The 57,671-nt window shown below is 42.8% G+C and carries 44 protein-coding genes, 1 tRNA gene and 6 pseudogenes (1 of these 51 running past the window's edge); 28 read left to right on the top strand and 23 right to left on the bottom strand.

The annotated features are described in order from the left end of the window. Nucleotides 1-345: 345 nt before the first annotated feature. Complete coding sequence (locus V7K45_RS19605; RefSeq protein WP_335006301.1) at nucleotides 346-612, top strand: hypothetical protein; 267 nt, start codon at nucleotides 346-348, stop codon at nucleotides 610-612. A gap of 271 nt (nucleotides 613-883) precedes the next feature. Here the strand turns inward: V7K45_RS19605 and V7K45_RS19610 are convergent, their stop codons facing one another. Together V7K45_RS19610 and V7K45_RS19615 are read right to left on the bottom strand one after the other, a co-directional pair. Then, on the bottom strand, nucleotides 884-2,137 hold the full coding sequence (locus tag V7K45_RS19610) for an ABC transporter substrate-binding protein (RefSeq protein ID WP_335006303.1): 1,254 nt from the start codon (nucleotides 2,135-2,137) through the stop codon (nucleotides 884-886). A gap of 136 nt (nucleotides 2,138-2,273) precedes the next feature. After that, a complete protein-coding gene (locus V7K45_RS19615) occupies nucleotides 2,274-2,813 on the bottom strand; it encodes an ISAs1 family transposase (RefSeq protein WP_335006305.1) in 540 nt (179 codons plus the stop codon). 109 nt (nucleotides 2,814-2,922) lie between these two features. Here V7K45_RS19615 and V7K45_RS19620 point away from each other — a divergent pair. Beyond that, a pseudogene (locus tag V7K45_RS19620) lies at nucleotides 2,923-4,054 on the top strand (IS4 family transposase). A 246-nt stretch (nucleotides 4,055-4,300) separates the two neighbouring features. Here V7K45_RS19620 and V7K45_RS19625 read toward each other — a convergent pair. The 11 genes and pseudogenes from V7K45_RS19625 to V7K45_RS19675 all read right to left on the bottom strand — a co-directional run. After that, nucleotides 4,301-4,450 (bottom strand): annotated as a pseudogene (locus V7K45_RS19625) (transposase family protein); the annotation flags it as partial. A 179-nt stretch (nucleotides 4,451-4,629) separates the two neighbouring features. Then, entirely contained in the window at nucleotides 4,630-4,866 is a 237-nt protein-coding gene (locus V7K45_RS19630; RefSeq protein WP_335006308.1) for a hypothetical protein, read from the bottom strand. Between the two features lie 61 nt (nucleotides 4,867-4,927). After that, complete coding sequence (locus V7K45_RS19635) at nucleotides 4,928-5,203, bottom strand: hypothetical protein (protein WP_335006310.1); 276 nt, start codon at nucleotides 5,201-5,203, stop codon at nucleotides 4,928-4,930. 87 nt (nucleotides 5,204-5,290) lie between these two features. Further along, complete coding sequence (locus V7K45_RS19640; RefSeq protein WP_335006312.1) at nucleotides 5,291-5,740, bottom strand: ABC transporter substrate-binding protein; 450 nt, start codon at nucleotides 5,738-5,740, stop codon at nucleotides 5,291-5,293. A 118-nt stretch (nucleotides 5,741-5,858) separates the two neighbouring features. Continuing rightward, nucleotides 5,859-6,167 (bottom strand): annotated as a pseudogene (locus tag V7K45_RS19645) (class II aldolase/adducin family protein); the annotation flags it as partial. 151 nt (nucleotides 6,168-6,318) lie between these two features. Beyond that, complete coding sequence (locus V7K45_RS19650) at nucleotides 6,319-7,392, bottom strand: aliphatic sulfonate ABC transporter substrate-binding protein (protein ID WP_335006314.1); 1,074 nt, start codon at nucleotides 7,390-7,392, stop codon at nucleotides 6,319-6,321. Between the two features lie 239 nt (nucleotides 7,393-7,631). Beyond that, nucleotides 7,632-8,870 carry an acyl-CoA dehydrogenase family protein gene (locus V7K45_RS19655; RefSeq protein ID WP_335006316.1) on the bottom strand — a complete coding sequence of 413 codons (1,239 nt, stop codon included), beginning with the start codon at nucleotides 8,868-8,870 and terminating at the stop codon, nucleotides 7,632-7,634. Between the two features lie 6 nt (nucleotides 8,871-8,876). Beyond that, a complete protein-coding gene (locus tag V7K45_RS19660; RefSeq protein WP_335006318.1) occupies nucleotides 8,877-9,035 on the bottom strand; it encodes a hypothetical protein in 159 nt (52 codons plus the stop codon). A gap of 472 nt (nucleotides 9,036-9,507) precedes the next feature. After that, entirely contained in the window at nucleotides 9,508-10,305 is a 798-nt protein-coding gene (locus V7K45_RS19665) for a class I SAM-dependent methyltransferase (protein WP_335006320.1), read from the bottom strand. A 252-nt stretch (nucleotides 10,306-10,557) separates the two neighbouring features. Beyond that, nucleotides 10,558-11,592 carry an aliphatic sulfonate ABC transporter substrate-binding protein gene (locus V7K45_RS19670; RefSeq protein WP_335006323.1) on the bottom strand — a complete coding sequence of 345 codons (1,035 nt, stop codon included), beginning with the start codon at nucleotides 11,590-11,592 and terminating at the stop codon, nucleotides 10,558-10,560. 609 nt (nucleotides 11,593-12,201) lie between these two features. Then, nucleotides 12,202-13,194 carry a cyclase family protein gene (locus V7K45_RS19675; protein ID WP_335006325.1) on the bottom strand — a complete coding sequence of 331 codons (993 nt, stop codon included), beginning with the start codon at nucleotides 13,192-13,194 and terminating at the stop codon, nucleotides 12,202-12,204. A 566-nt stretch (nucleotides 13,195-13,760) separates the two neighbouring features. Here V7K45_RS19675 and V7K45_RS19680 point away from each other — a divergent pair. From V7K45_RS19680 to V7K45_RS19750, 15 genes and pseudogenes are all read left to right on the top strand, one after another. Next, nucleotides 13,761-17,954 (top strand): non-ribosomal peptide synthetase, encoded by a 4,194-nt coding sequence (locus V7K45_RS19680; protein WP_335006327.1) that lies wholly within the window; start codon nucleotides 13,761-13,763, stop codon nucleotides 17,952-17,954. Between the two features lie 8 nt (nucleotides 17,955-17,962). Continuing rightward, nucleotides 17,963-21,235: pseudogene (locus V7K45_RS19685) on the top strand (non-ribosomal peptide synthetase); the annotation flags it as partial. A 323-nt stretch (nucleotides 21,236-21,558) separates the two neighbouring features. Further along, nucleotides 21,559-26,289 carry an amino acid adenylation domain-containing protein gene (locus tag V7K45_RS19690; protein WP_335006331.1) on the top strand — a complete coding sequence of 1,577 codons (4,731 nt, stop codon included), beginning with the start codon at nucleotides 21,559-21,561 and terminating at the stop codon, nucleotides 26,287-26,289. A 613-nt stretch (nucleotides 26,290-26,902) separates the two neighbouring features. Beyond that, entirely contained in the window at nucleotides 26,903-27,505 is a 603-nt protein-coding gene (locus V7K45_RS19695) for a glutathione S-transferase N-terminal domain-containing protein (protein ID WP_335006334.1), read from the top strand. 671 nt (nucleotides 27,506-28,176) lie between these two features. After that, on the top strand, nucleotides 28,177-28,467 hold the full coding sequence (locus tag V7K45_RS19700; RefSeq protein WP_335006336.1) for a hypothetical protein: 291 nt from the start codon (nucleotides 28,177-28,179) through the stop codon (nucleotides 28,465-28,467). A 61-nt stretch (nucleotides 28,468-28,528) separates the two neighbouring features. Beyond that, nucleotides 28,529-29,725 carry a family 10 glycosylhydrolase gene (locus V7K45_RS19705; RefSeq protein ID WP_335006338.1) on the top strand — a complete coding sequence of 399 codons (1,197 nt, stop codon included), beginning with the start codon at nucleotides 28,529-28,531 and terminating at the stop codon, nucleotides 29,723-29,725. A gap of 257 nt (nucleotides 29,726-29,982) precedes the next feature. Further along, on the top strand, nucleotides 29,983-31,644 hold the full coding sequence (locus V7K45_RS19710) for a CheR family methyltransferase (protein ID WP_335006340.1): 1,662 nt from the start codon (nucleotides 29,983-29,985) through the stop codon (nucleotides 31,642-31,644). A gap of 10 nt (nucleotides 31,645-31,654) precedes the next feature. After that, a complete protein-coding gene (locus V7K45_RS19715) occupies nucleotides 31,655-32,698 on the top strand; it encodes a chemotaxis protein CheW (protein ID WP_335006342.1) in 1,044 nt (347 codons plus the stop codon). A 473-nt stretch (nucleotides 32,699-33,171) separates the two neighbouring features. After that, complete coding sequence (locus V7K45_RS19720) at nucleotides 33,172-34,629, top strand: methyl-accepting chemotaxis protein (protein WP_335006344.1); 1,458 nt, start codon at nucleotides 33,172-33,174, stop codon at nucleotides 34,627-34,629. A gap of 310 nt (nucleotides 34,630-34,939) precedes the next feature. Beyond that, nucleotides 34,940-36,346, top strand: coding sequence for a HAMP domain-containing methyl-accepting chemotaxis protein (locus V7K45_RS19725; protein WP_335006346.1), 1,407 nt, complete (start codon nucleotides 34,940-34,942; stop codon nucleotides 36,344-36,346). 21 nt (nucleotides 36,347-36,367) lie between these two features. Continuing rightward, nucleotides 36,368-37,948: a methyl-accepting chemotaxis protein gene (locus V7K45_RS19730; protein WP_335006348.1), complete on the top strand. Its 1,581-nt coding sequence runs from the start codon at nucleotides 36,368-36,370 to the stop codon at nucleotides 37,946-37,948. Nucleotides 37,949-38,113: 165 nt separating this feature from the next. Next, complete coding sequence (locus V7K45_RS19735) at nucleotides 38,114-40,483, top strand: hybrid sensor histidine kinase/response regulator (protein WP_335006350.1); 2,370 nt, start codon at nucleotides 38,114-38,116, stop codon at nucleotides 40,481-40,483. 28 nt (nucleotides 40,484-40,511) lie between these two features. Next, nucleotides 40,512-41,636 carry a chemotaxis-specific protein-glutamate methyltransferase CheB gene (gene cheB, locus V7K45_RS19740; RefSeq protein ID WP_335006352.1) on the top strand — a complete coding sequence of 375 codons (1,125 nt, stop codon included), beginning with the start codon at nucleotides 40,512-40,514 and terminating at the stop codon, nucleotides 41,634-41,636. A gap of 114 nt (nucleotides 41,637-41,750) precedes the next feature. Next, nucleotides 41,751-42,077 (top strand): annotated as a pseudogene (locus tag V7K45_RS19745) (ISLre2 family transposase); the annotation flags it as partial. A gap of 22 nt (nucleotides 42,078-42,099) precedes the next feature. Further along, on the top strand, nucleotides 42,100-42,936 hold the full coding sequence (locus tag V7K45_RS19750) for a pentapeptide repeat-containing protein (RefSeq protein WP_335006354.1): 837 nt from the start codon (nucleotides 42,100-42,102) through the stop codon (nucleotides 42,934-42,936). A 92-nt stretch (nucleotides 42,937-43,028) separates the two neighbouring features. On the opposite strand, the gene V7K45_RS19755 is transcribed toward V7K45_RS19750, so the two are convergent. The 4 genes from V7K45_RS19755 to V7K45_RS19770 all read right to left on the bottom strand — a co-directional run bounded on the left by V7K45_RS19755 (nucleotide 43,029) and on the right by V7K45_RS19770 (nucleotide 46,480). Beyond that, nucleotides 43,029-43,622 carry a Uma2 family endonuclease gene (locus V7K45_RS19755; protein WP_335006356.1) on the bottom strand — a complete coding sequence of 198 codons (594 nt, stop codon included), beginning with the start codon at nucleotides 43,620-43,622 and terminating at the stop codon, nucleotides 43,029-43,031. After that, a complete protein-coding gene (locus V7K45_RS19760) occupies nucleotides 43,561-43,722 on the bottom strand; it encodes a hypothetical protein (RefSeq protein WP_335006358.1) in 162 nt (53 codons plus the stop codon). Before V7K45_RS19760 ends, V7K45_RS19755 begins: the two co-directional genes overlap by 62 nt. Before the next feature lie 234 nt (nucleotides 43,723-43,956). Then, complete coding sequence (locus V7K45_RS19765; protein ID WP_322712241.1) at nucleotides 43,957-44,340, bottom strand: response regulator; 384 nt, start codon at nucleotides 44,338-44,340, stop codon at nucleotides 43,957-43,959. Between the two features lie 97 nt (nucleotides 44,341-44,437). Continuing rightward, nucleotides 44,438-46,480 carry a GAF domain-containing sensor histidine kinase gene (locus V7K45_RS19770; RefSeq protein WP_335006362.1) on the bottom strand — a complete coding sequence of 681 codons (2,043 nt, stop codon included), beginning with the start codon at nucleotides 46,478-46,480 and terminating at the stop codon, nucleotides 44,438-44,440. A 507-nt stretch (nucleotides 46,481-46,987) separates the two neighbouring features. Between V7K45_RS19770 and V7K45_RS19775 the strand changes: the two are divergent. Next, nucleotides 46,988-47,180 (top strand): annotated as a pseudogene (locus tag V7K45_RS19775) (IS1/IS1595 family N-terminal zinc-binding domain-containing protein); the annotation flags it as partial. A 205-nt stretch (nucleotides 47,181-47,385) separates the two neighbouring features. Here V7K45_RS19775 and V7K45_RS19780 read toward each other — a convergent pair. After that, the gene (locus V7K45_RS19780; RefSeq protein ID WP_335006365.1) at nucleotides 47,386-48,318 is read right to left on the bottom strand and encodes a serine hydrolase; all 933 of its coding nucleotides are present in this window, start codon (nucleotides 48,316-48,318) and stop codon (nucleotides 47,386-47,388) included. Between the two features lie 9 nt (nucleotides 48,319-48,327). Here V7K45_RS19780 and V7K45_RS19785 point away from each other — a divergent pair, with 9 nt between their 5' ends. The 3 genes from V7K45_RS19785 to V7K45_RS19795 all read left to right on the top strand — a co-directional run bounded on the left by V7K45_RS19785 (nucleotide 48,328) and on the right by V7K45_RS19795 (nucleotide 51,501). Continuing rightward, nucleotides 48,328-49,056 (top strand): C40 family peptidase, encoded by a 729-nt coding sequence (locus V7K45_RS19785; protein ID WP_335006367.1) that lies wholly within the window; start codon nucleotides 48,328-48,330, stop codon nucleotides 49,054-49,056. A 14-nt stretch (nucleotides 49,057-49,070) separates the two neighbouring features. Beyond that, nucleotides 49,071-50,084, top strand: a complete 1,014-nt coding sequence (locus V7K45_RS19790; protein WP_335006369.1) for a glycosyltransferase family 2 protein — start codon at nucleotides 49,071-49,073, stop codon at nucleotides 50,082-50,084. 163 nt (nucleotides 50,085-50,247) lie between these two features. Continuing rightward, nucleotides 50,248-51,501, top strand: a complete 1,254-nt coding sequence (locus tag V7K45_RS19795; RefSeq protein ID WP_335006371.1) for an MFS transporter — start codon at nucleotides 50,248-50,250, stop codon at nucleotides 51,499-51,501. A 34-nt stretch (nucleotides 51,502-51,535) separates the two neighbouring features. Here V7K45_RS19795 and V7K45_RS19800 read toward each other — a convergent pair. Then, a tRNA-Arg gene (locus V7K45_RS19800) sits at nucleotides 51,536-51,609 on the bottom strand. 34 nt (nucleotides 51,610-51,643) lie between these two features. Between V7K45_RS19800 and moaC the strand changes: the two genes are divergently transcribed. Further along, the gene (moaC, locus tag V7K45_RS19805) at nucleotides 51,644-52,150 is read left to right on the top strand and encodes a cyclic pyranopterin monophosphate synthase MoaC (protein ID WP_335006372.1); all 507 of its coding nucleotides are present in this window, start codon (nucleotides 51,644-51,646) and stop codon (nucleotides 52,148-52,150) included. Between the two features lie 158 nt (nucleotides 52,151-52,308). On the opposite strand, the gene V7K45_RS19810 is transcribed toward moaC, so the two are convergent. Next, nucleotides 52,309-53,001 carry a Uma2 family endonuclease gene (locus V7K45_RS19810; RefSeq protein WP_335006521.1) on the bottom strand — a complete coding sequence of 231 codons (693 nt, stop codon included), beginning with the start codon at nucleotides 52,999-53,001 and terminating at the stop codon, nucleotides 52,309-52,311. A 124-nt stretch (nucleotides 53,002-53,125) separates the two neighbouring features. On the opposite strand from V7K45_RS19810, the gene V7K45_RS19815 reads away from it, so the two are divergent. From V7K45_RS19815 to V7K45_RS19825, 3 genes are all read left to right on the top strand, one after another. After that, nucleotides 53,126-53,383: a hypothetical protein gene (locus V7K45_RS19815; protein WP_335006374.1), complete on the top strand. Its 258-nt coding sequence runs from the start codon at nucleotides 53,126-53,128 to the stop codon at nucleotides 53,381-53,383. A 119-nt stretch (nucleotides 53,384-53,502) separates the two neighbouring features. After that, complete coding sequence (locus V7K45_RS19820; protein WP_335006376.1) at nucleotides 53,503-53,811, top strand: DUF3181 family protein; 309 nt, start codon at nucleotides 53,503-53,505, stop codon at nucleotides 53,809-53,811. Nucleotides 53,812-54,091: 280 nt separating this feature from the next. After that, nucleotides 54,092-54,307, top strand: coding sequence for an acetyltransferase (locus tag V7K45_RS19825; protein WP_335006378.1), 216 nt, complete (start codon nucleotides 54,092-54,094; stop codon nucleotides 54,305-54,307). A 68-nt stretch (nucleotides 54,308-54,375) separates the two neighbouring features. Here V7K45_RS19825 and V7K45_RS19830 read toward each other — a convergent pair whose 3' ends face one another. Both V7K45_RS19830 and cobW read right to left on the bottom strand, forming a co-directional pair. Next, nucleotides 54,376-54,846 carry an ABA4-like family protein gene (locus tag V7K45_RS19830; protein ID WP_335006380.1) on the bottom strand — a complete coding sequence of 157 codons (471 nt, stop codon included), beginning with the start codon at nucleotides 54,844-54,846 and terminating at the stop codon, nucleotides 54,376-54,378. Between the two features lie 110 nt (nucleotides 54,847-54,956). Continuing rightward, complete coding sequence (cobW, locus tag V7K45_RS19835) at nucleotides 54,957-55,997, bottom strand: cobalamin biosynthesis protein CobW (protein ID WP_322671684.1); 1,041 nt, start codon at nucleotides 55,995-55,997, stop codon at nucleotides 54,957-54,959. A gap of 107 nt (nucleotides 55,998-56,104) precedes the next feature. Between cobW and V7K45_RS19840 the strand changes: the two genes are divergently transcribed. The 3 genes from V7K45_RS19840 (at nucleotide 56,105) to V7K45_RS19850 (ending at nucleotide 57,238) form a co-directional block, all read left to right on the top strand. Then, nucleotides 56,105-56,368 carry a hypothetical protein gene (locus V7K45_RS19840; RefSeq protein WP_335006383.1) on the top strand — a complete coding sequence of 88 codons (264 nt, stop codon included), beginning with the start codon at nucleotides 56,105-56,107 and terminating at the stop codon, nucleotides 56,366-56,368. Between the two features lie 28 nt (nucleotides 56,369-56,396). Continuing rightward, nucleotides 56,397-56,993, top strand: coding sequence for a hypothetical protein (locus V7K45_RS19845; RefSeq protein WP_335006385.1), 597 nt, complete (start codon nucleotides 56,397-56,399; stop codon nucleotides 56,991-56,993). A gap of 83 nt (nucleotides 56,994-57,076) precedes the next feature. Continuing rightward, the gene (locus V7K45_RS19850; RefSeq protein WP_335006387.1) at nucleotides 57,077-57,238 is read left to right on the top strand and encodes a hypothetical protein; all 162 of its coding nucleotides are present in this window, start codon (nucleotides 57,077-57,079) and stop codon (nucleotides 57,236-57,238) included. On the opposite strand, the gene V7K45_RS19855 is transcribed toward V7K45_RS19850, so the two are convergent. After that, nucleotides 57,229-57,671, bottom strand: the end of a protein-coding gene (locus tag V7K45_RS19855) for an acyl-CoA dehydrogenase family protein (protein ID WP_335006389.1). 742 nt of this gene lie beyond the right edge of the window; 443 of the gene's 1,185 nt are visible here — the last part of the coding sequence; its start codon lies off the right edge, out of view — the gene reads right to left on this strand; it ends in the stop codon at nucleotides 57,229-57,231. The two genes, V7K45_RS19850 and V7K45_RS19855, sit on opposite strands and share 10 nt — an antisense overlap.

Below are 57,671 nucleotides of genomic sequence, written 5' to 3' on the forward strand. Positions count from 1 at the left end.
TTAGGACTCTCGCCAACTTTAATTAAATCCCATCCTAACTATCAAAACCTACGTTCTTACGGGGTTATTGCTGCCTAATTTTGTCCGGAGCATTGGTAGATGGGCTTTAGGTTTTCTTCGAGCCAGAGTATGTAAACGATTGCGCTCCTGAAAGCATCTTCTAAACCTAAGCTTGCTGTTTCTAGAGTGTCTTGGAGTGTTGCTCGTCACTGAAATTTACACCGAGCGATTGCAGGGCTGGAGCGTACAAATCAAATAATTCTTGTTCTACTGAATCGGCAGGCCAGAACCACATAAGAAAAAGAAAACTCCTGCTGGGTGGCTAAATAAAATTTAGCATTTAGCGTGAGAAGTGTTGATGTAGGGACTTTTGCGATCGCTAATCAAACACAAAGGCAAGTAGAACAGGATCACTCTGCTATGTTGTTGGTTGAAAATTCAGTTTTGGGTGTAGAAATCAAAACAGTTCATGAGGGTCAAAGTTCCGCCGCACCTGTCACCAGCACTGAAAAGTTGTCGTATGAGGCGATTGTTGCGAGGTCAAATGTACGACCAGAGCGTATGCAGAAACTCATGCGTTGCGGCGAATTCGGAGCAGAATCTAAGGTTTGACTTTTTGCATGAGTGCTGGAATGACGATCCGGCACTTGTGATCGCGTAAAGTTTGCTCCAGCCAAGTCTTGACCTTTGAAAGAACGACCTCTGAGATTCTGGTGAGAGAAGTCTTGCGGCATTGCAGGGTTAGCGAAAGCAAGGGTTGAAGCTAGATACAGCTTGAGTGTGCGCTTTTATGGATTTTTGCACAAGATTTTGTCATAAATGGTAAACAATCAGGAGCGATTACGGCTGTAGTGAATTTCTGCGCTTGAGCAATCACAGTCAATTACTTTATATTTAAAAAAGCAAATTTACCATTAATACCGTTTGCTTCCATCTTTAATTGGGCGACATAAAACTGTTTTTGAACTACATCACCTTCTGGTGTAAAAGCAATTTCACCTAAAGGAGTTTGATAAGTTAATCTCAGTAATTCCTTGTTCAACTCTTGACGCAAATTAGGTAGAGTTAAATCCTTAATTTTACTTTTTTTATCTAAAGATTGCAATGCTTCTACATATACTTGTAAAGCAGCAAAAGCTTGTGCGCTAACTTGGGGCGGCTCTCGATGATATTGCTCAATATAAGCTTTACGAAAAGCAGTGTTAATTTCATTTTTGTATTCAGGACTATAAGCTTGAGAAATAATTACACCATCACAAAGCATCCTGCAAACTGAAAATATATGAGAAGTATTAAATCCATTTCCGCCAATAATTAAACCTCGATAACCAAGTTCCCGTACTTGTTTGACTAAATTGCCTCCATCCACAGCTAATCCAGATATAATTATTAAATCTGGTTTTAAATTAATAGCACTACTGGCTTGCGCTTGAAAGTCGGTATCTGTAGTTTGAAACTTTTGAACTGTGACTAAATTTAATCCTAAATCTTTCACTGTTTTTTGAAAAATTTCGGTTTCCGATTTATTAAAGGCATCATTTTGTGCGTAGAACACAGCCACTTTTTTGATTTGAGGATTTTGTTTAAGCGCTGCTTTGACTGCGTAAGGAGCGACGACTGCAACAGATGAAGAAACACGAGCGATATAATCACCAATCTCAGGAATGCCTTTAGCAGTATTTGATGCACCAATCACTGGAACGTGATTGCGTTCTGCTATCGGGTCAGCACTAAATGCCTGTTGTGACAGAGTAGGACCAATAATACCAACAACCTTATTTTGATTAATTAAACTGCCAAAGGCATTAATTGCTCCAACCTCATCGCCACCAGTATCTTGAAATATTAATTCGATTGGTTTACCATTAATCCCATCTTTGTTATTAAAATACTTCTGGGCAATTTTAACTCCATCAGTTCCCTCTTGACCTAGTAGTGCTACATTACTGGTTTGAGCAAAAGCGATTCCAATAGGAACAGTATTAGCTGCACTTGTTACTACTGCGGAATTATTTGCTGGAGTTAATCTAACGTTATTACTTTTACTACAAGCTGCGATCAGCATCCAGCAAATAAATAATAATGCTGTATTACGTGAGATCCCAAACCAGAGCTTAACAGTGAGCGTGCTTTTCATAGATGCTCGATTATAATCTTTGAAGAATATCAGGGATTTTGAGATATTGTTCTTATATAGTACTTGTAAGCTGTTCAGCATACAAACTTCTTTTGTTAACAGGGTTAGCGCGTCTCAAACCCTATTGACAGGGGAATTATGGCAGAGGTACTGAGTTTGAGAGAGCCGCAGCCAATACAGAAAGCATATAGCGATCGTTCATAGCTGCTCGTCGTGATTTTTGGCGAATACTGCGACGAAAAGACGATTCTCGCTCTAATGCATTAAGAGCAATGCGACGTAGTAAAGCAAAGTTTTGTGGACTGTGTAAAGAACGAATTCGGCATTTATCCTCGTGAAAAGTAACATCCAATGTCCAATGAACAGAATTTTCTATTCCCCAATGCTGTCGAATTGCACTAGAAATCTTGTTTGCATCATTAATAAGGCTAGTAATGTAAAATTGCACTTCGTGTGTTGTTTTATTCCAATGCTGAATCGAACGTACTACCATGACTATTGTTTTTAGTCCTCCCCATAGTTCTAGTTGATAAAGTCCAGGAATCTGTGACACAGGTACGGTGTAAACTGTACGTTTTTCGATGCGGTAATGTCCTTTTTCAATACGTTGACTAATACTGATATCAATGTGTAAATTAAGGATTGTAATTAACGCTGAAAGTAGACTGTTGTGCATCTCAAAGATTTCTCTTTGTTGTCTCCAATGATACAAAGTCAGGATTTGCTGAAAGCAATAGAGACAGCTATACCTACAACTGCCATTGAGCAAGCGATAAGCCTACGGCATGGCTTCGCTTACCGCAAAAAGCAAAGCTAACGAAGAAAGAAATCGTTCTTTACCAGCACATTTAGTAATTTGTTTGGTAGTAGCAATGAGTCTGTGGTCGAGAGATTCGATACGAGATGTACTTAAAAATTTAGTTGATGGTCTTTCTGTGGCATGGGTAAAAGTTGGGAAATATTGGCGAGTACCCTGTAAATCAGCAATCACGCAAGCTCGGCAAAGATTAGGATCTAGGGTGATGAGCCAATTGTTTCATCAGCTGGTAAAACCGATGGCAACTAGCGAAACATTGGGCGCATTTTTAAATGGATTACGAATAGTGGTAATCGATGGTAGCTGTTTTGATGTTCCAGACAGTGAAGAAAATGCTAGAGTTTTTGGTCGTCCAAGTAGTCGTCCTGGAACAATTGCAGCATTTCCTAAAGTCAGATTAGTAATCTTAGTAGAAGCAGGAACACACATTATATTTGATGCCTTAATGTGTCCTTATCGTATGGGAGAACGAGTTCGAGCATTGAAATTATTACGCTCTGTACAATCAGGAATGTTATTGATGTGGGATAGAGGTTTACATTCCTACGAAAGTATCCAACGGCTGTGATTATTTAGGCAGAATCCCCGCCAATGTGAAATTCCTAGCAGAACAACCTTTAGAAGACGGCTCCTATTTATCCTGGATAAATCCTTCAGGTAAATTGCGGAAAAAGGGGTGTCAGCCAATAATGGTGAGAGTTATTGAATACACAATTGAGCATCCGCAAAACCCGACTGAACAACTTACTTATCGCTTAATTACTAGCTTATTAGACATTGAAAAATTTCCCGCAGAACTGTTAGCCAAAGAATATCATCAACGATGGGAAGTCGAAAATACCCTTGATGAGTTCAAAATTCACCTATTAGGGTGTAAAACTCACGTTCGTTCTCAAAAACCACGAGAAGTAGTACAAGAAGTTTATGGTTGGTTGTTAGGTCATTGGTCAGTACGAATATTAATGTTTCAAGCCGCAACTACTGCTGGGATTCCACCATTACGCTTAAGTTTTACAGGTACATTACGAGTTATTCGTCGAGCTATTCCTAAGTTTCAAGACTTACAGCCAGAAGATTTTCCCTTTTTTTCGATTGGTTAATTGTAGAAATTATAGATACATTGTTACCTGAACGGGTTCACCGTATTAATCCCAGAGTTGTGAAAAAACCTGTATCAAAGTTTCGTTCTAAAAAGCCGCAACACAGAGGCACTGGACAACGAGTAGAAGTTCCGAAATTTCACATCACTCCTCAGCTTGTTAGCCTTAACTGAACCGTATTGTGGTATAACCTACTGATCTGGAAGTGGGTCATGAGCTTTCAGTTCATGACCCACTAAACTCCAGTTCCCAACCTTGCGCTCCACCTATGACTGCCAGAATTGCAATCACCAAGATATGTGTGAGTTGATGTTTCTTTGTTCACTCTACTCTGGGGTCTTTGATGTCTCCAACATTTTCTACCAAACTCTTTAGAGTCGTGGGAGCAATTACCAGAGTGTGATTGGATTTGTACCAATCCTCCGTATGCTGACCTTGCCGTACCAATTATCAAGATGACCTGAGTGCTGCGATCGCAGTGGCAGAAGCTATCCGACAGTTGCAGCCACGGGTGTTTACGCTGGAGAATGTGCCGCGTTATCAGAACAGTCAGAGTTTCAGTATTAAGCTAATCGTCATTTAAATTGCATCATTAAAGAAAAACTTTTTAGTTTGCTGAAAATCCCAAACCGTTTTATCTCCTGCTTAATCACACGCTCGCGAGCAGCAGATTCTTGTGGTGGGAATTCCCAAATATCACGGATCTCATGTTCTTGCCGATCTGTTAATTGGAGATGATGTGGTAATTGAGACTGTTGTCCAAATAACCAAGGTACTCCATTTAATAATTCTCTTTCTATTCCATGAAACATATTTTTACCCTTATTAAAAATAAGGTGATTTTGACATTTAGCTTTTTACTTCTTGCTGCAATTATTGGCATTTGGCGATATCTTCGTTAAAACTGCTGTCCCAAAGTTGTTTTACATCAACTTTTGTGGAAATTACACCCGCTTGAAAAAAGGTATCAGCAACCTGTTGCTGAGAAGCAATAGCATCGTCAGAAACAGGAAGTAATTCTTGGCGACGCTGTTGTAGTCCTTGCTGGGCATCCTGATAAACGATGCCTTCATCTACATCAATGGTATTTGCATAATTCTTCGACCATTGCTTGAGATTAGATTCCCGCCAAGTTTGGGATTTCTGCAAACGACAGAGAAAATCAGCGATGTCTACGACGGGCTGCGCCTACGCAACTTTCTTTTGGGGATCGGCGATGTCTACGACGGGCTACGCCTACGCATTGGGTGAAGCAATAATCACAAAGTTACCGCTCAAAATATCTTTTGCAGATTCCAGCACCCGCGCCCCTTCTTTTTTGGCTTGGGGGATGGAATAACCGTAGGTAGCCCAAGCATCAAGCTGTCCTTTACGAAAAGCAGCTAGTCCATCGGGTATCGATAAAGGAATTGCATTGATATCCTTCATCGTCAGCGCGACTTTTTCCAACATTTTAATCAGGAAGTAGTGGGCAGTTGTAGCTTTCACGTAACCCACTCTCTTACCTTTGAGGTCAGCGATCGTTTTAGCAGTCGAGTCCTTGGGTACGAGTACAACTTGACCAATCGTCGGCCCTTTGAGAGTGGCAATAATTTTTACGGATGCTTTCGATTCAAGCGCAAAAATCGGCGGTATTTCACTAGCTGAGGCTAAGTCAATCGCACCTGCATTGATTGACTGTACCATCAAATTACCCCCAGTAAACTCAGTAAATTGAGTTGTGTAAGGGAAATTATCTAGTTTAGCTAACTTTAAATTTAAGTCCCATCCACCTTTAAATTTAGCAACATGCAGTTGAGTTGTATTCGATAGTGCGACTTGGGATCGCAAAAGCGGCGCGATTCACGAGAGCATTACCTTTGACAACTTCCCCTTCTCTATCGACCAAAATCAAGTCAGAAACCCGGATGTGGCCAAAGTACTTGCCAAGAGGATTTACCCAAAAATGGTCGGTAAACTCTGGATCTCTGGCGGTGATGTGGCCTGCTATTCCCTCACTAAAGCCAAAATGAGCAAACAGTCGAAATGCCGCAGCAAGGCGTTGTTTGCGATAGAATCGTTCTTCTTCAACTCGTTCAAAGACTGGCGGTTGTGGTCTAGTGAAATTTGCCATGATTTTCTCTTTCTTTTTTCATAAGTACATTGGAATATCCACGTGAAGACCGCAGACTTTTTTGTTCGGGATGATAATGATGTCGCAAATAGTAGCGGTATCATTACTCACGACATGGATTAAAATAGATGGATTGAATACTGTATCTTTCCTACCTAGCGGCGGCAGTTTCTAACGGACACACTGCGGTTTTAATATCTACTCGTTGCGGAATAATTTTTTGTTCTAGTAACCAATCAGCTGTTTTCTGAAGCTTGGCGATATCTTCAGCATTAGGAAATACGTAAGACTCTGGGCCTCGATTTTTAGTCACTTGCTTGGCTACAGTATCAGAGACTTTTAGCTCTTTAACTAAAAAATCTGATGCAGCATTAGTATGTTGATTTAACCATTCACCATCCTGACTCAAAGCAGTGAGAGCAGCTTTCACGGCGACAGGATTTTCTTTAGCTGCATCACCACGAACAATCATAATGCCGTAGGTAGGAGCAGGGTGTGTAGTGGTAATTCTGCGTGCCTTATGCTCTAATTGGGCAATAGAAATATAAGGTTCCCAAACTGCCCACGCATCAACAGAACCTTGATATAAAGCAGGTGCAGCATCATTCGGTGATAAGTAAACTCGCTGGACTTTATATGAAGGAATATTTTCTTTTTCCAAAACTTTTAATAACAGATATTCGCCCGCACCACCTTGATTAACTGCAACTTTTTTACCTACTAAATCAGTCGGTTTCCGAATGGGAGAATCACCACGAACTAAGATAGCACTACTCAAAGAATCTGGACTAGGACGCTGTACAGAACCAATACAAAGAGGTTGTCTTGCAGCAATCCCAGAAATGGAAGGAATATCACCACAGCCGCCAATATCCGCCCAATTACCATTAATAACATTTAAAAGCGTAGCGCAACGGTCAAATGGCCCACTCCATTCAACTTTAATATTTTGCGTGGCTAACTGACGCTCTAACTCACCTCGTTGACGCGCAATGGGAATAATCCCACCTTTTTGGTAGCCCAAGCGAATTACATTGTTTTTCTCTGTAGTTTTGGTAGTGACAGTGTTTGAGGAGGAATCTGAGTTAGCTACGACGTTGATAGCTTTTTGTGGACTGCAACCAGAAGCTATCAAACTAAGAAGAAACACTGCAACTGCGAAGATTGTACTAGCAGAACATTTTTCTTTGTACTGAAAGCGGTGTTCATTGAAATAATTCCCCACAATGGACTCCTTGATATCAATTTTTAGGAGTTTAAGCAGCCATATCTATGACGATCGGAAATAAGTTACACTAAATCGATTGACTTACCGTAGTATTAAGATATAAGATACCACCTTTTAATAGGCTGTTCAAATCCAGTCAATATTTCTTTATCAGAACAAAGAAGAGAAATTGAAAAGTTGATTCACCAAGCATTATTGAGTTGCCAGACCACTAGAAGTCAGGGATTTGAACAGAATTAAAAGAATCCTCTCTGCGGTAATGGTGTACCGTTGATCTCGTAGTCGCCGATCGCACGAGCCTTAAAGTGATTTGGATTGTGTGATGATAAAGTGCGGGCGTTGCGCCAATGGCGATCGAAGTTGGAGCTTTTCTTTGTTGTGGAAGCCCCACCAACTTCAAACAACAAGGTAGCTGAACGTAGAGCCAAATCATCAACAATCAATTTGGCTTTGGCTGCACTCAGAGAAGTTGCCAGTGCCACAGCCGTCTCTGCCTCTTCACTTTGAGCTTGGGCAGCAGGGAGGCGATCCAGACCATCAGCTGCTGCTAAAACAATCGCTTCGGCGGCAAAGGCATTGGCGGCGATTTGCCCGACAGTCTGTTGCAAGATTGGATCTTCTGAGGCTTGCTCGGATACAGCATGGTAGAAAGTCCGGGGCCGGGTACGGACGAGGGCTGTAGCATCGCGTAGAACGCTGCGAATAATGCCAGCATTAATTGCTGTTAAAAATAATTGCGGGACGATATTGTATGGCAGGTTGTCTTTGTCTGTGTCTGTCTCAAAAATTACTTCGTCAGCCTCTACACGAACATTTTGGAATGTTGTTGTTCCAGTGCCTGTAAGCCTTTGACCGAAGCCGTCCCAGTCGTCCACAAGGTCAATCCCCTCGCGGTTGGTGGGAATGAGTATAAACGCTTTAGTGCCATCGGGTACTAATACACGCACGAAAATCAAGTCTGCATAAAGGCTGCCAGTGCTGTAATACTTCGTCCCATTTAGACGATAGCCATCGCCATCGGGTGTTAATTTTGTATTCACGACTTGGCCGCCACCCGATCGCTTGGTTTCCAGTTCGGTCGTAGCGAGTCCAATAATCGCGCCATCGACGACGGCTTTCAGCCAGCGACGATTTCTTTGGGTGCGCTCAGAACGCAAAATTCGCTCTGTCACAGAGAAATGATTCCGTACAATGTGAGCCACGTTTGGATCGGCATCCCCCAGCCGAATCACGACCTCGAATAGTTCGCGTGCCGTGCTACCACCACCACCTTCAGCAACGGGGATTCGCAATGCACCCAACCGGGAATGCCGGATCAATTCAACCACATCATAAGGAAGGATGCGATCGCGATCGCGCTCACTTGCCCCCAGAGCAATAAAATCAAAAAGCTGCTGGAGTTCCGGCGAATTTGCTCTTACAGGAGCCGAAAATTGAATAGTTGTATCTGTAAGTTTCTCTGGACTCTTAATCATTAGTTTCTATCTCCGAATATCCTGTGGAAAATCTATGTTGGTGAGTGGTGAAGCAATTGCTATTTCTGGGTGACGCGACTTTAGCACTACAAAGTTGAAGAATGTTTCCAGCCTTGAGGCGATTACATCTGGTAACATATTCAGCCCACCAACTGCACTCAACAAAAACCATTCCTCTGTAAGGGTTTTAGATGTATTTAAATTTTACAACATACTAAAAATTTACCGAATTACCGTAGTTTGATACTCCCAAATTTTTCCCAAGTTGTCAATCTGTTTTAACGTCTTTTTGCAGGAAAGACTCAAAGTTGAAAGCCCAAAAGCGTCTACGGAGTCAATACTGCTCGCTTTGTGCATTTTTAACTCGGCATTGGGTTTCAGGGAAAAGGTTAAAGGGTAAAGGTTAAAGGTTTTTTCTTTGCCCTTTTCCTCAAAACCCGACAAGTATTGTCTACGGAGTAAGTCCAAGGAAAACGCCAGCCAGTCGCCTACACCTACCTAATTTGTGAACTTCTTCAAGGACAATTTTTATCCTACTCAAAGGAATTTAAAATCCCATATACAACAGGTGTTTGTGTTTGGCGAAGAGTCCTCCTTACAAAACGTAACTGTTATCTGCAAAATGATTTATATAGGATTAGAGTAGGTGGGCTACGTATAAAGTAGTTAAGTAACCTTTAGTAATTTGACCGTTGAACTTGGTATTAATTAATTCAGCGATCGCATCAAAAAAACGCGCTTTTGTAATGCGATCTAAATTTAGATGACCGGAGTAAGTATTTAAGAGGTTGAGATAACTTGCACTGTCGTATGTTGCATCCCATCGATAAGAGCGATAGACTACTTCACCAAACAAACCTGTTTGCTCAATCTCACTTGTTTTATTAGGAACTTTCTGCTCGCGCAAAGGAGGCTCATCGTCTTTAACCAATTGAGGAGCTAAACTTTGATATAGCTCCTGTACTTCTTCAAAGAAGCCATTACTAGCATCACTATGTACGTGTTCATTCCAAAATAGCGCGATCGCTCCTTTAGATGTGAGGGCAAGATCCGTTTTTTTGTAAGCAATATTTGGGTCAAGCCAATGAAAAGCAGTCGCCGAAATCACTAAATCAAAGGCATTTTCTTCTATTATCCAATCCTCAAAAGCGATGTTACACACTTCTACTTGCGGATAAGCAGCCAGGTTTTTTTGAGCAACTTTAGCAAGATTCTCACCCAACTCAATGCAGAGTATACGATAACCCCGGCGGGCAAGGGGCACAGTTGCCTGACCAGTACCACAACCAATCTCTAATATCCTTCCGTCTGGAGTGATTTTTGAGAGAGACACCACATCGTCAAAAAGTGCCTCTGGATATCCTGGTCGAACTTGGTCATACAACAGTGCTACTTGATTAAAAGTGGTTCTTAACTGACTTCTTTCATCTGTCATTGAATTTTAGATTTTGATATTGATTCATAGTTTAGTAGGATGCGGTTATATAAATTAGCCCTCCACCAAGATTTGCGGTGCATTACGAGAACAGCGATAATACACCCTACGAAACTGTTCCTCGTCCCCTTTTCCCCAATTACAAATTAGGGTAAATACTCCAGCCATCAAGAACATTAAAAAGTTGCGTTTTCTAGATACTGTTAGTACGATATATGTCAAGTTTTCAGGCTTAATTTTCACTGCAAATGCTCAAGGCTTGATTTCTGCCGGGAGTATAGCAGCATATTCTTCAGGAGTAAGTGTTACATCCTTGACATTAATCTTTTTAGTGATGAATTTTTGCTTATAAAACAAGTCAGATATCTCTTGCTGTCCTGCTATAACCTTATCGGTAATCGGTCTGATGCCAAAACGCCGACGCTTGACTATTGTTTCTAAGGTTGGTAAATCAAGCTTGGTATCACGCCCGACAATTTCGGCAACTTCTCGCGTATTTGCTTTAGACCATTCGCCTAATTTGTAGACTTCTTCAAGGACAATTTTTATTAGCTCAGGGTTCTCTTTCACGAAGCTACGTGCAGCTATCCAATAGCCTCCTTGGGTTGAAAGTCCTTTAGCATTACGAAGAATCCGAACTTTTTCCGTTCTCTGGAATATAGCCAGGTGGGGGTCACTTAGCACAGCTGCATCAATGCTCTTACGCGATAATGCTGCACGAGTTTCTGGTGCTATCAGATTGAGATGTTTGACATCTTTTAGCTCTAGTCCTCCTTCTTGTAAAGCTTTAACCACAAAGTATTGACTAGCAGTAGCTCTTTGAAAGGCAATTCCTTTACCTTTTAAATCAGCTATAGTTTTGATAGGGGAGTCTTCTGGTACTACGATCGCCGAACCTTCACCAGTACCCGGTATAGTATTAGCAAGAAGAACAAAAGGAATACCAGCTGCTTGGGCAAATATGGGTGGAGTTTCACCAACAGCACCGACATCCAAACTGCCCACATTTATTGCTTCTAAAAGCTGTGGACCAGCTGTAAATTGCGCCCACTGCACTTGAATACCCAAGGGATTCAAGCGTTTCTCTAAAACTTGTCTACTTTTGGTGATATCCGCAGCAGTAAAATAGCCAATTCTTAACACTTTTGTCTTAATGCCATTAGGAGCTGCAACTGCTGCCTTTTCTCGTGTATCCGGTGCTTTACAACTTACTAAAGTTGTGGAGAGAGTAAATACTCCAGCTACTAATAAAATTAGAAAGTTGCGTTTTCTAGATGTTGCTACCATGATGTATTACCAATTTTCTTGGGTTTAAAATACAGGCTTTAATTAAAAAACTGATTTTGGAATGATGTAAAAGTTGAAGATGGGAAATTTTTTATTTTGTGGTTAGACTCTGTTTACTAACTCTCTTATCTAAGTAATCTACTGCAACTCTACCGATTTACAGTAGATTATGATTGCATGGACTTTACCACAAGCTAATTTAAAAATCAAGCAGCGAGGATGACGGTGCTATTGATGCAAGTGGTAAAAAGAAAGAAACAATAGGTGTGATATTAGCGATCGCAGTTTACACCAGACTAGTTTGGAAGAAGCGATTAGCAGGGCGCGCCAGACCGAGATTTTCACGCAGCGTTGTACCCTGATATTTTACAAGCCTTCGCGTTCGTAGACAGATGGTGAACGCACAAGCGACAGCGTAACCGCAAGAGCGTAGCCGATCGCCCGAATCATATCATGTCCGATCAAAGACTTATCATTAAGGCAGCAGAGGAGCAGGGGGGCAGAGGGGCGGAGGGGAAGGGTTTTTGGGTTTTTGCATAGATTCGGGAATCATAACTAATTAGCCGAACTTGATATCAAGCGAGGAAGCAATTGAGTTATTACTTCAACTCACCGTACCCGTACACCCAATTTTGTATCCCAGTGTATGGGTTTATCAGCTTTTTGCAGGGGAGATTCTGGAATTTGACCTACTGATACACCGTATTTCCAATTTGGGGGACAGATAGCAATGTAACGTGCATAACCTCCCAAGCCACCTTTAAATTTGGGATACCCAATAGAAATCAACGCACCTATTTCTGGTACCTGCTCTAGATTTGCCACACCCTCTGCTTGGGTATATCCATTGTTTAACAGCCAAGCTTCTCCTTCGAGTGTTGGGGTGCTGTCTGTATCCAGGGGTTCATGTCCGTGAAACAAGATATGGCGTTGTAAATGTAGGAATTTGAGAGCATCAAGACTCACCCCAGGAAACTTAGTTCTAGTAGCTAGTTCGGGGTTTGGCCATGATGAAGACCAGTCAGAGCGAACAAACACGACTGAGTCTTGGGGAATCCTGCCATGTTTGCGTTCCCAATCCTGAATATCTTTGACACTCAGGTGGTAATTAGGATCTAGAGCAACTTTATCTTGAATAGAAATTACTACTAGAGGACGAACAGCAAATGTTGCTGGTAACTCATCAATAGCTGGATAGTCAGGGTTCCAGTGAGCCGGTGGATCTAGTTGAGTTCCTAGCTGATCGGTGGATAAATTATAATGAGTTGCTTCAAACCCATCCTTTTGGTAAGTGTATGGCGAACCTGTTTTTGGGTTGATGGCAGGCGCAAACTTTGATGAACCAAAACCTGACCATACAGGAATTGCTGGAGTGATAACATGAGTCAAGTCAACATATTTGGCTGACTTGAGCGAGCGCTGATAAACTTGCCACAGGTCAGGCTTACGTAATGGCTGTACTGCGTTTACAGACCCAAAACCAACACTAAACAGAACAATTAAACAAATAATTCCCCAGAAAGCTTTTTGAAATGGTTGACGCAAAAATCTATCTAGTTCCCGCAAGAGATGTGAATGGTTAAATTGCGGCAGTATTGTCATCTGTTCAAGCTTATTGCAATTGATAGCTCTAAAGGCTCTAATTGTTTTACCACAAATTGCTACATTGTTGCTTCCGTAGCTGTTTTGAGGTATATCACCTTTTATTTTTAGAGGAAAGAATGGGAGCAACACCGAGGCAGGCAGAGCGATCGCCCTACCCAATAGAAGCGATCGCTAAAAAACAGCTTCACTATTAATTAAATATTTATTACTGAAAATCGAGTTCTAATACTTATAGATATTGGCTGACAATTTTAGGATGTGAAGATGACTCGTTTTTGCGGCAAAAAAAAGGTAGGATTCCCTTTGGAGTAAAGGTTTTGATATCTAACATCAAAACAGGGAGTGCCTACACTGAATCAAAAATCAGATATATTCCACTTTCGATTTCAGCAAATCGTTAGAACAGTTCCAAGAAAAAGTTACGAAACTTTTGGAACTAAAGAATATCTCAGAATGTGATGAACATTAGTTCTTCAAAGCTAAACTCCTATCGGAGCATTGACAATAAGATGGGCTGAGAAAAAGTTTCCACAAATTCCACCACAACTTTTTGCCATTTACTTATGAGCCAGTATATTTACAGTAGTCTCACAGATGATGAAGAACTCAATTTTTCTGAGGAAGCAGAGGTTTTCGTTTTTCCCACTTCTTTCGCCCAGCAGCGATTGTGGTTTCTCGACCAGTTAGCACCGGGGAATCCATTTTACAACGTGTCAACAGCACTTCACCTGACAGGTTCCCTCAACTTTACCGCCTTAAAGCAGACATTCAACGAAATTGTACGTCGCCACGAAACGTTACGTACTAGGTTTGTTATAGTAGAGCAACAACCAGTACAGGCGATTCCTGCGGAAAGCTGCGCTAACGCACCTAGCTTAACCATACCTCTTCCCTTAATAGACCTACGCAATTTCGACAGCCCAGAACGCGACACACGAGTGCAGCAAATCGTAACCCAAGAGGCTCAACATCCTTTCAATCTCACCACTGGGCCATTACTGCGAGTAAAGCTGCTGCAACTGGATGAAGCAGAATATCTGCTGCTGCTAAATCTACATCACATAGTTGCCGATGGCTGGTCAATTGGAGTGCTAATTAAAGAATTGGGGGTATTATACAAAGCCTTGGCAGGGGATAAGCGATGTCTGACAACCCTACCAGAACTACCTATTCAATATGCAGATTTCGCTCAATGGCAACGGGAGTGGCTACAAGGAGTGGCAGCAAACGGCACCTCGCCCCTACAAAGCCAGTTAGTTTATTGGCAAAAGCAATTAAACGGGATTTCGGTATTGAATCTCCCCACCGACCGACTAAGACCAGCAGTTCCTAGCTACAGGGGTGCAAAACAATTTTTAGAGCTACCACACTCCTTAACTCAAGCGCTAGAGGCACTGAGTTACCAAGAAGGCGTTACCTTGTTCATGACAATGTTGGCAGCGTTTCAGACTTTGCTCTATCGCTACACGCAGCAAGAGGATATTGCAGTTGGTTCACCTATTGCTAATCGCAATCGTAGCGAACTAGAAGGATTAATTGGTTTTTTTGTTAACAGCTTGGTGCTACGTACAGACTTCTCAGGGAACCCGACGTTTCGAGAATTATTAAATCGAGTACGAGAGGTAACTTTAGGAGCATACAGCCATCAAGACTTGCCCTTTGAAAAGCTGGTGGAGGAACTACACCCAGAGCGAGATTTGAGCTATCATCCTTTCTTTCAGGTCGTATTTAGCCTACAAAACACTCCCGTTGAAGCGCTAGAGCTACCTGGGTTAACGCTTTCGCTTTTTGAATTCGACAGCAAAACTGCAAAGCTTGATTTAGAATTCCATTTGTGGCAAGACTTGGAAAGTTTGAAAGGACAAATGGTTTATAGCACCGATTTATTTGATGACAAAACCATTACGCGAATGCTGGGACATTTCCAAACGCTTCTAGAAAGCATCGTTGCCAATCCAGATCGATGTCTTTCAGATTTGTCTTTGCTTACTGAAGAAGAACGACAAGAGTTATTAATTCATTGGAATGACACTAAACGAGACTATGCAGAGAACAAGTGTTTTCATCAGTTATTTGAAGCACAAGTGCAGGAAACTCCCGATGCGATTGCGTTAAACGCACGCTCCGCGAACGCACTAGTTTTTGGCGATGAACAACTCAGCTACAAAGAGTTAAATATACGCAGCAACCAACTTGCACATTATCTCAAAAAAATAGGTGTAGAAACTGAATCTTTAGTAGGTATTTGCATAGAGCGATCGCCACAGATGATAATTGCACTATTAGCCATTCTCAAAGCAGGTGGAGCATACCTGCCTTTAGATCCGAGCCTACCTCAAGAACGTCTTAACTTCATACTAGAAGATGCACAGGTTTCAGTCTTACTAACACAAGAAAAGTTGCTGAAGCATTTTGAATACTTCTCGAATCCAATTATTTGTATAGATAAAGATTGGGTAACTATTACACAACACAGCCAAGAAAACCCGACCAGTTGCGTAACATTTGACAACCTAGCTTATGTTATCTACACCTCTGGTTCAACAGGAAAGCCTAAAGGTGTTTTGCTCCAGCATCGAGGATTGTCAAACTTAGCTGCATCTCAGATTGAAATTTTCAACTTACAACCGAGTAACCGCATTCTGCAATTTGCATCATTAAGTTTTGATGCCTCAATTTTTGAGATTGTCATGGCACTGCAAACAGGAGCAACTCTTTATTTAGCAAACAAAGAATCTCTTCTACCCGGACAACCTTTGCTCAAATTATTGCGCGAAAAAGCTATTACTCACATCACCCTTCCGCCAGCAGTATTAGCAGTCCTACCAACAGAATCACTATCGGCATTGCAAACTATTATCTGTGCAGGTGAATCCTGTCCCGATGATATTGTAAAACGTTGGTGGAACTCTCAGCGTCGGTTTTTTAATGCTTATGGACCTACTGAAGCAACGGTTTGGTCAACCATTGCAGAGATTAGTACTATAAGTGAAAAACCGCCCATTGGTCGCCCTATTGCTAACACTCAAATTTATATATTAGATAAGTATTTACAACCTTTACCAATTGGAATTATTGGCGAATTATATATAAGTGGTGAGGGATTGGCACAAGGCTATCTTAATCGCCCTGAATTAACTCTTGAAAAGTTTATTCACAATCCTTTTAGTGATAAAAAGGGAGCGCGACTTTACAAGACAGGTGATTTAGCTCGGTATCGACCGGACGGTAATATTGAATTTTTAGGACGAATCGATAATCAAGTAAAAATTCGTGGATTCCGCGTTGAGTTGTCAGAAATTGAAACAGTCCTGAGTCAGCATGAGAGTGTGCAAAAAGCAGTAGTAATTGTTAAAGAAAATGTATCTGGTGATAAGTACTTGGTGGCTTATATTGTTTCCAATATAGAGACGCAAAATTTTACGTCACTACTACGTAAATTCTTAAAAGAAAAATTGCCAGAATACACGATCCCAAAAGCTTTTGTAATGCTGGATTCTCTGCCGCTAACAGCTAGTGGTAAAGTGGATCGTTTGGCGCTAACAGAACTCGACAGTTCGGCTAGCGGCTTAATAGATAAAACATTTATCGCTCCTCGGACTCCAACCGAGTCAACCTTAGCAAAAATTTGGGCTGAAGTGCTTAATATTGAGCGTGTGGGTATTTACGATAACTTCTTCGATTTGGGAGGAGATTCGCTGTTAACTGTACGCCTGATGAAGGATATACACAAGCATTTTGAGCGTGAATTGCCGCTATCTAGCTTATTTTTAAATCCGACAATTGAAAGTTTAGCAACTGCTCTATCCTCAAAAGTAGATTCTCTTCCCTGGTCGCCCTTAGTTCCAATTCAACCTGCTGGTTCAAGTCCACCTTTTTTCTGCATACATCCGATTTTTGGTGTTGTTTTTCCTTATTACGAATTAGCTACTAATTTGGGAAAAAATCAACCATTTTATGGGCTACAACCCATTGGACTTGATGGGAAAAGTCCTCCATTAACTCGGATTGAGGATATGGCTTCTCACTACATTGAAGCATTGCGTAGAGTGCAGCCTAAAGGCCCTTATTTTTTAGGCGGTTGGTCTTTTGGAGGTTGGGTTGCTTTTGAAATGGCTCAACAACTCCAAAAGTCTGGAGAAGAAGTGGCTTTACTTGCTGTGCTTGACACTTTAGCGCCAATTCCAGGCAATATACCTTCTTTGGGTAGTGGTTTCAAGTTTATGCTGACGACAGTGGCGCGATATATATGGCCCTTTTTCCTCGATTATTTTTATCTAATTATTGCGATCGCCAACAAACGAATCAACAGTTTAACTTCTCGATTGGCTAATTTTACTCAAATTGTGCAAAACTCCTTTTGGGAGTCGTTGACGCGATCGCTCCAAACAAATCTGTTTTCTCACCTCACCCTAAAAGAGGATGCCACGGTTAACGTTATACCCGAAGAATCCAAGTTAAGACTTTTAAGCGAGTTAGCAATTCGTCCAATGCTTCGTGTTTATTATGCCAATAGCCAAGCCGTTCTTAACTACGTTCCGCAAGCTTACTCTAAACGAATTCATCTTTTCAGAACAAAGGTTCAATCAAGCATTGCCAAGGAAGATCCGAGTCTGGGTTGGGATCGGCTAACTGTAGGAGGAACGGAAATTCATCATATTCCTGGCAATCACTTAACTATGCTGAGAAAACCCCATATCGAAGTTCTCGCCGCACAGCTAAGAGCTTGTATTGAGAAAGCACAAAATTTAAAATAAGGATCAATATGTCTTCTGAAGAAGTCTTCGTTTTTCCAGCATCTTTTGCTCAACAACGGCTATGGTTTCTCGACCAGTTGATCCCCGACAATGGTATCTACAATGTGCCGACAGTAATTCGTTTGACCGGTTCGCTGAAATTAACCGCACTAGAACAGACTTTTAACGAAATCGTGCGTCGCCACGAAACCTTACGCACAACATTTATTGTGTCGGATGGACAACCCCTACAGGCTATTGCACCCAGCTTAACAATACCTCTTTCTGTATTAGACCTCCAGCAATTGCCAGATGATGAACAAGAGGTTAAAGCAAAGTGCATTGTTACCGCAGACATAGAACGTCCTTTTGATTTATCCTCCGGGCCATTGCTGCGAGTAATACTCCTAGTCCTTTCTGAGACAGAACATATTCTATTACTGAATATGCACCATATTATCTGCGACGACTGGTCTATGGGGGTACTGATTCGGGAACTGGGAACGCTGTACGCAGCTTTTGCACAAAACCAGCCTTCTCCTTTATTAGAACTGCCTCTTCAGTACGCCGATTTTGCTCACTGGCAGCGCGAGTGGCTGCAAGGAGAAGTACTCCAAACCCAGTTAGCTTACTGGCGGGAGCAATTAAACGATATTTCTATACTGCATCTACCTACTGACAAACCAAGACCAGCTATACAAAGCTATCAAGGAGCAACCCAATTTCTAGAGTTACCGCTCAAGCTAATTGATGCACTAGAAAAGCTGTCACAGCAAGAAGGTGCAACATTATTTATGACGTTGCTAGCAGCATTTCAAACATTACTTTATCGCTATACACACCAAGAAGATATCGCGGTAGGTTCGCCAATTGCTAACCGTAATCGCAGCGAAATTGAAGGAATAATTGGTTTTTTTGTCAATAGTTTGGTGCTACGTAGCAACTTATCTGGAAATCCCTCTTTTCGGGAACTACTAGGCAGAGTCCGGGAGGTAACTTTAGGAGCATACAGCCACCAAGATTTGCCATTTGAAAAGTTAGTTGAAGAGCTACATCCAGACCGAAACTTGAGCTATCATTCGCTATTTCAAGTAGTATTTGGTTTTCAGAATGCGCCAATGTCAGCGCTAGAACTGCCTGAATTAATACCTAGCTTCATGAATATTGACATCAAAAAAACGCGTTTTGATTTAGAGCTGCATTTATGGAAGTGTTCTGAGGATTTTAGGAGCTTATGGGGTGCAAACTGGGAGTATTCTGACGGACTCCGAGGTGTGATAGTTTACAATACAGATTTATTCGATCCAGCCACAATTAGCCGGATGGTGGAACATTTTAAAACTCTGTTGTCAGCTATAGTTGCAAATCCAGAACAACGAATTGCAGATTTACCGTTATTAAGTGAAGTAGAGCTACATCAGGTATTGGTGGAATGGAATAATACCCAAGCCGATTATCCTCAAGATAAGTGTATCCATCAATTGTTTGCAGAAAAGGTACAGCAGTATCCTGATTCTATAGCAGTAAACTTTGCTAACGAGCAACTGACTTATCAAGAGTTGAATACTCGCAGCAATCAACTAGCACAGTACTTACAAAAATTAGGAGTATCTTCAGGAATTTTAGTCGGTATTTGTATTTCACAGTCTATAGAAGCGATCGTCGGGTTGTTAGGAATTCTGAAAGCTGGCGGAGCGTATGTACCATTAGATTCCAGCTATCCTCAAGAGCGTTTAAACTTTATGCTTGAAGATGCACAAGTTTCAGTATTGCTGACACAAGAAAACTTGCTCAAGCATTTTGAATGTTTCTCAAAACTAATTATTTATATAGATAAAGACTGGGAAATTATTACCCAAGAAAATCAAGACAATCTCGAAAGCAATTTAAATAGTAATAATTTAGCTTATGTTATTTACACCTCTGGTTCTACAGGAAAACCCAAGGGAGTTGCTGTATCTCACAAAGCTGTAAATCGGTTAGTGTGCAATACGAACTATATAAATTTATTACCATCTGATAAAGTCGCCCAAGCCTCAAACGCTTCTTTTGATGCTGCTACATTCGAGATTTGGGGAGCGCTACTTAACGGCGCTCAACTTGTAGGAATTAGTAAAGATGTAACCCTTTCGCCTCATGAATTGGCATTACAACTACGAGAAAAAGATATCAACATTATATTTTTGACTACCGCCTTATTTCAACAGATTGTCAGAGATGTTCCGCAAGCTTTTGCGACCTTGAAATATTTACTGTTTGGTGGTGAAACCGTTGATAAGAGATGGATTAAAAAGATTCTCAAATCTGGTGCGCCAAAGCACTTAATTCATGTTTATGGGCCTACAGAAAATACAACATTTTCCTCTTATTACTGCGTAGAAGAGTTACCATCGGCTACATCTTTACCTATTGGCATTCCGATTACAAATACGCAGATTTATATATTAGATACCTATTTACAACTAGTGCCTATTGGCGTTAGTGGCGAATTATATATTGGTGGGGAGGGGCTAGCGCGAGAATATCTCAATCGCCATGAACTTACTACTAAACACTTTATTTCTCATCCTTTTAGCAATAATCCCAAAACACGGCTTTATAAAACGGGTGATTTAGCTCGTTATTTACCAGATGGCAATATTGAATTTTTAGGTCGCATTGACAATCAAGTAAAGATTCGTGGCTTCCGCATTGAGTTGTCAGAGATTGAAGCGGTATTGAATCAACATCCAGCAGTGAGAGAAACTGTTGTCATTGTTGGTGAGGATGTACCTGATGATAAGTACTTGGTAGCTTATGTTGTTCTCAACCAGGAACAGATAGCGATGCAAGAGGTGCAAGGCTTTACATCCTTACTTCGTCAATTCCTCAAAGAAAAGTTACCAGAATACATGGTGCCAAGCGCCTACGTGATACTGGAATCTCTACCTCTAACACATAATGGCAAAGTGGATCGGCGTGCTTTACCCATGCCTGATACAATTTCTTTCAATAATCAAGATTATGTGGCACCGCGATCGCAAGTTGAAGAGTTACTTGCCCAAATTTGGGCTAAAGTTTTGGGAAAAGAGCAAGTAGGCATCCATGACAATTTCTTTGAATTGGGCGGTCATTCTCTCCTAGCGACTCAGCTAACTTCCCGTATCCGTGACACCTTCCAAATAGATTTGCCTGTACGCAATTTGTTTGAAGCACCAACTGTTGAACAACTTGCTAGATGTATTGACACAATGTTTTGGACAGCAAAAGGTTTATATAAAGGTGGAGCTACGAGTCAAGAGCGAGAAGACATAGAATTTTAAAGAGAAACACTTGAGTTTGACCAGCAACGCAAAATGTGCTGATTGCTTCGGCAAACTGTCGGTTTTGTTCCATCAATGCCATGTGTCCACCAGGTTTTAGCTTCATACCATAGTTATAATCATCCAAGTTTCACTCTCAGGAATGATTTATACAGTCTTAGAAGTGTGATAAAAATGCTGGGTTAGGTAATAAGCAGTGCAGCTCGGCAAAAAGAACTATCCAGTTAAAAAATCTTAAAAAGCTTATGACACAAGCAATATTCTTACAGCATAGCTGCCTGCTAACTTCTAATAAATAACAATACTTGCGAAGGGGTTTAATTTTGAATACGGTTGAGTTTTTAACTTATCTTCGCAGCTTAGATATTCAAGTTTTTATTGATGGTGAAAAGTTTCGCTGCAACGCCCCTGAAGGAATTATTACACCAGAACTGCGTGCAGAAATTCAAGAGCGTAAAGCAGAAATTATTGAATTTTTAGAAGCATCTAATCGTACTAATAACCACAGTTTTAAACCTCTCGTACCTATTTCGCGGTCAGGAAATCTTCCCCTCTCCTTTGCTCAACAACGGCTGTGGTTTCTTGACCAATTAATTCCTAATAATCCTTTCTATAACATTCCACTAGCACTACATTTAACAGGTTCGCTCAAATTAGCCGCGCTAGAGCAAACTTTTAACGAAATCGTGCAACGACATGAAGCTTTACGCACCACTATTGTCGTACAGAAAGGGCAACCAGTTCAGGTAATTAATCCTACCCTAACAATACCTTTACCAGTAATAGATTTACGGCAACTGCCACAAGCCGAACGAGAAATACAAGCACGACGACTCACTACACAAGAAGCTCAACGTCCTTTCAATTTATCAACTGATTCGTTGCTGCAAGTAAAACTGCTGTGGTTGGATGAGACACAATACATCTTGCTGCTAACTATGCACCACATTGTCTCTGATGGTTGGTCTATTGGGGTGCTGATTCAAGAGATAGCAGCACTTTACACAGCCTTTGCCAGCAATCAGCCTTCTCCTCTACCGAAACTTAGAATCCAATATGCAGACTTTGCATACTGGCAACGCCAATGGTTGCAAGGGGAAGTATTAAAAAAGCAACTAAGCTACTGGCAGAAGCAATTAGACGGCATTTCTATGCTAAATCTGCCAACCGACAGACCAAGACTAGCTGTTCAAACTTACCAGGGTGCAAGGCAACCTCTGCAATTATCAAAAAGTTTGAGCAAAGCACTTTTAGCTCTCGGACAACAAGAAGGGGTAACTTTATTCATAACCCTACTAGCAGCATTCCAAGCTTTACTTTACCGCTACACACAACAAGAAGATATTGCTATTGGTTCGCCTATTGCCAATCGCAACCGTAGTGAAATTGAGGGATTAATTGGTTTTTTTGTCAATAGCTTAGTACTGCGTACCGATCTATCAGGAAACCCAACTTTTCGGGAACTATTGAGTCGAGTTAAAGAGGTAGCTTTAGGAGCATACAGCCATCAAGATTTACCTTTTGAAAAACTTGTAGAAGAACTGCATCCAGAGCGTAATTTGAATCAAAATCCGCTATTTCAAGTTGTTTTTGCGCTCCAAAATGCGCCGATGACAGCCTTAGATTTACCTAGTTTAACTTTAAGTCCGCTACCTTTTGAAACGGAAACAACGCGGTTTGATTTGGAGTTCCACTTGTGGGAACCAAATACTCAAAATGGGTTATGGGCAGATAGCTCAGAAGGAATTAGTGGTTTTGTAATTTATAGCACTGATTTATTTGATGATGCTACAATCGGTAGGATGTTAGGACATTTCCAAACATTACTAGAAAGTATAGTTGCAAATCCAGAAGACCGAATTGCACATTTACCACTTTTAAGCGAATCTGAGCTACATCAATTGTTAGTTGAATGGAACAATACTCAGGCAAATTATCCTCAAGATAAATGTATTCATCAGTTAATTGAGAGCGTAGTAGAGCAGAACGGTGAGGCAACTGCACTAGTATTTGATGATGAGCAACTTAGCTACAAAGAGTTAAATATACGCAGCAATCAACTTGCACATTATCTAAAAAAATTAGGAGTGAAAAGCGAAGTTTTAGTAGGACTTTGTGTAGAACGATCTTTTAATATGATAATCGGGATTTTGGGCATACTGAAAGCAGGTGGAGCTTATGTACCTTTAGATCCAAGCTATCCATCTGAACGTTTAAACTTTATGCTTAAAGATGCTCAAGTCTCAATTTTATTAACTCATGAGCGATGGCTTGAATGCCTAAAAAACTATAATTCACAAATAATCTGTTTAGATAAAGATTGGGAAATTATTTCTCAAGAGATTGAAGATAACCTTACTAGTAAAGTTACAGTAGATAATCTCGCTTATGTCATTTATACCTCTGGCTCAACTGGAAAACCAAAAGGGGTTAAAATTGAACATAGAGGATTATTAAATTTAGTATTTTGGCATCAAAAAGTGTTTGCAGTTTCACTCCTTGACCGAGCAACGCAGATTTCTGGAGTTGCCTTTGACGCTTGCGGTTGGGAAATTTGGCCTTATCTGAGTACTGGGGCAAGCATTTATTTTGTAGATGATGAAACTAGGCGATCGCCTGACCATCTCCGAGATTGGCTAGTATCAAAAGCGATAACAATTTCTTTCATCCCAACACCTTTAGCAGAGAAAGTTTTATTATTAGATTTTCCTCAGAACGCAGCTTTACGAATATTGCTCACAGGTGGAGACAAACTAAATCAATATCCTTTAGCTTCTCACTCTTTTCAAGTATTTAATAATTATGGGCCAACGGAGAACACAGTTGTTACAACTTCTGGTCATATTTCTGTTAAGAATAAAGATAATTTAGCACCTGTAATTGGTTGTGCGATGCCTGCGGCGGGCGTAGCCATCGCCAATACAAAACTTTATATATTAGATAAACATTTACTACCAGTACCTATTGGCGTTCCGGGAGAGTTATACATAAGTGGTGATGGGTTAGCACGAGGTTATTTAAACTATCCTGATTTAACCGTTGAGTGCTTCATTTCTAATCCTTTTGATAATAATCCAAAAGCACGACTTTATAAAACAGGTGATTTAGTTCGCTATCGAGTAGATGGCAACCTTGAATTTTTAGGTCGCCTCGATGAGCAGGTAAAAATTCGTGGCTATCGGATTGAGTTGGGAGAAATTGAAGCGGTACTGAGTCAGCATCCAGCCGTGCAGCAAACTGTAGTAATAAGTCGTGAGGATGAACAGGAAAAGCGCCTAGTAGCTTATGTAGTACCAAAAACTGAATATAGTAACGAACAGGAGAATTTGCAATTAATGCAATTGCAGAATGAGCAGGTTTTGCAATGGCAGATGTTGTATAACGAAACTTATAATCAATCTACTGATTTAGATCCTACATTTAATTTTGTCGGCTGGAATAGTAGTTATACAAATCAGCCTATTCCAGCAGAGCAGATGCGTGAGTGGGTGGATAACCAAGTCGAGCAAATTTTGGCTTTGCAACCCAAACGAGTGTTAGAAATTGGTTGTGGAACAGGCTTGATTCTATTTAGAATCGCACCTCATTGCACTAAATATTGGGGAACAGACTTTTCCTCAGTTTCACTTAACTGCATTCAGCAACAGCTACAAAAACAAGAAATGCCGCAGGTAACACTGTATCAGCAAATGGCTACTGACTTCGAGAAAGTAGAAACAGCAGCTTTTGATGCAGTAATTCTGAACTCGGTTGTACAATATTTTCCTACTATTGATTATCTGATTAGTGTATTAGAAAGTGCTGTGCAAGCAACTGCTCCAGGTGGCTTTATCTTCATAGGGGATGTGCGTAGTTTGCCACTCTTGCAAGCTTTCCATGCGTCAGTCCAACTATATCAAGCTGAACCTTCCCTTACCTGCTTCGAGTTGCAACAACGGGTACAAAGGCAAATATTTCAAGAAACAGAGTTAGTTATTGATCCAGATTTTTTTACTGCAATCAAGCAACGCTTTCCGCAAATTAATCATGTACAAATCCAACTGATGCGGGGTAAACATCACAATGAGTTAACTGAGTTTCGTTACAATGTGATTCTTCATATTAGTGCCGAAATTGATAGTAATCCTGGAAATTATTCAGTGCTGAACTGGTCTGAAGATAATTTAACAGTCTCAGCAGTGTGCCAGTTATTAATTGAGAATCAACCAGAAATATTAAGCATTATCAATGTACCTAATGCGCGGCTGATGTCAGCAATTAAAACAGCAGAATGGCTATCAGATGTAGAAAGTTTTAAAACTGTAGGTCAAATACGTAAAGCTTTGCAAGAACTAGAAAATTTCGGAGTAGATCCAGAAGATTTCTATGCGCTGAACGTACCTTATAGGGTTGATATTACCTGGTCACATTCAAGTACTGAAGGACATTATGATGTAGTTTTTGTACGGCAAGATGAAGTAGGTAAAAGAACTATTTTTCCCCATAGCACGACTCTCTCTCGGCCTTGGAAATCTTACGGCAATAATCCCCTACAAACCAAAGCAGGGCGTAAGTTAGTGCCGCAGTTGCAGACTTACATAGCACAAAAACTGCCTGAGTACATGATGCCATCAGGTTTTGTAGTATTGGAGTCTTTACCTCTAACAGCTAATGGTAAAGTCAATCGCCGTGCCTTAAGAGCATTCCATAATGGAATCAAGCCCCAATTACCTGAAAATTACATCGCACCTCGAACTCCTGTTGAACAAGTGCTGGTGAAAATTTTTGTTGAGGTTTTGGGACTTAAGAGCGTAGGAATTTATGATAATTTCTTTGAATTAGGGGGTCATTCATTACTGGCAACTCAGCTTGTCTCTAGAGTGCGCGACACCTTACACGTGGAGTTGCCTTTGCGTAGTGTATTTGAGGCATCGACAATTGCAGAATTATCTAAGGTGGTGGAAAGCTTTAAAGAAAGCAATGCTCAAAATCAAGCCCCAGTTTTAGTACCACTATCACGTGAAAGTCGGCGGATTAAGTTATCTTCCTTAAACGAAGAGAGCGTAAAACTTTAAAAAAAGATCGGGCACTAAATTGAATTGTTACATTAAGAATCAATTTTACTTTGGTTGTCTCCACCAAGGTTGTACTCCCTTTCAACAGCCGCCAGCAGCTTTGCCTGCAAGGATGACAGATAAGGTTTAGCTGGGAGCAACGCGATTTGGTGAGATCGGGCAAAAAAGCCGCGATGCCTGCGGCGGCCGTAGCCATCGCTAAAAACTAGTTTCCGTATAATATCAAGTTCGGATGAACACTTATAATTAAGCTGTCCTTATTTTTGGCCACCAGTAGTAGCAAGTTATATCATGTCAGCCTAATTAGTTATAATTCCCGCATCTGTGCAAAAACCAGGAAACCCTCTTTCCCTCTGCCCCCCTGCTCCCCTGCCGTCTTAATGATAAGTCTTTAACCGGACACGATACAAATCAATGATTATTTGGCTGGTAAAACTCAACCTTCTATGGTGCTGATGAGTGGTTTCTTGAAAGCGTAAATGTCAGGCATAATAATGTTTTGACCTCCTGGTTCTTCTAGTATTGCTGTTATCTCTCTATCGGCTAATACCCTAATTTCTCAATCAAAGCTACACTACCATCGGAAAATGTCAATATTTTGGGATAGCAGCAGATGATTGATCTCTACACCTTCACCACGCCCAATGGACGCAAAGCTTCCGTCATGCTGGAAGAAGTCGAATTGCCCTACAATGTCCACAAAATTGACATTACTCAACAACAGCAATTTACACCTGAATACATCGCCATCAATCCCAATAGTAAAATTCCCGCCATTGTTGACCAACAAACTGGGATTAAAGTTTTTGAATCGGGTGCAATTCTAATTTACCTCGCCGAAAAAACAGGTAAACTCTTACCCACTGAACAAAAAAGCCGTTTTCAAGTCCTAGAGTGGCTGATGTTCCAAATGGGAGGAGTCGGGCCAATGTTTGGACAACTTAACCACTTTAAACGCTTTGCACCCGAAAAACTTCCCTATGCTATCGAACGTTATGAAAAGGAAACTTTACGCATTTATGGTGTCTTAGATAAACAACTGCAAGACAATGAATTTATCTGTGGTAACTATTCTATTGCGGATGTTGCAACTTATCCGTGGGTAGCGATTTATGAATTTCAAGGTTTAACGCTCGACAATTACCCAAATCTTAAACGCTGGGTGGAGATAGTGCAGCAACGTCCAGCTGTGCAACGCGGAATGCAAGTCCCCTAAATACAAGACCAGGGATAAGTCAACAAGGGTGATGATGAATTATTAAATAATGCAACCCGTTCTTATTGCCAAGCGTACTCATACTGCGAAGAAACAAATTGAACGGGTTTTTATTGCGATCGCTTCTATGAGAAAGCTACTTTAGATTACGCCAAAAGGCAGGAAGTTTAAAATTCATGGGTTTGAAAATAGCACAAAAATAAACTAATCACACTCGTTACATCCTGTCTTTGCCTGAGAAAAATTTGCCCTTCCTGATTCAATACTGCTCGGTTAAGCATTTTTAAGTCGGAATTGGATTTGGGGAAAAGGTTAAAGGGTAAAGGTTAAAGGTTTTTTCTTTCCCTTTTCCCCTTCCCCTTTTCCCCTTAACCGACAAGTATTGCTTCCTGATTTACATCTCTTGCCTCATTTTGGAGAATTGGTATTAGTCCATCCTTTCCCCAATCGATTCTCTCTTTTATTGTCGAAAGTCCCGCTGATGTGAGCTATTGGAGTAATGAGTGGTACGTTGGTAGGAAATCTGGTGCGAAGATTCGGTTTGGGAGCTTTTGTGTTAGAAAAGCTACTGCTAAGGGAAAACTTAAAACAAGACCCCGTGTTGAATAAACTAAGAGGATTCATATTACAAATTATCGAGGTTTTATTCTTAGTCAGCAACCTCAATCAACATGAAAGTATTACCCGACGATAGCTTTACGATTTTGACACCTGATGAACTGCCTATAGTTCTGCAACGGCTGAATGCACAAGTTGAACAGGCAAAAGCATTTAGATTCTCTAAGAAACACCTCCCTTATCAAGGAACTATTTCGGAATCAGGGTTTCAAATCAGTCGCATAATTCACTACCGGAACTCGTTTTTACCAGTAATTCAAGGATGCTTTGAAGTAGAATCTCACCAAGCCTTGATTCATGTACAAATGAGGATACATCCTTTTTGTAAGCGAAAATTCAGATAAACCTTAATAAAACAGGTTATTGAGTCTTAATATATTGTCAAAAACTAAATTGGAATTTTATATGCCGAGTCCAAAGAAAGAGCCAACCGGATGTGGATGCTCAAATATTCCGATCTCTATAATCTTAATTATATTAGGAGGTGGTTATTGGTGGTTTACCGAGAAAGGACATCTAGAAATAAGTAAGTTTTTAGAGAATAGCAAAAAGATAAATATACATATTTTTAATCCTACTATAACTAGCTCTCCAAATATTACTCCAACTGCTTCTATAACTCCGCCATTTTCTGTAAAAATTACTACAACATTAGCTCCTAACAACAACAAAATTTTACAAAAAGTAATCCCAAAAGAAAAAATTGAATTGCCTCAAACGCCTTGGGAAAAGAAAGTAATTAGAGGAATTTATTTAACTCGCTATCAAGTTACCAATAATGCTGATGAACAAACGATTCGTGAAAGAGTTCGTTACTATCGCTCTCAAGGAATTAATACAATTATTCACGGTGTTTGGGGGAATGGTTGTACGATGTATAATAGCGACGTTATGCAGCAAACTTTTGGGTATAAAAGTTGTCCAAACCAGTTTCAAGAGCAATGGTTAAATTGGTTGATAGACGAAGCACATAAACAAGGAATGCAAGTTCACGCTTATTTTGAAAAGGGGATTAAAATAGATAAAAATAGCCCAATTTTTGATTTAGCGATTAATCGGAAATGGATTGTTCCAGGAGTGGATAAAACCTACTCTGGAATCGATCATTATGTACTGGATGTGGAGATTCCTGAAGTTGCTAATCTTTTTCAAAATATATTAGTAGAGTTTGTCAAAAAATATCCAAGTATCGATGCAGTTCAATGGGATGATTATCTAGGTTATTATGCTGAATTACCAGGAAAAGTCGATCGGACTGCAAATTTAACTAAATTTGTGCAAAAAATGGCAACTTCAATGAAAATAGCTAATGGGTCAGTGAGTTTTGATATTTGTCATCATAATCCTTATTGGGCTAAAAAATATTTTGCGGCTGACTGGGAAAAATGGGGCGTGGATCGCGTATTTATTCAAGCCTATAATGATAGTAATTTTGTTGAAGAATTAAATTACGCTCAAAAATATGCTGGAGTTGCAATTACAGATCGGCAGTTTGGTCGTTTAAAAGAATTAGTTGATAATCCAAAAATCAAAAGCATCTTAGTTTTTCCGTTTTCAGGAAATCCAGAAAAAACAGCTTCTAGCTTAAAAAACTCGCTTTGAACATGGAGAAAGTAGCGATCGCTCGCTACGGGCCATTTTACCGGGTTGATCGACCCATTCCATTACATCGCGATCGCAAACACAAGAAAACTTGACGGGACTTAAACGTTTCTGGAATCTTCCCCCTAAAATGGGTTTCTCCAGAACGAATCGCACTTACTTGTATATATATCACTTCAATACCAAATATCATACAAATCCGAATAAAGAGATTGAAATGGGAAACCTAAGCGTATCGGCTCAAAAATCATGTAGTGATGAATCAGATAAGCAGCGATCGCCCCATTTTACTTGAACCTAATTCTCAACACAGTGATAACTTTAGTTTGTTACAGATGGTCGATCTGATTGCTGAAACATTCGGCATTCACATCAAGGCACAGTATCAAGATAGATTAAAGAAAAATCTTTTAACTCGCATCCGGGCGCTGGGATTATGCTCACTCAATGAGTATTATCAGTTCTTGGTGGCAAGAAATCAATTAGTTCCTGGTGCGACTGAGTGGCAAGAACTAATCTCTTTACTCACTGTCACTGAAACTTATTTTTTTCGGGATCAGGGGCAGATGTGGCTGCTCAAAAATCAACTGCTCCCAGAGTTAATTGAGCGCAAACGGGAGCTTAGTTTAACTCAGTATAACGCTGGTAATGGAGAATTTTATCGACCGACATTACGGCTTTGGAGTGCCGGGTGTTCGACTGGTGAAGAAGCTTACTCACTTGCCATTCTGGTGAAGGAACTAATCCCTGACAATCAGACATGGGACATTCTGATTTTAGGCACAGATATTAATCAACGCGCGATCGCCCTGGCTCAACAAGGAATTTACAGCGATTGGTCTTTTCGGACAACCACTCCAGAGATCAAAGATCGCTACTTTCGATCTCATAAAAAAGGTTGGAAAATCGATCCTGCTATTCAAGCAATGGTCAAATTTCAACCTGGAAACCTGATGCAGGATAGCTATCCCGCTTACGCGTCCGGGATTCACGATTTCGATTTGATTATTTGCCGCAATGTGTTTATTTATTTTGACTTCAATGCGATCGCCCAAGTTATAGACAAGTTTTACTGCTCTCTGACACCGGGAGGGTTTCTGCTCACAGGACACACGGAATTACACGGGCAAAAAACTGAACCGTTTCAAGTCAAAAATTTTCTGCAATCTGCGGTTTATCAAAGGCATCCCTCACTCGACGAGCAGAGCAAAGTCTTGAATACCATAACACCTGCTGCCATTGAGAGCAGGAGGAGAAGAGAAGCAGGAGAAGAGAAATTGCTTAATATTAATAACTCTCTTCCCTCCCTTGCCTCCCTTGCCTCCCCTGCCTCCCTTGCCTCCCCTGCCTCCCCTACTTATCCGAACCGCGATCCCTCTCTCCCAAGCTTGGAGACGGGCTTCGACGCGAGCGCAAACACTCAAACTCTTTTAGATGCAGCCAAGGAATTGCTAATTCAAGAAGCTTATGCCGATGCCATTCAAGTAGCGGAACAACTGATTGCTCTTGCCCCCCAACACTTTCAGGCATATTGTTTGATGGCAGAAGCTTACGCGAATTTTGGCGATTACTCCCAAGCGAGTCAGGCGTGTCAGCAGGCACTCCAGATCAGCCCATTGGCGATCGAACCTTATCATTTGTTGGCTCAAATCGCCGAAGAGCAAGGAGATCGCGACAGTGCCAAATTATTTTTAAAACGTATTATTTATCTCGCTCCTAATTCTGTTACTGCTCACCTGGAATTGGGTTCTATATACGAACGAGAGGGAAATGAAAAACAGGCTCAAAAAACCTGGCGATCGCTTCTAGAAATTTTGCAAATACCCCAACAAGCGATCGATTCCCATAACCAGCAAACCCCTGCTGAATTAAAAGCACACGTTCTTAAGCACTTAAATTCAACTAGTTATGAGCTATGAATCTTATTTAATGTTTAAACTCAATCATTCACTCTATGGCATTCCGGCTACAGCCGTGCAAGAACTCTTCTTTCTGCCAGAAGTGACTGCGATCGCGGAAACTCTCAGCACAATTTTAGGCGTGATTAACCTGCGAGGGAAGTTTCTCCCCGTGATGGATTTATATCGCCGTTTAAAACAAGCACGTCCCCCTTTTCAATTGACTGACAGCATGATTGTCCTAGAGTGGCAAACTCAACGAATCGGAATCATCGTCAATCAAGTGGATAGCGTGCAAGCGATCGCACCCGATCGGATCGCTGCCAATGTTTGCGATCGATCGAAAGAGAGTTTGCCGGATGGATTAGTGACTGGCATTGCCAACGTTGAGGAGGGCATCGTTACATTGCTCAATCCCGAACTGTTGGTGGAACACGCCTTTATAGAGACTGTTTTCAATCTAAATTCTGATTTTAACAACAACAGCTCAGTCAATGACACACTAAAACACCCCTCTGATTCAGCCCTAAATCAGTGCTTATACGCTCATTTCGATTCGCAGGAGCGACAGATTTTGCAAGAGCGAACTGAAGCTCTCCGATGTTCCGTTGATGAGGAAGATTCGGCGTCGCTCTTGCCTCTAGCGGTTGTGGGGTTGGCGGGTGAGTACTTTGGGTTTGGCTTAGAAACGGTGCATGAGTTTACCGAGATTCACAAGATTACCCCGATTCCCTGCTGTCCGCCGCACATTGTTGGCAACATCAACTTGCGGGGCGAAATTGTCACCTTAATTAACATCAATAATGTGGTCGATCTGCCCATGAATGGAGTGCAATCGCATCAGCAAGCTGTTGTCGTGCGTCTAGAGCAACGAGTGGCAGGCATTGCTGTGGATGACATTTTTGATGTGACGTATATTCATCCCTCCCAAATGACCGCGGCTCCAATTGCCCTGCATTCTGCCAAAGACGACTATCTCCAGGGTGTCGCACCTTATCGCGATCGCATGATGAGCATCATCAATTTGTCTAAATTGCTCACTTCAGAGGTGTTGGTTGTCAATGAAGAAGTCTAACGCTCATAAATCTAGTATTCGCCAAGTGAATTTGGCGGGGTAAAGGGTAAGGGGGAAGGGGAAATTAAGAGGGGAAAAGGTTAAAGGGCAAAGGGGAAAGGGAATAATTTAACCCTTTACCCTGCGCCGTTCGCGCAGCGATCGCACCAGAAGGCGCTTACCCTTTCCCCTTTTCCCTGCCGCAGGCTTCCTTCCCCCTTTCCCCAGACCTCACAAGCGCATTTTTGGGTTGGCAGACTACTATCGCCAAGTCAACTTGGCGGGGTAAAGGGGAAGGTGGGGTTCTCTGGGGATAAGGGGCGGGGGGAAAGGTTTTAAATCCCTTACCCCTTACCCTTTACCCTTTACCCCACTTCTGTAACAAGTCTAATGTTGTGCAATTTTCCGTTGGTTCAAAAGTCCGATCGCAAAGATTACAAATGATAAAAATATTGGGAAATCTTTGAACTTATTCACTCACAAGAGATAACAAGATGCAAAGTAAGCGAAATTGGAAACTGAGATACTGGATTATGGGCAGCTATGCGGTTCCCATTCTGGCGTTGGTAATTTCTGCGGGGCTGATATTTATGAATATCAACTTGGTGAGTCAGCGAGCGCAAGATTTAGTTTCTTCCTATAACGTTAATTCAGCAATTAATGCCCTTGCCACGAATGTGCAGAGCGGTTCTAAGTCAGTTCGGGGCTATTTGTTAGAAAAAAATCAAACATCCTTTGACGAATATCAAAAATCTCAAAGAAGCTTCAACGAGCTTTTGTCAAAGCTAATGTCGCTTGCCAGAACAGAGCAAGAGCAACAGTCATTAACCAGGCTAGAGGGACTGCTGAATAATTTAATGGTTGTCGAGGATGATTTGATTGGCAAAGTGAATCAAGGCAAAGTTCAGGAAGCTGTTGAAACTTGGAGTCACGAAAATGCCCGCAGTATGGTCGATCGCCTGACAAGTGCGATCGATGAAGTTCAGCGCCGAGAATACCAGAATGCGATCCTGGCTGCCAAGCAACAGCAAGCAGCGCTTGATAGGCTCAAGCTAACCATCCTGTCCGCGACTGGACTCTCCTTGCTGTTGTCGGTTTTGACTGGCATCTGGATAATTAGCCGCACTGCTCAACGGATAAATGAATCAGCCAGTGCGATCGCCACCTCAACGGCTGAAATTGCCGCCACAATCGAGCAACAAGAGCGCACTGCCAACCAACAGGCAGTATCAGTCAGCGAAATTACTATCACAATGGACGAACTCAGCGCCTCTGCTCAACAGTCTGCCCAGCAAGCATCCACTGCCTCAACCAGCGCTCAACAGGTCTTAAATTTGGCAGATCAAGGCAATCAATCACTGACCCGCACCTTGGAAGGAATGGCAGCCTTGAGCCACAGAGTTAGTGCAGTAGCAGACCAGATGCTGCGCCTGAACCAACAAACCAAGCAAATTGGCAGTATTTCCGGGTTGGTGAGTGACCTAGCAAATCAAACCAATATGCTAGCGCTAAATGCGGCAGTAGAAGCAGTCCGGGCGGGGGAACAGGGCAAGGGCTTTGCAATCGTCGCCGCTGAAATTCGCAAACTGGCAGACCAGAGCAAGAAATCGGCTGAAAAAATTAATGTGCTGGTGAATGACATTCAATCCGCCATCAACTCAACCGTTGTGATGACAGATGAAAGTACAAAAACTGCTCAACAGGGGGCAGCAATAACTAAGCAGACGGTGGAGGTTTTTACCAGTGTCACCGATGCCGTCAACCGGATGGTGTTGAATATTCAGCAAATCTCGCTAAACGCTAGCCAACAATCCACTGCGGTTCAGCAAATTTTACAGGCAATGAATGCACTTAATAGCTCTGCTAGAGAAACAGCGATCGGCATCAGTCAGACTCGCGTTAGCACTCACCAACTCAATGATGCAGCCTACAAACTACAGAGTGTTGTGTAATCGGGGGAAGGAGAAGGGGGAAAGGGAAAGGGGGAAAGGGAAAGGGCGCAATGTAACAAAGATGCAGGTCAATGCAACAAAGATGCAGGTCGATGCAACAAAGGTGCAGATTAAGAGATTTGTGTGTATACCGCAATACTGTTCAGTTAAGCATTTTTAACTTGAAATTGGGCTTTGGGAAAAGTTACTAGGTTTGGGTTAAAAGCTTTTCTTTCCCCTTTCCCCTTTCCCCTGCCCCCTGCCCCCTGCCCCCTGCCCCTTAGCAATATCTGGAAATTCTCGAACTTATAGACTTACAGGAGATCGCAAGATGGAAAGCAAACGAAACTGGAGACTAAGATACTGGATTATTGGCGGATATGCCGTTCCCGTGCTGGCATTGTTAATTTCTGCCGGAGCGACAATCGTCAATATCAACACGGTAAACCAACGGTCAGAAAATTTATTGTCTTCTTACGACATTAACTCAATACTCGACGATCTTTCTGTTAGCGTGCAAAGTAGTTCTAAGGCAAATCGAAGCTATTTGTTAGAAAAAAATCAGCAATCCCTTGAGAGCTACCAAAAGGCTCAAAAGAATTCCAAGGATTTTCTCGCAAAACTGATAACACTTGCCCGATCGCCAGAGGAACGACAGTCTTTAACCAAACTGGAGGAACTGCTGAATAAACAGATTGCCTTTGACGATAACCTGATGGCAAGAGTGGATCGGGGCAAAGTCAAAGAAGCTGTTGAAAGCTGGAGTCAGGGAAATTCCCGCAATCAAGGGCAGGATGTCATAGACATGATTGGAGAAATGCAGCAGCGAGAAGATCAGACTTTTGCAATTGCTGCAAAAGAGCAACAAGAGGCGCTCAATGCCCTTAAGTTCACGGTGATGTTAGCTAGTGTACTCTCCCTGGTGGTATCTGTTTTGATTGGCATCTGGGTCATTAGCCGCACTTCCCGCCAGATGAACGCCTCTGCCAGCGCGATCGCCACTTCTACAACCGAAATTGCTACAACAATCGAGCAGCAAGAACGCGCCACTATCCAACAAGCCACTTCTGTCAACCAAACCACCACAACAATGGATGAATTGGCGGCTTCCTCGCGCCAGTCTGCCGAACAAGCAGAAGCCTCAGCCGCAGGGGCGCGGCAGGTGTTGTTGCTGGTAGACGGTCGCACTCAAGAGGGTCAGTTCAGCCAATCGAGTCTACGCGAGAAAGTAGGCGATATTGCCGCCCAAATTCTCCATCTGAGCGAACAAACCAATCAAATCGGCACGATCTCCACCCTGGTTAGTGACTTAGCAAGTCAAACTAATATGCTAGCGCTCAACGCGGCAGTAGAAGCCGTGCGAGCCGGGGAACATGGCAAAGGCTTTGCGGTTGTTGCTGCCGAAATTCGCAAACTGGCAGACCAGAGTAAGCGATCGGCTGAAAAAATTAATGTACTGGTTTTAGATATTCAAAAATCGACCAATTCCACCGTGATGGTGACAGATGAAGGCACGAAAACCGTAGAAAAGATTGTGGATGCCATCAAAACGATCGCGCTAAATGGTCAACAAATTTCCCTTACTTCCAATCAACAGGCGATCGCGGTGCAACAGGTGGTAGAAGCCATGAACTCGCTTAATATTTCCGCTAAGGAAACCGCCTCTGGTATTAGTCAAATTAAAGTCGGCACCCAACGACTAAATGATGCTGCCCAAGAACTAAAAGCCGTTGTGTAAAAACATATTGGAGTTACAAGTATGTTAAAAAATATGTCTCTGCATGGACGATTGATGGGTTCGTTTTTGCTGATGGGCGGTATCGTCATGGTAGTAGGGTTTTTCGGCTGGCGGGGTACTCATCAATTAAGCAGCCATATCGACACCCTCAGTAATAACAGCCTCCCCAGCATCGACGGATTGTGGAGAGTTAATGAAGGGCAGACTCAGATCCAGTCAGCAGAGCGAGCGATTATCAACCCCGAACTACCTTCCGCAGCCAAACAGTCTGAGTTAAATCGAATGCAGGCAGCTTGGAAGCAGATTGACGCAGGTCTTGAGGAATATGAAACCACGCCCCGCGGCCCCGACGAGGACAAACTCTATCAGACGTTTAAGCAACAGTGGCAGGCGTGGAAGCAGGATCATGCCACCTATCTTCAGGCTTACCAGGATTTTGCCCGGTTAGGTGTTGTAAACCCCACTGCCAGACAGCTGGAATTGACCAGCCAGAAGCGAGAAAATTCTCCAGAAATGAAGGTGGCGATCGCTGCTGCCGATCGCCTGACAAAACTCAGACAAAACGCTGTTGTCAAAAATGATGTTTCCTTTGCGGCGGCAACAGACTCATTGTTGCAACTGATCAAAATTAATCAGGATACTGCTGAAGATGCAAATAAAGCCGCCAATGACGATACCCGCTTGACCACAGGTTGGGTGGTTACTGGTATCATTGCTGGGCCTCTGGGGGCAATCTTACTAGGATTTTTTCTGAGCAACAAAATTGCTAAACCGTTGACAGGCAAAATTGCTCAAATTGTTCAAACAATGGCTGCTTCTACCAATGAAATCGCCGCTACGGTTGAGCAGCAAGAACGGACTGCGACTCGGCAGGCAACTTCTGTCAATCAAACCACTATCACTATCGATGAATTGGGAGCCTCATCGCAGCAGTCAGCAGAACAGGCAGAATCGGCGGTAACAGGCGCACGGCAGGCGTTGTCCCTTGCAGGTAACGGTGCTGATGCTGTAAAACGCACCCTCAAGGGCATGGAAACCTTACAGCAGAAAGTCGCGGCCATTGCGGAGCATATCACACGCTTAAATGAACAAACCAAGCAGATTGGCAGTATCTCTGGTTTGGTGGGCGAGTTGGCAAGTCAGACTAATATGCTGGCATTAAATGCGGCTGTAGAAGCAGTCCGGGCAGGGGAGCATGGGAAAGGCTTTGCCGTTGTCGCTGCTGAAATTCGCAAATTAGCAGACCAGAGCAAAAAATCAACCGAAAAGATCACCACCTTGGTAGGCGATATTCAATCTGCCATCAGCATCACTGTCGTTGTCACCCATGAAGGCACTAAAACTGTGGAAGAAGGGACGCGAATTGCCCAGGAAACATCAGAATCCTTTGCAGGTGTAGAAGTTGCAGTGAATAACATTGTCATCAACAGTCAACAGATTTCACTCAATATCAACCAGCAAGCGATCGCCATTCAGCAAATTGTCTCTGCCATGAATGACCTGAATATTGCTGCGCGTGAAACTGCCAGTGGCATTAGCCAGATCCGCTCTGGTACTCAACAACTAAACGAGTCAGCGCAAGCACTCAAGGCAACCATTTAGTCGCTCAACCCCTAACTACGGTTTGGTTAAAGGGGAAAGGGAAAAGGGGAAAGTTTTTGAATACATCCTTTACCTTTTACCCGCAACCTCATTCCCCAGACCACACTCGATTGTGAAAAATGCTTATCCGAACCGTATTGGCTCAACCTCTAATTACTTAAAACTATGATGATCGACGATGAAGAACTGAGAGACGTTTTCAAAGTAGCCAGCGAAGAACACCTGCAAAATCTGGATGATGGATTACTGCATCTGGAAAACCATCCCGACGATCTGGCTGTCCTGGAAGCCTTGATGCGAGAGGCGCATTCCCTCAAAGGCGATGCCAATATGCTGGGAGTCAAAGATGTAGGCACTCTAGCACATCAAATTGAGCATATTTTGACTCAACTCAAGCAACAAGAAAACCCTGCGTCCTCTTTGGGCAATGCTACAACAGACTCACCTTATGAACGCCTTGCTCATGCGATCGCCGCTATCCGCAAACTCGTTCATGAAGCCGTCACCGGAGAACCTGCCAGGGTTGATACCTTTTCTGTTCTGGCCGAATTGATGGGAGCGAGTGTGGGAGCAGGGGGGGATGAGGGGACAAGAGGACAAGGAGATACGGAGAATGAAAAGATCCTCTCTGCATTTTCCACACTCCCAACTCAGCACTCCCAACTCAGCACTCCCAACTCAGCACTCAGCACTCCCAACTCAGCACTCCCAACTCAGCACTCCCAACTCAGCACTCCCAACTCAGCACTCCCAACTCAGCACTCAGCACTCAGCACTCAGCACTCTTCTCGCTACCGCATCGAAACCATCCGCGTTGGCACTCGCCACCTAGATACGTTGATGACGCAAGCAGGGGAGTTAACTGTAACCAAAATTCGGATTGCTCATCGACTGGGAGAAATTGAGGCGATCGCCAATTTGTGGGAAGAATGGAATCGAGATTTATTCACTAATCGGTTTGCGTTCAGCCGAGAGCAACAAGGTGATGTCGCCCTGCAACGTCTAGAAACTTTTCATCATCACTCTGAAAAACGATTAGAGCAATTGGGTCATTTGGTGAAAACCTTGCAGAGTTCCCTTTCGGAAGACACAACCCGACTGGAACAACTAAGTGGCGATCTAGAAGAGGGCATTCGTACCCTGCGATTGCTACCCTTTGCAACGATTTTCAACCTCTTCCCTCGGATGGTGCGCGATCTGGCGCAACAGCAGGGAAAATTGGTGGAGTTGATCCTAGAAGGCAAAGACACCCTTGCCGACAAACGCCTGTTGGAAGAAATGAAAGATCCGCTAATGCACATTCTGCGGAATGCGATCGATCATGGGATTGAGCCACCACAGGAACGGGAACGGCTAGGAAAACCAACAACGGCAACGATTCGGCTTAAAGCTTACCAGACTCCCACTAACATTGTGCTGGAAATCAGTGATGATGGCCGGGGGCTTGACCTGGATAGAATCAAACAAATAGCGGTGAAACGGGGCATTTGCAGCGAGGAAGAATTAGCAGCAATGACTCCCAGCCAGATCCAGGCGTTGATCTTCGCACCGGGATTTTCAACAGCCCCCCTGGTGACAGAAGTATCAGGGCGGGGTGTGGGGCTGGATGTAGTGCAAACCAATGTCGAGAAATTGAAAGGTACGATTCAGGTAGAATCGTTTCCTGGACTGGGATGTATGCTGCGCGTCAATCTCGGTATCACCTTGGCAACCGCCCATGTCTTGATTGTACAAGTGAACCAAATGCCCTACGCCATCCCAGTGGAGTTTGTGCAAACCGCTTGCTTAATCAAGTCAGAAGAGATTTTTCCCTTGGAGGGACGAGACACAATAATTCGGGATAGCCAACCCATTTCGATTGTGCAGTTGGCCGATCTATTAGAACTGCCTCCGATGCCATCTGGATTAACTCAAGAAACAGCACTTTCCTGTATTATTCTTCAGGTTGGGCAAGCACAACTGGGTGTAGTGGTAGATGCCTTAGTAGATGAGCAAGATGTAGTGATTAAACCCCAAAGTCAGTTACTTAAACGAGTCCGCAATGTTTCTGGGGCAACAATTTTAGGCACTGGAGATGTGTGTATGGTGCTAAATCCCCAGGATTTGGTCAAGTCAGCCCGATCGCGATCGCAGTCCATCTCCTCTACCCAAACTCGTCAACTTGCGCCTACAAAACCAACCGTCTTATTAGTGGAAGATTCTATTGCCACGCGCACGCAAGAAAAGCGAATTTTAGAAACCGCAGGTTATCAAGTGATTACTGCTGTGGATGGTTTGGATGGATTTAACAAACTGCGATCGCACACTGTTGATGCCGTTGTTAGCGATGTGCAAATGCCAAATCTCGATGGCTTGGGGTTAACTGCCAAAATCCGCCAATATCAGGAATATAGCGAACTTCCAATTATCCTGGTAACATCACTTGCCAGCGATGAAGATAAACGTCGGGGTGCGGAAGCCGGAGCCAATGCCTACATTATCAAAGGCAGCTTTAATCAAGAAGCCTTGCTGTCAGCCCTCAAACGGTTAGTGTAGAGGTTTTAGGGTAAAATCTCAACTTATTATGAAAAACTCTGCCCCGATTCGCGTCTTTCTGGTGGAGGATTCCCTCGTCGCCTTAACCATCCTCAAGCGGATTCTGGCGAGTTCCCCGGAAGTGGATGTGGTGGGAACTGCTTCCAATGGCGTGGAAGCATTGGAGCGAATTCCAGCCGCACAGCCCCAGGTAATCTGCACCGATCTACACATGCCTAAAATGGATGGACTGGAACTCACCCGCCAGATTATGGCAGACTATCCCCGTCCCATTCTGGTAATCAGCACCTCCGTCAACACTCAAGAAGATTCCCGCAATGTTTTTAAACTGCTGCAAGCGGGTGCTTTGGATGTTTTTCCCAAACCCAGCATTGACTCACTTTCAGACTACGAACACGTCAAGCACGAATTAATCAACCGGATCAAAGTTCTGGCAGGGGTTACAGTCTTTACTCGCCACACTTCCCGTGCGACGGTAGAACCCAGAACGCATCCTCTTAGCCCCAAAAGTAAGCCAAAACCATTCAGCCCAAAACCTGTCAGTAACTCGCAATTCCCCATTCGTAATTCCCCGTCCCTGCCCAAAGTCGTGGCGATCGGAGCCTCCACAGGCGGCCCCCAGGCATTGTACGCGATTCTCAAACAACTGCCTGCAAACTTTCCCGTACCCATTCTGTGCGTCCAACATATCAGCGAAGGATTTCTGCAAGGACTAGTAGATTGGCTAGCAGCAGAATGTTTCCTGCGCGTGACGATCGCCCAACCGGGAGAATTTCCCAAACCGGGTACTGTCTACTTCGCTCCCGAACGACAACACCTGCAACTCGATACTCAAGGGCGATTAACCACCGTCAGCACCCCTTCTGTTTCCGGGCATCGTCCCTCGGTTACAGCTTTGTTTCAAGCCGTTGCCACCTGCTACCCGCGATCGGCGGTTGGTATTTTGCTGACTGGCATGGGACGGGATGGTGCAGATGGATTACAAGCGATCGCCCAAGCCGGAGGTACTACCATTGCCCAAGATGAACAAACCTGCGTTGTCTTCGGGATGCCCAAAGAAGCGATCGCTCTGGGAGCCGCCCAACATATTTTGGCGATCGGCGAAATTGCCCCCATGCTATTAAATCGAATTTTCAGTTATAGGCTGGGTTAGGTGTCAATACGGTTCGGGGAAAGGGGAAAGGGTAAAGGGGAAAGGGGAATAAAAAACCTTTAACCGCAAACCCATTTCCCTTTTCCCCAAACCCTATTTTGAGTGGGAGCAACGCGATTTGGTGAAATTGGTATTAATCTACGCCAATCAAAAATATTAAATCTGGAGATGGGTCACTTATCTAATAGTAATATTCTCAAAGGGCAACGAGTTGTAATCGCTGTAGATGGTGGAAGAACTAGAATTAGGTTTAATAAAAAAGGTAGACGCAGTAACAAAACAAACCGTCATGGCTTTGTTGGTGAATGGATGGAGCCAAAGTTACTAACAATTTATGTAGTAAATGAACAAGGTAAAAAAATTAGGACATCGGCAATACCTATTACTAATGATGGCACGTATTCTGGTTATAAAGAATTCCTCAAAGTTTTAGAGATGTATTAGTTAGTAAAAAGGTATTGGCATGACTGGTGAAGAATTGCTGAAGCGATATGCTGCTGGGGAAAGAAACTTTAGTGGGATTGACTTGAGTGGGGTTGATTTCAATAGTATCCCTATCAATGGCACTAGTATTGATCTGACTGGTATCGATCTCAGTGGAGCCAATCTCACTCAAGTTGTGCTTGGCTCGGTTAACTTGACCAATGCCAATTTGAGTGCGGCAATCTTGCTCAAAGCTGGGATGCACGATGTTACTCTGACTGGAGCCAATCTGACTGGAGCCGATTTGAGAGGGTTGGAAGCTCATGAATCTAATTGGCAAAGAGCTAACTTGACCAGAGCTAATCTGGGATTTAGCAAGCTCACTCAATTGGATTTGACTGAAGCGATCCTCAGCCATGCCGACTTGACTTGTGCCGATCTTATAATGTGCAAATTTGTCGATGCTGTAATGGCTTCCATTCAAGCGGTCTGCACTAAAATTACGCATGGCTTCTTCAACAGAGCTTATCTGAGAAAAGCCAATTTGGAGCGAGCTAGGATAGAGTACGCGGTGCTTGACTATGCCAACTTTACTGCTGCTAACTTGATTAATGCCGCTCTCATGTATTGTGACGCTACCAAAGTTAATTTCACCTATGCCTCTATGGGCGGTGTCGGAATTGAAACTGCCTTTACCAAAAGTAACTTCAGTAATGCCGACCTCTCCGATGGAAGTTTTTACCGACTGATCATCGAAGAGTGTGACTTTAGGAACGCTTTCTTTCACAGGACTCGAATAACCCAAGTTACCTTCGAGAACTGTTTGTGGGGTGAGGTAAGTAGTTTCGATACCGACGCTATCATCAGAGACAATTAAATTGGCAGATATCCCTTTTGAGTTCAAAATGCTTATCCGAACCGTATTGGGTTAGGTGTAGCTATAACGTGCAACGCATCTTATTAAAGGGGCTAATTTTGTCCAAATCCCAGAATCTGAGCAGCACTCAACTTAAAACCAGGAATGATCGTCGATGCTAGGGGGGTGTCACCCGTATAAATCGTGTCTTCATATTGCCCATTCACCCATAAGCACAGCGTCATTTGTTGCCTTTCCGGGTCAATAATCCAGTATTCCGCAATCCCTCGCGCCGCATATTCTGTGCGTTTGTAACGATAGTCCCGGTCGCGGTTGTCTTGTCCAGGTAAAACCACCTCAACCACCAAGATTGGCGGTGGCATATCTTGGGTAATTGTGTTGCTGCGTTGTCCTGCCAGCGATGCGTATCCTTCTTCACTCAGTATGGTCAGATCGGGTAAGCGCACCTTTGCTCGTTTGCCACTCACCACAATTTCCATATCTTTGAGGTTGATCAACACAATCGAAATGTATTTTGCTAATTCCAACATGAGGAGTTTGGCAAGCTTGCAGTTTTCTGGGGATTCAGTCGGCACTTCTACTAACTCTCCATCCACAAGCTCATAGCGCGTGTCAGTACCGTCGTCATAGGCAAGGTATTCCTCCATTGTCATCAACTTGGGGACGTTGGGTGCAGTTTGAGTCATGGCTAGAAATCTCCGCGATCGCCGCCGCAAGGCTGTCAGGATAGAAAACTGGCTGTGCCAATCTTAGCAAATCCTCATTCTGTGCTAATGTTTTACCCATCGCACACTGTTAAGCTAAACCACATCCAATAGTACTCGGGTTTTGCATTTTGAACCCAAACTTTGGTTTTGGGAAAAGGTTAAAGGGTAAGGGTTAAGGGTTTTTAATTTCCCTTTCTCCCTTTCCCTTTGCCCCTTAACCGACAAGTATTGAAACCACATCTAATTTGCATATCTAAGATTTATATAACTATTGTGGGGTGAGGCTCACGCCCAAGTCTGATGAACAAGCAGATCAGGAGCCAATAAATTTTCTTACAGCTTCGCGCAATTGTTCAGCATCAAAAGGTTTGATCAGATATTCTGTTGCACCCGCCAGATGACCCTTCACCCGATCGAAGGGGGAATCTTGAGAAGTCACCATAATCACGGGCAAATGCTGAAACTGGGGCAGGCTCCGCACCGTGCGGCAAAACTCCAACCCATTTACATCCGGCATCTGCACATCCAATAGCAAGACTGAAATCGGTTGATGATAAATGATCGACAGGGCATCAACCGCGTTAGCGGCTGTTATTACTTGATAGCCCGGTTCTAACGCTCGTTTAATCATTTGATGAATCACAGGGCTATCATCAAGCGCGAGAACAATCGGTGAGCTTGTCGTACCATTTGACATACTTTACAAGTCGATGAGTCAATCATCGTTGGCGTTTAGCATAGCATTCCCAAAGTCAGACTTGAACAATTGATATTTTGATAATTTTATACACATTTCAAGTACTTTTAACCAGAGGCTCAACCGGAATTTGAATCAAAAACTCGCTGCCTTTCCCAAGTTCTGAGGAGCATTTTAAAATGCCGCCATGTTTTTCAACCACAATTTGATAGCTGATGGACAGTCCTAGCCCGGTTCCCTTGCCGATGGGTTTGGTGGTGAAGAATGGATTGAATAGTTTTTGCTGGGTTGTTTCTGTCATGCCAGAACCGTTATCTCGAATCCGAATCGCTACACTATCTGCGTGGGAGAATTGGGATAGATCGGAACTACCCGATTTCTCTCTACTAATGAGTTCTGTTTGAATGGTAACGATCGGATTAGGCGTTTCATCTAAGGCATCGATCGCGTTACCCAAAAGATTCATAAATACTTGATTCAATTGCCCCGCATAACAATCAACGGGCGGTAAATTATCGTATGCTTTAATCACCTGAATCTCAAACTTGGCACTAGTTAATTTCAACCGACTTTTCAAAATTAACAACGTGTTGTCAATCCCTTCATGGATATCCACAGGTTTCATCTCGGCTTCATCTAGGCGCGAGAAGTTCCGCAGAGATAGGACAATTTGCCGAATTCGTTCTCCACCCATTTGCATCGACGACAATAGATTAGGCAAATCTTGCATCAAGAAATCAAGATCGATGGACTCTATCTTTTCCTGAATAGCATCAGTTCCATTGGGATAGGTTGCTTGATAAAGATGCAATAATTCCAGCAAATCCCGAACATAGTTGGTTGCATAAGTAATATTACCGTTAATAAAGTTGACTGGGTTGTTGATTTCGTGGGCAACTCCGGCCACCAATTGTCCCAGGCTCGACATCTTCTCTTGCTGTACCAGTTGCATTTGGGTTTGCTGTAACTGGCTCAGTGCATTCCCTAGATAGGTGGCTTGAGTTTGAGCGGCAAAGGCGGTTGCTCGTGTTTGGGCAAGTAGTTCTGCCTGATCGAGAGCGATCGCTACTTGATCGGTGACAGCTTTGAGTAACCGGACTTCGCTATCAGTCCATTGGCGCGAACCGCGACAGTGATGGCAAATAATAGCACCCAATTGACCAGAATGGGTTCTCAGTGGCAGCAACAGCACAGAAGTTACTGCCAGTTGATGCAGCAGGGCGCGATCCTCCGGGGTGAGTGCCTCTGAGGTAGTAGAAACATCCTCAATTCTTAGCATATCTAGATTTAAGATAGTTTCTGCCAGAACGGAGCCTGGCCCAAGGGAAAGTTCCCCCAACGCCATCTGAATCTCTGGGTTAGTCGCTTCGTGAGTCACCATAAAGTTAAACCGATCTTTGTTAGGCAGACACCACACAAAGTCACAGCGATCGGCTTGTAACAGACTATGAATCTCATTCACTGCCGTTTGTAAAATCGTGTCCAGATCCAGAGAATTACGGATTTGATTTGCCAGATTAAACAGAATTGAATCTTGTTGACCAACTAATTCCTGAGTAATCAATTGCTGTTTTAGGTGTTTGATTTCTGGGATCGTTTGACGTAGCTTTGTGGTGTTGCGCTTTAGCTCCAATTGCGCTATTACTTGGTGGCTGAGTGTCTGCAATCCTTTCCGTTGTTTCTGGCTCAGATCGCGCGGTTCAATGTCCATGACGCAGAGTGTACCCAAGACACAACCGCCAGTTATTACTAGGGGGACTCCGGCATAAAACCGGATATTGGGAGCATTTATAACGAAGGGATTAGTGGCAAAGCGGGGATCGGCCAGGGTATCTGGAATTACAAAGACATCTGACTGGCGAATGGTATAGTTACAAAATGAGAGGTCTCGGCGAATTTCTGTTAATGTGATTCCCACCTTAGACTTAACCAACTGGCGATCGGCTCCGATAAAACTTACCAGTGCCATTGGAGTTTCGCACAGATCGGCTGCCAGTGCTGTCAAGTCATCTAATGCCCGATTGGGTACAGCATCCAAACCCTGAAACTGATACACTGCTTTGAGTCGTGTCAATTCGTTGGTGCAGGGTATTGTTGTGCAGGGGAGTATGGAATCAAGTAACAATTCAGGGATTTTCATAGTTTTATTTTAATTGAGGTGCGATCGCTAATTTGACAGTTAAAGCTGAGTAAAATTAAAAACTATTAACTTTAGTATTAATAAATTTTGCGTATTAGTTTATACAGCAGAATGGGAAAGCTAAAGTTATTTTTGCTAATAGATATTTGCCATATAGTAACCTGATAATAGCTTCTTGAACTGATAAATGGTGCGATCTTAATCACAAGAAATAGGTTTTAAGAAACGTTCAGTTAAACACATTGCAAGTAACTAATTGCATACAAATAATCTATAGTTATCCTCACAGTTAATAGCAACCTGCGGCTGCCTCTCTTATCTGTTCTGGCGTTGCATATTTATAGCTGTTTACAGACGCGCTAGTTTCCGTTCTGGATGGAAGAAACAAGTTTAATCCTCTTCCCTTCTGCCTGGTTGTTGAGTTTCGACTACGCTCAACTGCTGCGTAGTCGAAACACTGCCTCCTGCCTTGTTTCTTAGGAGAGGGATGAATTGAGGCCATCTATTGTGCAATGTCCATACTGCGACTCTACTGAAATTAGAAAAAATGGTAAACAAAGAGGTAAACTTGCATCACATTTGTGTCAATTGTGGTCGTCAATTTATCGATGTTTACAGTCCACCAAAAGGGTACTCAGATGAAATCAAGCAAGAATGTTTAAGGTCATACGTTAATGGCATGGGATTTCGAGCTATTGAGATCCGTGGATATGCTTAAACATTCAATTCGATTGTTACTTTATTGTTTAAAGTATAGAGTAATACCAGTGTTTGCGTGATTCATCCCGCATTTATGCAACGCCGTTAACTGTTTAACATATCTCCTTTCCTTCTCTTCTCTATGAGAGGCTGCGCCAACGAGACACTAAGCGATCGCGCAGTGTCTCGTAGATAAGAAGAGTAAATCATAGACTAGCGATCGCATCGGCAACTCGCCCAGAAACAAAAGGCAAAATATCCCGACTCTTAGCCTGGGCTTTCCCTTCAGTAAATACCACTAAGAGGTAAGGGCGCTGTTCTGGTAACTCAATATACGCAGCATCATGGCGAACTTGACTTGTCCAACCAGCCTTTGACCAAATTTGAGCATTTTCAGGCAGTCCACCACCTAAGAAACCTGTCACCTGATTTTCTTCGGTGTCAGTGGGCAAATCGTTGAGAGGACGTTTCAGTAAAGCCATCATGGCTTGCGATCGCGCGCTTGAAACCGCAACTCCACCTACAATACTATGCAGTAGCCTAGCGATCGCATTTGTGGTCAACATATTGCGATTTTCTAGTAACTCCCCTACAAACGCCCGTTCCCGTCCATAAGGGCCATCACCCCAAGTTTTTTGACAGACGTTAATAGTCTCCAATTCTTCCCAAGCCAAAGATTGGTAATAGCGGTTAACAATATTACGCTGATATTTCCAGGTTTCAAAGGGCCCAATTGGTAATTCTGGCCCTGATGTAGTGCCACTCAAAATATCCACAACCAAGCTGGTAGCATCGTTACTAGAATCGACAATCATATCCCGCAAAGCTCGCTCCAACTCCTTGGAGGTTTGACTCATGCCTTTTTCTAGCCATTCATTTACCGCCACCAGGTAAAATAGCTTGACTACACTGGCAGGATAAATTCGCTCAACACCGCGATAAGTGAAACCACGAACTGGGTGATCCCAAAAAGCGTTGGGAGTCAGCGCCCCACCAGTATTTACTCGCACTGGTGGATCGTAAACAACCCAAGTCAAGGCAATTTGGTTACGTGCTAAGGTCGGAAATGCTGCCCAAGTTGCATCTAAAATGCCATTACCAAGATTTTCGAGTTGTTCGTCTTTATTAAAAAAAATCATTCTCTGATAATGTCCTTTAATCTAAAATCCAAAATGATTCGACTGAGCGAAGCCGAAGTCCAAAATCCACAATCAGGGGAGTATCAGTGTTTAGCTGACTTGAATTTATATGATTCTCCTGAATGTACGCGTTTAGCAACTCAAGCCGCATCTGGGCGACATTTATGGGTAACATCAAATCATCAAAATTCGGCGGTTGAGGTGTATTTATGTGAAGATGACTATCCGGGATGGCTATCTGTTTCAGATTTTGATTCATTACAATCTGCTACTGTACCTTATCAGGCTGCAACATTTTCTGAATCGGAGATTAAAAAACTTCTAGCAGAGATTATCGCCTTTACCCAAAAAGCGATGCAACAATCAAATTATTACCTTTGGGGTGGTACGGTTGGGCCAAATTATGACTGTTCTGGGTTGATGCAAGCGGCGTTTGCTTCGGTGGGTATTTGGCTACCTAGAGATGCCTATCAACAGGAAGGATTCACTCAACCAGTTACGATTGCAGAATTAGCAGCCGGGGATCTGGTATTTTTTGGAACTAGCCAAAAAGCCACCCATGTCGGGCTTTATTTGGCGGATGGTTATTATATCCATAGTTCTGGGAAAGAGCAGGGGCGAAATGGGATCGGAATTGATATTCTCTCGGAACAGGGAGATGCGGTTAGTCAGTCGTACTATCAGCAGCTGCGAGGTGCTGGTAGAGTTTTTAAGAGTTACGAACCACAGAGACGCTGAGGATGCTGAGGCTTATGAGGAGTGGGTTGGTTTCCGAAAGGAGTAGTGAGGAAAATGGGGCGATTTCAGCAATTGTCCCAGATGTTTCGGTGGTAGTACCAATACATGACGAGGTGGAGAGTTTGCCGCTTTTACTAGAAGCGATCGCCTCTACTTTATCTTCTAGTCAGGTAAATTATGAAATCATTTGTGTAGATGATGGTTCTACAGATGGTTCTGGGGATTTTCTCAAAGAACAGGCGCAAATCCGCACTGATTTAAAAGCGGTGATTTTGCGTCGCAACTACGGACAAACTGCGGCGATGGCTGCTGGATTTTATTACGCAGTCGGTAAAGCGATCGTTACTTTAGATGCCGATCTCCAAAACGATCCGGCTGATATCCCCATGCTATTAGCAAAGCTGGATGAAGGTTACGATTTGGTGAGTGGTTGGCGACAAAAACGCCAAGATGGGGCTGTAAATCGATTACTTCCTTCCAAAATTGCCAATTGGCTAATTCGTCGCACCACTAGCGTGAATATTCATGACTATGGTTGTTCGCTGAAAGCCTATCGTTCAGAACTGCTAGCAGATATGAACCTCTACGGAGAATTACATCGATTTTTACCTGCTTTGGCGTACATCGAAGGGGCTAGAATTACTGAAGTACCTGTACGTCATCATGCCCGCCGCTTTGGTCGTAGTAAATATGGAATTTGGCGGACATTCCGGGTATTGATGGATTTGTTAACCATTCTGTTTATGAAAAGATTCCTCACCCGTCCGATGCACGTTTTTGGGCTGTTGGGCTTGATTTCCATGTTTTCGGGAACTGCGATCGGAATTTACTTGACTTTCGTCAAATTGGCTTTAGGTGAGATGATTGGCAATCGCCCTCTGCTGATTTTGGCAGTTCTCCTGCTAGTAACCGGAGTGCAGTTGTTTTGCTTTGGTCTTTTGGCAGAATTGCTCATGCGTACATACCATGAATCCCAAGGGCGGCCTATCTATCGCGTGCGAGAGGTGGTAGCAAAAAATGTTAAGTAACGTAACAATAGTAGTCATTGGTCATTAGTCATTGGTCACTTGTACTGAGCGTAGTCGAAGTATTGGTCATTAGTAAATAATTAAGAGTAAATATTGGTTGACTCTAGACAAAAGACAAATGACAAAGGACAAAGGACAAAAAACTAGTTAAATTGCATCTACCTTGAAAGCATTTAATACCTTTGACGCCGAACTGCGGCGCAACCTGCTGATTTTATTTACGGCAGGTTTATTATTCTGGTCGAGCCTGTCTTCGCTCTTGCCAACTCTACCGCTTTACATCAATGATGTGGGCGCAAGCAAGCAAGAAATTGGCCTTGTTATGGGTAGTTTTGCCATTGGGTTATTGCTATCTCGCCCAATGCTGGGACGATTAGCCGATGAACGCGATCGCAAAATTGTCTTGTTGATTGGTACGATCGTAGCTGCGATCGCACCCTTTGGTTACATGGCAACCCAATCGATTGGGCTGTTGATCTTGGTACGGATTTTTCACGGCGTTAGTGTTGCCGCTTTTACCACTGGCTATAGTGCCTTAAGCGCAGATTTCGCTCCAGCTGAAACTCGTGGTGAAATCATTGGTTACATGACCCTAGCAACTCCCATTGGTTTAGCAATTGGCCCTGCCTTGGGTGGGTATTTAGAAGCTACAAGTGGTTACGGAATATTATTTCTGTTATCCGCCGAATTGGCTTTTGTCGCCCTCTTGGGGATTTTACAAGTTACGAATCCGCCAGTGCAAACGCAGGAGCAGACAGAGGGAGAAGATCGGAAATTTTGGCAAATTTTGGTCAGTCCACGGGTGAGAGTTCCAACTATAGTTATGTTGCTGGTTGGTTTGTCCCTTGGTGCTGTACATACCTTTGTGTCATTGTTCCTCAAATCCACTCAGGTGGACTTCAATGGCGGACTATTTTTTACAGCTGCGGCGATTTCTAGTTTTAGTATCAGGGTGTTTGCTGGTAAGGCAAGCGATCGCTTCGGGCGGGGTTTGTTTATTACCTTTGGGATTTTTTGCTACGTTTTGGCGTTAATACTGCTGTGGCAAGCTGACAGCGCGATCGTTTTCTTACTGGCTGCGATCGCTGAAGGTGCTGGTGGTGGTACACTGTTCTCGATGATGATTACCATCATGGCAGACCGTTCACTGCCACAAGAAAGGGGGAAAATTTTTGCTATCTGCATAGCTGGACTCGATTTGGGAGTTGCGATCGCTGCTCCTCTTTTGGGTATCATTGCAGAACTTGTAGGCTACCGCGATATGTTTGGCTACGGTGCTGCGATGACTTCTCTAGCACTTATCCTCTTTCTCACCCGTTCGAGTAAAAACTTATCCAACTCACTGCGCTTTGCACTAGGTCTAGCTCCAGATGCCTACGCCTTGAAAAACTTAAAAGTTAGGAGTGATGAAATTTAACTCATCACTCCTAACTTTCAACTCTTATTAAAAACGGGCGAGGAGGGATTCGAACCCCCGACACCGTGGTCCGTAGCCACGTGCTCTAGTCCACTGAGCTACACGCCCTCACCGACAATCTATATTAACACGTTCTAACCAAATGGCGCAAGATAATTTTCCAGCTAATTTTGCCAACTTAACTCATCTAGATCCCCAAGGACAGGCACAGATGGTGGATGTGTCTGATAAAGCACCCACCATTCGCCAAGCAGTAGCAGCTGCTAAAGTGCGAATGCTGCCAGCCACCTTCGCTGCCATTCAAGCCGGAAATGTCCCAAAAGGCGATGTGTTGGCGACTGCAAGATTGGCTGGGATTATGGCAGCCAAGCAAACAGCCAGTTTAATTCCTCTGTGTCATCCGTTGCCTTTGCAAAAAATCGCAGTCGAAATCATACCCGATCCCGAACTACCGGGTTATCAAATTCAAGCCACAGTCAAAACCAAAGCTGAAACCGGTGTAGAGATGGAAGCCTTAACTGCCGTTTCTGTCGCTGCTCTGACTTTATACGATATGGCAAAAGCTTTAGAAAAGTCGATTCAAATTGAATCGATTCGTTTAATAAGTAAGAGTGGCGGGAAATCAGGAGATTATTCGTCGGTAGAGTAATAAGCTAGTTATTGGGCATTGGGGATTGGGGATTGGGCATTGGGCACAAGGGGCAGAGGGGCAGAGGGGCAGAGGTGCAGAGGGGCAGAGGTGCGGAGGGGCAGAGGGGGGAACTGACTGCAACTTCTTTCTTGCTCCCCTGCTCCCCTGCTCCCCAATTACGGAAGATTATCAGGATCGATGCCGAGATTACGCAAATATGCTGCTAACTGTTCAGCGCGTTGGCGTTCTTGTTCAGCGCGTTGACGTTCTTGTTCTACCAATAACTCAGCCTGTTCAGCCCGTTGATTGAGTTCTAGGGAATTCAAAAATCTCTGTCCATCTGGACGGTAAATTACTAACTCCCCTTGTCCTGTTTGAAATCTAATTCCTAAGCGGGGACTGATCCAACCATCCATTTGCCATAGCTTATTCAAATGGTTGTTTTGCCGCAACCAGCCATCTAGTTGAAAACTTTCAGGGTCGTATAAATAGTATTCTTCAACACCATAGGTATCGTAAAACTCCAGCTTACGCTCCATCTCCTTGGTATCATTACTATAAGAAAGAATCTCAAAGACTACTTGCGGCGGGATATTGTCTTCTTGCCACTGACGATAGGAACGACGTTTACCCTTTGGTCTACCGAAGACAACCATCACATCAGGTGCAGTCGGTGTAATCAGCCGAGAACGGACGGGATACCAGAGCAAATCTCCTGCAATCAAAACATTGTCATTATTAGCAAACAGAATCTCTAAATTCTCCTTAATCAGGACAATCCAACGATATTGCTCTGTATTGTCTGCCATTGGTTTGCCGTCGCTATCTGGATAGAGGAGATCGGGGTCTATTTGCTCAAAGATTGTCATCGGATTTAACCCAGCGGCTCTTGACTTCCAATTCAATTATGACTGCTTCTAGAAGTCTAATAGCAACGACTGCACCAAAAACCTTAGAATGAGTAGGGTGTATTTAAATCTGTAACAAATATTTATGCCTCCTCGTTGGCCTCGCAAACCCGATCGCAAAGACCCAGATTACCGCAAGATAGATGACCGGATGAATTTTGCCATCCATGTGGCGATCGCTGCTTGTATTAATTCCGGGTTGTGGTTTTTCCACATCCTGAAAAGCACTAGCTGGGACTGGCTGCCGTTATTTACTGCAAGTTGGACAGGAATAGTATTAGTGCATCTGATTTATATTAGTGCGATCGCTAACTACACCGGAACTCCACCAAAATCCACCTGAAGATGGATTACTCATGCTGGGGCGATTGTAACCTCTGGTAGTAGGATTAGGCTGTTAATTGAGCCATAATGTAAAAAAGCCTGAGATTTCGCACTTTTTCTTTATGTAGGGTTATTTTTATGGCTAAGACTAACACCACAGAACTACTAGAAGCCCTAGCAGCTGAAATTGGCGAAAATGTCTACATAGACGTTGCCAAATGGCATCTTTATTTATCTAATGCCAAACTGCATACAGTTGTTGCCGAGCAACTGTATCCCTTAATTACTTCCAACGCTGTAAATGAAGACCGAGTTTTACAAGTCTTAGGATCGATTCCAATAAAAATTGGCGGCGGGAAACGTGAAGTTCCTTTAATCGATTTACTACCCCTGCAATGTCAGGTGACTTTAGTAGATATTTTGGAAAAATTTCAACGTGATTTCTAATCGCTAAAACCAAGATTATCTTAGTTGGACAATTTTATTAATCAGCATTCCCTGATTCAATTTTAGCTTCTGAATTAGGTATTTGTTTGCTGCGTTTATCTTATAAAAATGAACTTTACAGATACACATAGATCAATCTCGTGTAATTCATGTGTAGATATCTGATAAAAATTTCCTTTAACAATTAAGGAATCTCCGCGTTCAAAATCTGTTGATATTTGAGCGAGTTTATCTTGAAACTCGCTTTGAACTTCCATGCAAACTCATTGAGGCAATTTCTATGCTTTTACAAGTCAAAGATAGTGGCGAATTGGTGAAAATTGTTGAAATTCAGGAATTAATCGATCCGAATACTGATGTTGTTCAGGCAAAAGACCAAGAAGGTCAAGAAGAACAGCAACCTGAAACTTTTAAAAAACAAAATCTCGTTTTTCCTTCAGGTGAAGTTTTACCACGCTGTTGGTTAGATGCTGACTATAGACACGACAACAGTTAATGATTTGAAAATCGGGTAATTACTAAATAATAGGGTAGCACCTCTGTGCTACCCTATTATCTGTAAAATTATGAGGCAGCTTTTTCTCCTACCGTCACTCCTTCATTCTGTTGAAACTTCGGGAAAAATGTCTTAGTAATCCAGTCAGTTAAAATGTGAGAGAGTAATCCTAAAGGCCCAGCGAACAAAGATAAAGCCAGAGAGTGGAATGTCCAAACCCCTGTTTTCTGTCCTTCCCAATAAATCCAGCGGCCGACAAATAAATCCATCACTAAAAAATGAATCCAACCTGTTGCCGCAGCTGTTTCGTCTGCAAAAAATCGCGCAATATCAGCTAATTGAGGATTCGACAAAGCTTGAGCATTTTCTGGAGTAATGCTGTTGATAAATAAATATAAATATGTTCCTGCTAACAGTACAAAGGGTAGATATGATGACATTATCCACCGTGTGACTTTCCAGTTAGGCAATAAAATCATCAACGTCCAAAATGGCAATACGAAAATGTTAGCAACGTTAAATAGTTGAGATATTGTCATGTTTCTCTAAAGTGAAGAATTTTTGTTTTGAATTAACTAATTATTCATAACTAGTAACTCTCAGGAGAAAGATCCCCGACTTCTTTAAGAAGTCGGGGATCTGGATATACTTATAAAGCTACAAGTTGTGATTCGATTTCAGAAGAATTCAAATCACGTCCGATGAAAACTAAGCGCGTTTGCCTAGCTTCTTCTGGTTTCCAGGGGCGATCGTAAAATTTATCAAATCGAGTTCCCACGCCTTGCATCACTAAGCGCATGGATTTATTTGGCACTGCGACAAAGCCTTTAATCCGGTAAATTTCTTGTTGTTGTACCAATGTTTGCAACTGTTGTTGCAGCTTTTCGGGGTCAAAGGTACGATCCAAAATTAAATTAGCGGAAGTAATTTCTTCGTCGTGATTGTGGTCTTCTTCAGTATCGTGATGACTAGGACGAGAATCTAAATTGTCTTCAACTGCGGCTTGGAATCCTAATAATATAGATGCGTCTAGTTGAGAACGGTCGCTCTCAACAATTTTCACCACTCTGGGCAACTCTTGCTTAATCAATTCCTCAACTCTGGCTTTTGTCTCGGCATCTACCAAGTCAATTTTATTCAACACCACCAAGTCTGCACAAGCAAGTTGGTCTTCAAACAGTTCTTGCAAGGGTGTTTCGTGTTCTAGATTATCATCTGCTTGTCGCTGGGCTGCGATCGCATCTGGATCGCTAGCAAATGTCCCGGCTGCTACCGCCGCACAATCTACCACGGTAATCACTGCATCCACAGTGGCGGCATTGCGAATTTCTTGCCAACGAAAAGCCTTCACTAGTGGTTTTGGTAAGGCTAAACCAGAGGTTTCAATCAAAATGCAGTCGATGCTATCTCGCCGCTTGATTAACTCTTGCATCGTCGGGTAAAACTCTTCCTGCACGGTGCAGCATAAGCAGCCATTGGTTAATTCAAAGATATTAGTGTCACCCTCACCATCTTCGGGGCAAATTTGACAAGATTTTAATAATTCACCATCAATACCGAGTTCGCCAAATTCATTGACTAAAACGGCAATACGCCGTCCTTCGTTGTTTTGTAGCAGGTGGCGAATTAGGCTGGTTTTTCCACTACCTAAGAAGCCTGTAATTACTGTGACAGGAATTTTCGTAGCCATATTTTTGCCTGATTTACCCAGTATGGTAAGTTTTACGGGTTACAAACTTAAATACTGAGATTAAGCTTGGTTTGAAGATTGACTTAGTTATTTTAAGCTGAAAGTCTATGGTAAACCTGAAAATATTGCCGTTATTGTTGAGTTTAGGTTTGGCCTTAATTCCTCAAATCAGTCTGGCACAAACGGTAGAGGAGTTGGAACAAAAAGCAACATCTGCCGAAGAAGTGAAAAATTATGAAGAAGCCGCTAATATTTGGCGGAGTTTGATTGAACGGGATGCCAAAAACAGCTCCGCTTACGCCAAACTGGCAGATATCCTATCTAACCAAGGCAAAATTGCAGAGACGATCGCTGCTTATCGCCAAGCTTAAGCTGATAGTACGCAAGAGTGTAAAGTGTATGAATTTAGCTATCCGAAAGTCTGTAGTTAGACAATTTTATTCAACAGAACTTAACAAACTTTACTATTTATCAGACTCGTTCTGTAATTTCTTTCCTGAGTGTCGAATTGCAAGTGTTCAACTATTAACGCTATCTACTGATACTACTTTCAATTGTGTAGAGATCGAAAGAATTGAGCAAGATATTCCTCAGTCTGTAGCTAAAAGTTATAATCGCCACCTTTGGTACTCTCAATACAACCTTAACAATCTGTACTTGGTAAAAATTCCTGTTGAATCTTCAGATTCATTTGCTCTTTTGATAGAGGGATATGTTGATGATGGATGGGACAATAGCGGTCGGTTTATAGAACTTTTCGATAGACAAGGTGAGTTTATTGGAGCGGGTCGTTGTAACTATGAAGGTATAGAGTGGCTTTCTAGACAACTTAACGGCAAAGACTTCTATACTGCGGCTCCTCCTTGGGTTGGTGATGAGCCTGGAGTTCAGCGTGCGTCCGAGCCGATGTGGTCAGAGGAACTTCTCTCACAGTACGCTGTGACTATTGAGCATAAAGGTTCAGTTACCTGCTATATGCTTCCTAACGAAGATTAGCAAATCTTTAAACTGTAAGCTCGGCACGATCCATAATCAGTAGAGCGATCGCAGGGACGACCTCGCACCTTGATTGCGCGACATTGGCAGCAGCGATCGCTCTTTACCGTCAAGCTTTTACCAAAGAACTTACGGATTATTCTTACAGTAAATTAAGTGAAGCACTTGCTCAACAAGAGAATCTAGATGAAGCTCTGGGAATTTGCCAAAAGGTGGTAAAAACATTGCGATATATCTATGAATAAAAGTTAGGTTTTGGCAGTTGATCGTTTAACGCCCAATTTCCGATTTCTTGAATTTTGTAATCTACCGGATCGTGGAGAGTGAACGTGCGGAGATTACGCCAATAGCGATCGAAGCCATACTTTGCCGCAGTAGCACGTGCGCCCATAACTTCAAAAATACGGTTAGTAATGTCTAAACCGACCCTAGTCGCTGCAACTTTGGCAGTAGCAACGCAAAGCGCACATTCCCCACGTTGTTCGGCGGTGAGCGACCATTCTTTTTCCCAAGCCGCTTGTAGTAATTCTCCTGCCTGCTCAGTCAAGCTCTTAGCTGCTTGAAGTTCAACCCAGATTTTGCCATAGTGCTGGAGGATGTAAGGATCTTGGGTTGCACTTTCTACACCTGATGTCAGCCAAGGTTTTGTATTAGTTGCAGTATATGTTTTAGCAGCTT

Origin of the sequence: Nostoc sp., from assembly GCF_036917375.1 — a bacterium.
Classification (GTDB): domain Bacteria; phylum Cyanobacteriota; class Cyanobacteriia; order Cyanobacteriales; family Nostocaceae; genus Nostoc.

Bases quoted from the DNA above. Each gene is read 5' to 3' on its own strand.
- V7K45_RS19610 (WP_335006303.1), bottom strand. From the start codon at position 2,137: ATGAAAAGCACGCTCACTGTTAAGCTCTGGTTTGGGATCTCACGTAAT.
- V7K45_RS19615 (WP_335006305.1), bottom strand. From the start codon at position 2,813: ATGCACAACAGTCTACTTTCAGCGTTAATTACAATCCTTAATTTACAC.
- V7K45_RS19630 (WP_335006308.1), bottom strand. From the start codon at position 4,866: ATGTTTCATGGAATAGAAAGAGAATTATTAAATGGAGTACCTTGGTTA.
- V7K45_RS19640 (WP_335006312.1), bottom strand. From the start codon at position 5,740: ATGGTACAGTCAATCAATGCAGGTGCGATTGACTTAGCCTCAGCTAGT.
- V7K45_RS19655 (WP_335006316.1), bottom strand. From the start codon at position 8,870: ATGATTAAGAGTCCAGAGAAACTTACAGATACAACTATTCAATTTTCG.
- V7K45_RS19665 (WP_335006320.1), bottom strand. From the start codon at position 10,305: ATGACAGATGAAAGAAGTCAGTTAAGAACCACTTTTAATCAAGTAGCA.
- V7K45_RS19670 (WP_335006323.1), bottom strand. From the start codon at position 11,592: ATGGTAGCAACATCTAGAAAACGCAACTTTCTAATTTTATTAGTAGCT.
- V7K45_RS19675 (WP_335006325.1), bottom strand. From the start codon at position 13,194: ATGACAATACTGCCGCAATTTAACCATTCACATCTCTTGCGGGAACTA.
- V7K45_RS19680 (WP_335006327.1), top strand. From the start codon at position 13,761: ATGAGCCAGTATATTTACAGTAGTCTCACAGATGATGAAGAACTCAAT.
- V7K45_RS19695 (WP_335006334.1), top strand. From the start codon at position 26,903: ATGATTGATCTCTACACCTTCACCACGCCCAATGGACGCAAAGCTTCC.
- V7K45_RS19700 (WP_335006336.1), top strand. From the start codon at position 28,177: ATGAAAGTATTACCCGACGATAGCTTTACGATTTTGACACCTGATGAA.
- V7K45_RS19705 (WP_335006338.1), top strand. From the start codon at position 28,529: ATGCCGAGTCCAAAGAAAGAGCCAACCGGATGTGGATGCTCAAATATT.
- V7K45_RS19710 (WP_335006340.1), top strand. From the start codon at position 29,983: ATGAATCAGATAAGCAGCGATCGCCCCATTTTACTTGAACCTAATTCT.
- V7K45_RS19715 (WP_335006342.1), top strand. From the start codon at position 31,655: ATGTTTAAACTCAATCATTCACTCTATGGCATTCCGGCTACAGCCGTG.
- V7K45_RS19720 (WP_335006344.1), top strand. From the start codon at position 33,172: ATGCAAAGTAAGCGAAATTGGAAACTGAGATACTGGATTATGGGCAGC.
- V7K45_RS19725 (WP_335006346.1), top strand. From the start codon at position 34,940: ATGGAAAGCAAACGAAACTGGAGACTAAGATACTGGATTATTGGCGGA.
- V7K45_RS19730 (WP_335006348.1), top strand. From the start codon at position 36,368: ATGTTAAAAAATATGTCTCTGCATGGACGATTGATGGGTTCGTTTTTG.
- V7K45_RS19735 (WP_335006350.1), top strand. From the start codon at position 38,114: ATGATGATCGACGATGAAGAACTGAGAGACGTTTTCAAAGTAGCCAGC.
- cheB (WP_335006352.1), top strand. From the start codon at position 40,512: ATGAAAAACTCTGCCCCGATTCGCGTCTTTCTGGTGGAGGATTCCCTC.
- V7K45_RS19750 (WP_335006354.1), top strand. From the start codon at position 42,100: ATGACTGGTGAAGAATTGCTGAAGCGATATGCTGCTGGGGAAAGAAAC.
- V7K45_RS19755 (WP_335006356.1), bottom strand. From the start codon at position 43,622: ATGACTCAAACTGCACCCAACGTCCCCAAGTTGATGACAATGGAGGAA.
- V7K45_RS19760 (WP_335006358.1), bottom strand. From the start codon at position 43,722: ATGGGTAAAACATTAGCACAGAATGAGGATTTGCTAAGATTGGCACAG.
- V7K45_RS19765 (WP_322712241.1), bottom strand. From the start codon at position 44,340: ATGTCAAATGGTACGACAAGCTCACCGATTGTTCTCGCGCTTGATGAT.
- V7K45_RS19770 (WP_335006362.1), bottom strand. From the start codon at position 46,480: ATGAAAATCCCTGAATTGTTACTTGATTCCATACTCCCCTGCACAACA.
- V7K45_RS19780 (WP_335006365.1), bottom strand. From the start codon at position 48,318: ATGATTTTTTTTAATAAAGACGAACAACTCGAAAATCTTGGTAATGGC.
- V7K45_RS19785 (WP_335006367.1), top strand. From the start codon at position 48,328: ATGTCCTTTAATCTAAAATCCAAAATGATTCGACTGAGCGAAGCCGAA.
- V7K45_RS19790 (WP_335006369.1), top strand. From the start codon at position 49,071: ATGAGGAGTGGGTTGGTTTCCGAAAGGAGTAGTGAGGAAAATGGGGCG.
- moaC (WP_335006372.1), top strand. From the start codon at position 51,644: ATGGCGCAAGATAATTTTCCAGCTAATTTTGCCAACTTAACTCATCTA.
- V7K45_RS19810 (WP_335006521.1), bottom strand. From the start codon at position 53,001: ATGACAATCTTTGAGCAAATAGACCCCGATCTCCTCTATCCAGATAGC.
- V7K45_RS19815 (WP_335006374.1), top strand. From the start codon at position 53,126: ATGCCTCCTCGTTGGCCTCGCAAACCCGATCGCAAAGACCCAGATTAC.
- V7K45_RS19820 (WP_335006376.1), top strand. From the start codon at position 53,503: ATGGCTAAGACTAACACCACAGAACTACTAGAAGCCCTAGCAGCTGAA.
- V7K45_RS19825 (WP_335006378.1), top strand. From the start codon at position 54,092: ATGCTTTTACAAGTCAAAGATAGTGGCGAATTGGTGAAAATTGTTGAA.
- V7K45_RS19830 (WP_335006380.1), bottom strand. From the start codon at position 54,846: ATGACAATATCTCAACTATTTAACGTTGCTAACATTTTCGTATTGCCA.
- cobW (WP_322671684.1), bottom strand. From the start codon at position 55,997: ATGGCTACGAAAATTCCTGTCACAGTAATTACAGGCTTCTTAGGTAGT.
- V7K45_RS19840 (WP_335006383.1), top strand. From the start codon at position 56,105: ATGGTAAACCTGAAAATATTGCCGTTATTGTTGAGTTTAGGTTTGGCC.
- V7K45_RS19845 (WP_335006385.1), top strand. From the start codon at position 56,397: ATGAATTTAGCTATCCGAAAGTCTGTAGTTAGACAATTTTATTCAACA.